This window comes from Microvirga lenta (assembly GCF_020532555.1).
GTDB classification, from domain to species: Bacteria; Pseudomonadota; Alphaproteobacteria; order Rhizobiales; family Beijerinckiaceae; genus Microvirga; species Microvirga lenta.
In genome coordinates this window covers 56,849-110,977 of record NZ_JAJBBR010000001.1, presented here as the reverse complement: position 1 = coordinate 110,977, position 54,129 = coordinate 56,849, and the positions used below count along the sequence as shown (strand labels likewise).

Annotated in this window: 60 protein-coding genes (1 of these 60 running past the window's edge); 44 read left to right on the top strand and 16 right to left on the bottom strand. The window is 62.1% G+C overall.

The genetic code is table 11. From position 1 onward, the window contains the following. Nucleotides 1-53: 53 nt before the first annotated feature. Complete coding sequence (locus LGR44_RS00575) at nucleotides 54-1,745, top strand: methyl-accepting chemotaxis protein (protein WP_226736111.1); 1,692 nt, start codon at nucleotides 54-56, stop codon at nucleotides 1,743-1,745. 253 nt (nucleotides 1,746-1,998) lie between these two features. Here the strand turns inward: LGR44_RS00575 and LGR44_RS00570 are convergent, their stop codons facing one another. Beyond that, the gene (locus LGR44_RS00570; RefSeq protein ID WP_226736109.1) at nucleotides 1,999-2,160 is read right to left on the bottom strand and encodes a hypothetical protein; all 162 of its coding nucleotides are present in this window, start codon (nucleotides 2,158-2,160) and stop codon (nucleotides 1,999-2,001) included. Between the two features lie 515 nt (nucleotides 2,161-2,675). On the opposite strand from LGR44_RS00570, the gene LGR44_RS00565 reads away from it, so the two are divergent. Further along, nucleotides 2,676-2,903, top strand: a complete 228-nt coding sequence (locus LGR44_RS00565) for a hypothetical protein (protein ID WP_226736107.1) — start codon at nucleotides 2,676-2,678, stop codon at nucleotides 2,901-2,903. 1,395 nt (nucleotides 2,904-4,298) lie between these two features. Here LGR44_RS00565 and LGR44_RS00560 read toward each other — a convergent pair. After that, nucleotides 4,299-4,472, bottom strand: coding sequence for a hypothetical protein (locus LGR44_RS00560; protein WP_226736105.1), 174 nt, complete (start codon nucleotides 4,470-4,472; stop codon nucleotides 4,299-4,301). Between the two features lie 68 nt (nucleotides 4,473-4,540). On the opposite strand from LGR44_RS00560, the gene LGR44_RS21690 reads away from it, so the two are divergent. The 10 genes from LGR44_RS21690 to LGR44_RS00515 all read left to right on the top strand — a co-directional run bounded on the left by LGR44_RS21690 (nucleotide 4,541) and on the right by LGR44_RS00515 (nucleotide 14,348). Further along, nucleotides 4,541-4,675, top strand: coding sequence for a hypothetical protein (locus LGR44_RS21690; protein WP_264196256.1), 135 nt, complete (start codon nucleotides 4,541-4,543; stop codon nucleotides 4,673-4,675). A 624-nt stretch (nucleotides 4,676-5,299) separates the two neighbouring features. After that, nucleotides 5,300-5,626 (top strand): SPOR domain-containing protein, encoded by a 327-nt coding sequence (locus tag LGR44_RS00555; protein WP_226736103.1) that lies wholly within the window; start codon nucleotides 5,300-5,302, stop codon nucleotides 5,624-5,626. 370 nt (nucleotides 5,627-5,996) lie between these two features. Then, the gene (locus tag LGR44_RS21880) at nucleotides 5,997-6,332 is read left to right on the top strand and encodes an HNH endonuclease (protein ID WP_226736101.1); all 336 of its coding nucleotides are present in this window, start codon (nucleotides 5,997-5,999) and stop codon (nucleotides 6,330-6,332) included. Nucleotides 6,333-6,621: 289 nt separating this feature from the next. Next, the gene (locus LGR44_RS00545) at nucleotides 6,622-7,092 is read left to right on the top strand and encodes a phage terminase small subunit P27 family (RefSeq protein ID WP_226736099.1); all 471 of its coding nucleotides are present in this window, start codon (nucleotides 6,622-6,624) and stop codon (nucleotides 7,090-7,092) included. A 23-nt stretch (nucleotides 7,093-7,115) separates the two neighbouring features. Next, nucleotides 7,116-8,627 (top strand): terminase large subunit, encoded by a 1,512-nt coding sequence (locus tag LGR44_RS00540; RefSeq protein WP_226736097.1) that lies wholly within the window; start codon nucleotides 7,116-7,118, stop codon nucleotides 8,625-8,627. A 14-nt stretch (nucleotides 8,628-8,641) separates the two neighbouring features. Beyond that, on the top strand, nucleotides 8,642-10,621 hold the full coding sequence (locus LGR44_RS00535; RefSeq protein ID WP_226736095.1) for a phage major capsid protein: 1,980 nt from the start codon (nucleotides 8,642-8,644) through the stop codon (nucleotides 10,619-10,621). Nucleotides 10,622-10,686: 65 nt separating this feature from the next. Further along, nucleotides 10,687-10,920, top strand: coding sequence for an IS110 family transposase (locus tag LGR44_RS00530; protein WP_226736093.1), 234 nt, complete (start codon nucleotides 10,687-10,689; stop codon nucleotides 10,918-10,920). A gap of 3 nt (nucleotides 10,921-10,923) precedes the next feature. Beyond that, nucleotides 10,924-12,306 carry a phage portal protein gene (locus tag LGR44_RS00525; RefSeq protein ID WP_226736091.1) on the top strand — a complete coding sequence of 461 codons (1,383 nt, stop codon included), beginning with the start codon at nucleotides 10,924-10,926 and terminating at the stop codon, nucleotides 12,304-12,306. Nucleotides 12,307-13,042: 736 nt separating this feature from the next. Then, a complete protein-coding gene (locus LGR44_RS00520; protein ID WP_226736089.1) occupies nucleotides 13,043-14,050 on the top strand; it encodes a hypothetical protein in 1,008 nt (335 codons plus the stop codon). Nucleotide 14,051: 1 nt separating this feature from the next. After that, entirely contained in the window at nucleotides 14,052-14,348 is a 297-nt protein-coding gene (locus LGR44_RS00515; protein ID WP_226736087.1) for a head-tail connector protein, read from the top strand. Between the two features lie 573 nt (nucleotides 14,349-14,921). Here the strand turns inward: LGR44_RS00515 and LGR44_RS00510 are convergent. Next, nucleotides 14,922-15,362 carry a hypothetical protein gene (locus LGR44_RS00510; RefSeq protein ID WP_226736084.1) on the bottom strand — a complete coding sequence of 147 codons (441 nt, stop codon included), beginning with the start codon at nucleotides 15,360-15,362 and terminating at the stop codon, nucleotides 14,922-14,924. A 98-nt stretch (nucleotides 15,363-15,460) separates the two neighbouring features. On the opposite strand from LGR44_RS00510, the gene LGR44_RS00505 reads away from it, so the two are divergent. The 17 genes from LGR44_RS00505 to LGR44_RS00425 all read left to right on the top strand — a co-directional run bounded on the left by LGR44_RS00505 (nucleotide 15,461) and on the right by LGR44_RS00425 (nucleotide 28,728). After that, nucleotides 15,461-15,808, top strand: coding sequence for a phage head closure protein (locus LGR44_RS00505; RefSeq protein ID WP_226736082.1), 348 nt, complete (start codon nucleotides 15,461-15,463; stop codon nucleotides 15,806-15,808). Then, a complete protein-coding gene (locus tag LGR44_RS00500; RefSeq protein WP_226736080.1) occupies nucleotides 15,805-16,050 on the top strand; it encodes a hypothetical protein in 246 nt (81 codons plus the stop codon). The genes LGR44_RS00505 and LGR44_RS00500 overlap by 4 nt, the downstream gene beginning before the upstream one ends. Beyond that, nucleotides 15,947-16,417 carry an HK97-gp10 family putative phage morphogenesis protein gene (locus LGR44_RS00495; RefSeq protein WP_226736078.1) on the top strand — a complete coding sequence of 157 codons (471 nt, stop codon included), beginning with the start codon at nucleotides 15,947-15,949 and terminating at the stop codon, nucleotides 16,415-16,417. Before LGR44_RS00500 ends, LGR44_RS00495 begins: the two co-directional genes overlap by 104 nt. After that, a complete protein-coding gene (locus tag LGR44_RS00490; RefSeq protein WP_226736076.1) occupies nucleotides 16,414-16,818 on the top strand; it encodes a DUF3168 domain-containing protein in 405 nt (134 codons plus the stop codon). Before LGR44_RS00495 ends, LGR44_RS00490 begins: the two co-directional genes overlap by 4 nt. Before the next feature lie 22 nt (nucleotides 16,819-16,840). Next, nucleotides 16,841-17,290: a phage major tail protein, TP901-1 family gene (locus LGR44_RS00485; protein ID WP_226736074.1), complete on the top strand. Its 450-nt coding sequence runs from the start codon at nucleotides 16,841-16,843 to the stop codon at nucleotides 17,288-17,290. A gap of 3 nt (nucleotides 17,291-17,293) precedes the next feature. Beyond that, on the top strand, nucleotides 17,294-17,686 hold the full coding sequence (locus LGR44_RS00480; protein ID WP_226736072.1) for a gene transfer agent family protein: 393 nt from the start codon (nucleotides 17,294-17,296) through the stop codon (nucleotides 17,684-17,686). A gap of 186 nt (nucleotides 17,687-17,872) precedes the next feature. Further along, nucleotides 17,873-19,813 (top strand): tape measure protein, encoded by a 1,941-nt coding sequence (locus LGR44_RS00475; RefSeq protein WP_226736070.1) that lies wholly within the window; start codon nucleotides 17,873-17,875, stop codon nucleotides 19,811-19,813. Continuing rightward, nucleotides 19,813-20,178 (top strand): hypothetical protein, encoded by a 366-nt coding sequence (locus LGR44_RS00470; protein ID WP_226736068.1) that lies wholly within the window; start codon nucleotides 19,813-19,815, stop codon nucleotides 20,176-20,178. The genes LGR44_RS00475 and LGR44_RS00470 overlap by 1 nt, the downstream gene beginning before the upstream one ends. Further along, the gene (locus tag LGR44_RS00465; protein ID WP_226736066.1) at nucleotides 20,178-20,714 is read left to right on the top strand and encodes a DUF1833 family protein; all 537 of its coding nucleotides are present in this window, start codon (nucleotides 20,178-20,180) and stop codon (nucleotides 20,712-20,714) included. The genes LGR44_RS00470 and LGR44_RS00465 overlap by 1 nt, the downstream gene beginning before the upstream one ends. Then, a complete protein-coding gene (locus LGR44_RS00460) occupies nucleotides 20,711-21,133 on the top strand; it encodes an NlpC/P60 family protein (RefSeq protein WP_226736064.1) in 423 nt (140 codons plus the stop codon). The genes LGR44_RS00465 and LGR44_RS00460 overlap by 4 nt, the downstream gene beginning before the upstream one ends. A gap of 2 nt (nucleotides 21,134-21,135) precedes the next feature. After that, nucleotides 21,136-24,633 carry a host specificity factor TipJ family phage tail protein gene (locus LGR44_RS00455; RefSeq protein WP_226736061.1) on the top strand — a complete coding sequence of 1,166 codons (3,498 nt, stop codon included), beginning with the start codon at nucleotides 21,136-21,138 and terminating at the stop codon, nucleotides 24,631-24,633. Beyond that, nucleotides 24,633-25,046, top strand: a complete 414-nt coding sequence (locus tag LGR44_RS00450; RefSeq protein ID WP_226736059.1) for a hypothetical protein — start codon at nucleotides 24,633-24,635, stop codon at nucleotides 25,044-25,046. Before LGR44_RS00455 ends, LGR44_RS00450 begins: the two co-directional genes overlap by 1 nt. Nucleotides 25,047-25,425: 379 nt before the next feature. Beyond that, on the top strand, nucleotides 25,426-25,920 hold the full coding sequence (locus LGR44_RS00445) for a hypothetical protein (protein ID WP_226736057.1): 495 nt from the start codon (nucleotides 25,426-25,428) through the stop codon (nucleotides 25,918-25,920). Further along, nucleotides 25,921-26,346, top strand: a complete 426-nt coding sequence (locus tag LGR44_RS00440) for a hypothetical protein (RefSeq protein WP_226736055.1) — start codon at nucleotides 25,921-25,923, stop codon at nucleotides 26,344-26,346. It begins immediately after the preceding gene. Further along, complete coding sequence (locus tag LGR44_RS00435; RefSeq protein WP_226736053.1) at nucleotides 26,333-26,677, top strand: hypothetical protein; 345 nt, start codon at nucleotides 26,333-26,335, stop codon at nucleotides 26,675-26,677. The genes LGR44_RS00440 and LGR44_RS00435 overlap by 14 nt, the downstream gene beginning before the upstream one ends. 62 nt (nucleotides 26,678-26,739) lie before the next feature. Next, on the top strand, nucleotides 26,740-28,311 hold the full coding sequence (locus tag LGR44_RS00430; protein ID WP_226736051.1) for a hypothetical protein: 1,572 nt from the start codon (nucleotides 26,740-26,742) through the stop codon (nucleotides 28,309-28,311). Between the two features lie 48 nt (nucleotides 28,312-28,359). Next, entirely contained in the window at nucleotides 28,360-28,728 is a 369-nt protein-coding gene (locus tag LGR44_RS00425; protein WP_226736049.1) for a hypothetical protein, read from the top strand. Between the two features lie 737 nt (nucleotides 28,729-29,465). Here the strand turns inward: LGR44_RS00425 and LGR44_RS00420 are convergent. After that, nucleotides 29,466-29,990 (bottom strand): NUMOD4 domain-containing protein, encoded by a 525-nt coding sequence (locus tag LGR44_RS00420; RefSeq protein ID WP_226736047.1) that lies wholly within the window; start codon nucleotides 29,988-29,990, stop codon nucleotides 29,466-29,468. A gap of 37 nt (nucleotides 29,991-30,027) precedes the next feature. On the opposite strand from LGR44_RS00420, the gene LGR44_RS00415 reads away from it, so the two are divergent. The 5 genes from LGR44_RS00415 to LGR44_RS00395 all read left to right on the top strand — a co-directional run bounded on the left by LGR44_RS00415 (nucleotide 30,028) and on the right by LGR44_RS00395 (nucleotide 32,569). After that, the gene (locus LGR44_RS00415) at nucleotides 30,028-30,852 is read left to right on the top strand and encodes a glycoside hydrolase family 108 protein (protein ID WP_319004789.1); all 825 of its coding nucleotides are present in this window, start codon (nucleotides 30,028-30,030) and stop codon (nucleotides 30,850-30,852) included. Nucleotides 30,853-30,874: 22 nt separating this feature from the next. Further along, on the top strand, nucleotides 30,875-31,234 hold the full coding sequence (locus LGR44_RS00410) for a hypothetical protein (protein WP_226736043.1): 360 nt from the start codon (nucleotides 30,875-30,877) through the stop codon (nucleotides 31,232-31,234). Between the two features lie 32 nt (nucleotides 31,235-31,266). Next, nucleotides 31,267-31,590, top strand: coding sequence for a hypothetical protein (locus LGR44_RS00405; protein WP_226736041.1), 324 nt, complete (start codon nucleotides 31,267-31,269; stop codon nucleotides 31,588-31,590). 78 nt (nucleotides 31,591-31,668) lie between these two features. After that, a complete protein-coding gene (locus tag LGR44_RS00400; protein WP_226736039.1) occupies nucleotides 31,669-32,004 on the top strand; it encodes a DUF6894 family protein in 336 nt (111 codons plus the stop codon). 337 nt (nucleotides 32,005-32,341) lie between these two features. Continuing rightward, nucleotides 32,342-32,569, top strand: coding sequence for a hypothetical protein (locus tag LGR44_RS00395; protein ID WP_226736036.1), 228 nt, complete (start codon nucleotides 32,342-32,344; stop codon nucleotides 32,567-32,569). A gap of 18 nt (nucleotides 32,570-32,587) precedes the next feature. On the opposite strand, the gene LGR44_RS00390 is transcribed toward LGR44_RS00395, so the two are convergent. From LGR44_RS00390 to LGR44_RS00350, 9 genes are all read right to left on the bottom strand, one after another. Next, complete coding sequence (locus LGR44_RS00390) at nucleotides 32,588-32,770, bottom strand: hypothetical protein (protein ID WP_226736034.1); 183 nt, start codon at nucleotides 32,768-32,770, stop codon at nucleotides 32,588-32,590. Nucleotides 32,771-33,421: 651 nt separating this feature from the next. Continuing rightward, a complete protein-coding gene (locus LGR44_RS00385; RefSeq protein ID WP_449870996.1) occupies nucleotides 33,422-33,622 on the bottom strand; it encodes a DUF7696 family protein in 201 nt (66 codons plus the stop codon). A gap of 47 nt (nucleotides 33,623-33,669) precedes the next feature. After that, nucleotides 33,670-34,545, bottom strand: a complete 876-nt coding sequence (locus LGR44_RS00380; RefSeq protein ID WP_226736030.1) for a hypothetical protein — start codon at nucleotides 34,543-34,545, stop codon at nucleotides 33,670-33,672. Between the two features lie 103 nt (nucleotides 34,546-34,648). After that, complete coding sequence (locus tag LGR44_RS00375) at nucleotides 34,649-34,858, bottom strand: hypothetical protein (RefSeq protein ID WP_226736028.1); 210 nt, start codon at nucleotides 34,856-34,858, stop codon at nucleotides 34,649-34,651. A gap of 206 nt (nucleotides 34,859-35,064) precedes the next feature. Continuing rightward, entirely contained in the window at nucleotides 35,065-35,280 is a 216-nt protein-coding gene (locus LGR44_RS00370; protein ID WP_226736027.1) for a hypothetical protein, read from the bottom strand. 569 nt (nucleotides 35,281-35,849) lie between these two features. Continuing rightward, nucleotides 35,850-36,527 carry a class I SAM-dependent methyltransferase gene (locus tag LGR44_RS00365; protein ID WP_226736025.1) on the bottom strand — a complete coding sequence of 226 codons (678 nt, stop codon included), beginning with the start codon at nucleotides 36,525-36,527 and terminating at the stop codon, nucleotides 35,850-35,852. Further along, nucleotides 36,517-36,984, bottom strand: a complete 468-nt coding sequence (locus tag LGR44_RS00360) for an Rrf2 family transcriptional regulator (protein ID WP_226736023.1) — start codon at nucleotides 36,982-36,984, stop codon at nucleotides 36,517-36,519. Before LGR44_RS00360 ends, LGR44_RS00365 begins: the two co-directional genes overlap by 11 nt. A gap of 188 nt (nucleotides 36,985-37,172) precedes the next feature. Further along, a complete protein-coding gene (locus LGR44_RS00355; protein ID WP_226736021.1) occupies nucleotides 37,173-37,820 on the bottom strand; it encodes a glutathione S-transferase family protein in 648 nt (215 codons plus the stop codon). Then, nucleotides 37,817-38,557, bottom strand: coding sequence for a helix-turn-helix transcriptional regulator (locus LGR44_RS00350; protein WP_226736019.1), 741 nt, complete (start codon nucleotides 38,555-38,557; stop codon nucleotides 37,817-37,819). Before LGR44_RS00350 ends, LGR44_RS00355 begins: the two co-directional genes overlap by 4 nt. A gap of 481 nt (nucleotides 38,558-39,038) precedes the next feature. Here LGR44_RS00350 and LGR44_RS00345 point away from each other — a divergent pair, with 481 nt between their 5' ends. Continuing rightward, nucleotides 39,039-40,070, top strand: coding sequence for an aldo/keto reductase (locus LGR44_RS00345; protein WP_226736018.1), 1,032 nt, complete (start codon nucleotides 39,039-39,041; stop codon nucleotides 40,068-40,070). 93 nt (nucleotides 40,071-40,163) lie between these two features. On the opposite strand, the gene LGR44_RS00340 is transcribed toward LGR44_RS00345, so the two are convergent. After that, complete coding sequence (locus tag LGR44_RS00340; protein WP_226736016.1) at nucleotides 40,164-41,606, bottom strand: aldehyde dehydrogenase family protein; 1,443 nt, start codon at nucleotides 41,604-41,606, stop codon at nucleotides 40,164-40,166. 92 nt (nucleotides 41,607-41,698) lie between these two features. Next, the gene (locus tag LGR44_RS00335; RefSeq protein ID WP_226736014.1) at nucleotides 41,699-42,274 is read right to left on the bottom strand and encodes a cupin domain-containing protein; all 576 of its coding nucleotides are present in this window, start codon (nucleotides 42,272-42,274) and stop codon (nucleotides 41,699-41,701) included. 102 nt (nucleotides 42,275-42,376) lie between these two features. Between LGR44_RS00335 and gabT the strand changes: the two genes are divergently transcribed. The 3 genes from gabT to LGR44_RS00320 all read left to right on the top strand — a co-directional run bounded on the left by gabT (nucleotide 42,377) and on the right by LGR44_RS00320 (nucleotide 45,354). Continuing rightward, nucleotides 42,377-43,681, top strand: coding sequence for a 4-aminobutyrate--2-oxoglutarate transaminase (gene gabT, locus LGR44_RS00330; RefSeq protein WP_226736012.1), 1,305 nt, complete (start codon nucleotides 42,377-42,379; stop codon nucleotides 43,679-43,681). Nucleotides 43,682-43,727: 46 nt separating this feature from the next. Beyond that, nucleotides 43,728-44,972 (top strand): Zn-dependent hydrolase, encoded by a 1,245-nt coding sequence (locus tag LGR44_RS00325; RefSeq protein ID WP_226736010.1) that lies wholly within the window; start codon nucleotides 43,728-43,730, stop codon nucleotides 44,970-44,972. 61 nt (nucleotides 44,973-45,033) lie between these two features. Beyond that, entirely contained in the window at nucleotides 45,034-45,354 is a 321-nt protein-coding gene (locus LGR44_RS00320; RefSeq protein WP_226736008.1) for a cupin domain-containing protein, read from the top strand. Nucleotides 45,355-45,360: 6 nt separating this feature from the next. On the opposite strand, the gene LGR44_RS00315 is transcribed toward LGR44_RS00320, so the two are convergent. Continuing rightward, nucleotides 45,361-46,749, bottom strand: a complete 1,389-nt coding sequence (locus tag LGR44_RS00315; RefSeq protein WP_226736006.1) for an FAD-binding oxidoreductase — start codon at nucleotides 46,747-46,749, stop codon at nucleotides 45,361-45,363. A 510-nt stretch (nucleotides 46,750-47,259) separates the two neighbouring features. Between LGR44_RS00315 and LGR44_RS00310 the strand changes: the two genes are divergently transcribed. The 6 genes in view from LGR44_RS00310 to LGR44_RS00285 are tightly spaced (at most 23 nt apart) and all read left to right on the top strand, a layout consistent with a single transcriptional unit that may run on beyond the window. Next, entirely contained in the window at nucleotides 47,260-48,906 is a 1,647-nt protein-coding gene (locus LGR44_RS00310; protein WP_226736004.1) for an amidohydrolase, read from the top strand. Between the two features lie 11 nt (nucleotides 48,907-48,917). Further along, nucleotides 48,918-49,859, top strand: coding sequence for an ABC transporter permease (locus tag LGR44_RS00305; RefSeq protein ID WP_226736001.1), 942 nt, complete (start codon nucleotides 48,918-48,920; stop codon nucleotides 49,857-49,859). Beyond that, nucleotides 49,856-50,755: an ABC transporter permease gene (locus tag LGR44_RS00300; protein ID WP_226735999.1), complete on the top strand. Its 900-nt coding sequence runs from the start codon at nucleotides 49,856-49,858 to the stop codon at nucleotides 50,753-50,755. Before LGR44_RS00305 ends, LGR44_RS00300 begins: the two co-directional genes overlap by 4 nt. 22 nt (nucleotides 50,756-50,777) lie before the next feature. Beyond that, nucleotides 50,778-52,370 (top strand): ABC transporter substrate-binding protein, encoded by a 1,593-nt coding sequence (locus LGR44_RS00295; RefSeq protein ID WP_226735997.1) that lies wholly within the window; start codon nucleotides 50,778-50,780, stop codon nucleotides 52,368-52,370. A 23-nt stretch (nucleotides 52,371-52,393) separates the two neighbouring features. Beyond that, nucleotides 52,394-53,827, top strand: a complete 1,434-nt coding sequence (locus tag LGR44_RS00290) for an amidohydrolase family protein (protein ID WP_226735995.1) — start codon at nucleotides 52,394-52,396, stop codon at nucleotides 53,825-53,827. Nucleotides 53,828-53,837: 10 nt separating this feature from the next. Continuing rightward, nucleotides 53,838-54,129, top strand: partial view of an ABC transporter ATP-binding protein gene (locus LGR44_RS00285; RefSeq protein ID WP_226735992.1) — the 5' end (the start) only. 689 nt of this gene lie beyond the right edge of the window; only the first 292 of its 981 coding nucleotides appear in the window; the start codon lies at nucleotides 53,838-53,840; the stop codon falls past the right edge of the window.

The window sequence follows — 54,129 nt, the reverse complement described above, 5'->3', positions numbered from 1 at the left end:
CGTCGTGGGGGCGCGCGCTTCCTGCGGTGATGCGGGCAGGCCACTAAGAGACAATGCGCTTTATCAATAACCTCAAGTTGCTAACCAAGCTAGCGATCCCTGTCACAATCTTCGTTGCTATCACTGTCGGCCTCGTTGGGCTTGCTACATCAGGCCTCAAAGACATGGCCCATGATACGCAGGAGCTAGTCGACTTCGAAGCTACCCGTCTGGCAATCACTCTTCAGATCAATGCCCACGTGAATGAGGTAACGTCACAGGAGAAGAACCTACTTGCGGTGAGCAAGCCTGAAAGGTTCGAAAAGATCGTGCCGACTTATAACCAGTACAAAGGGCTGGTGATGAAGAGCGTTGATGAGCTGATTGCCCTTGCTGATACGCCTGAGCGGAAATCGGCGTACGGCAAGCTCAAGTCCGATATCGTTGCCTATTTCGAACTCACGGACAAAAGTGTTGCTCTCGGTGTAAAGAATGATGATGACGCTGCCCTTGCTATCTCGGATGGCCCAGGACGAGATGCGCGGATCAAGCTCCGCAACGACCTGAACGAGCGTGTCGAGATGGGCAAGGCGGCTCTCGCGAAGGCCAAGGAGGATGCGAACACTCTTGCCTCGACTACCACGCAGACCCTAGTCGCCGCAGCAGTCGCTGGAATATTGACCGCGCTGGGTGTCATTGGCGCAATTTCCATCTATGGCGTCACACGTCCTCTCGGCTCCATGACCGGAGCCATGTCGCGGTTGGCCCAAGGCGACCTGACGGTCTCCGTCACAGGCATCGAGCGAAAGGATGAGGTTGGGCAGCTTGCGCGTGCCCTCCAGGTGTTCAAGGACAACGCCATCGAAGCACGCCGTCTTGCGGCAGAGCAGGAGGCTGAGAACCAGGCTAAGATGCGTCGGGCCGAGGTGCTGGACCAACTCACGAAGCGCTTTGAGGTCAACGTGTCCGCTCTGACTCAGGGACTGTCCTCTGCCGCAACGGAAATGGAAGCAACGGCGCAATCTATGACGGCGGTTGCCAATCAGACCAACAACCAGTCGGTCACCGTTGCCTCCGCGGCTCAGCAGACCTCCGCAAACGTGCAGACGGTCGCAGCGGCTACCGAAGAGTTGTCAATCTCGATCCGGGAAATTGCCGGCCAGGTAACACAGTCTTCCCGCATTGCGGATCAGGCCGTGGCAGGCGCTCAGCGCACCAACACTACCGTGCAGGAGCTTGCAGGAACGGCCGAGAAGATTGGCAATGTTGTTCAGTTGATCCACAACATCGCCTCCCAGACCAACCTGCTGGCTCTGAATGCGACCATTGAGGCTGCGCGTGCCGGCGAGGCAGGCAAGGGCTTTGCGGTTGTGGCAACAGAAGTCAAAGAGCTGGCTAGTCAGACGGCCAAGGCCACGGAAGAGATCGGAACGCAGATTGCATCCGTGCAGCAGGCGACCCAGCATACGGTGACGGCCATCCAGGAGATTGCTCGGACCATCACCGAGATGTCTCAAATCTCGGTCGGCATCGCCGCTGCCATGGAGGAACAAGGCGCTGCCACCGCTGAGATTGCGCGCAATGTGCAGGAGGCAGCCCGGGGAACCGAGCAGGTGACGGGCAATATCGCGGACGTGAGGCAAGGTGCTGGCGAAACGGGTGCTGCCGCATCGCAGGTTCTCGGAGCGGCCCAGGAACTGGCGCGCCATTCCGAAAGCCTCGGCCGTGAGGTCACGGACTTCCTCTCCGGTGTGAAGGCAGCCTGACGATTAGTCCTGCCGAGCCTCATGGCAACAGTCTATTAACCTTCAGCGGTTAGACAAGGCAATGTCACGCAGCCTCAAAGCTGCGAAACACAGGCCCTGTTCGGTTCCCCCCGGGACTGAGCAGGGCCATTCTTTTTGAACTTCAAGACAGCGAGCCTGATGCCCTTGAGGGCCACTCCGCATCCTATCCACCAAGCAGACTGCGCACTTCCGATCAGGCCGCTTATGGCAATGCTCCAGCCCCTGCAGATGCTCAAGCCGAGGCCCGCATGATCGGGTGGGGCTCACGCCGCCCGTTGCCACCAGATGCCGAACTGATGGTGACGATGAGCGCTCTACTCTGACGGTCGAGACGAGCTTCGTTGGAGTTGATCTTGAGGGGGCGATTGGGGTCGCGGTGCATCTTCGGGCGCATAGTGGCCCTTCTATGCCTCACCCACGTGAACTAATCGTCTGCAAACTTCCGATAAAGCCTCTGTGAACACGTTGGGCTGTTGTTCAGGTTCCCACCGCAACTCTTTCGCAGCCACAACGTTCGCCTATTCAGCGAAAGGAGCTTCCTCATGAGAACCCTTAAACTGGCAGCTGTATTGACCTGTGTCTTGGCCGGATGGGCGGGGAGTGCTTTCGCAGATCCCGACAAGGATGAGAGCGGCAAGGGGCGCTGGCGAGGCGGCTACGACCGCTCCTATGAGGCTGGGCCCTACGACGGCAGTGGCGTTCCCGGTCTTGGCTATGACCGCCGGGAGTACGGGTACAGGGATGAACGACCGCGCCGTAGTCGCAGCGACCGTGTACGGATTCCGCCGGGGCATCTCCCACCGCCAGGGGAGTGCCGCACCTGGTATCCGGATCGACCCGCCGGGCATCAGCCGCCGCCGCATCGGTGCTAACGTTCCCTTGGATCAAACGGGTAGGACATGAATTCGGATGAAACGAAGCTCTAATAAACGCTGGAGCAGAGCGAACGCAGCCTATCTTGGTGCATTTCTGGGCATGGCGCTTGGCGTGATCCACCAGATCCACCACGCGTTTACCAGCGTCGAGCCCGACGAGAATCCTCTTGCTCACATCGTACCCGAGTTCGTCGGGCTCACGGTAGGTGGCGCTCTCCTGCTGGCCGCTATCGCCGAGGTTCGCAACCACCTCGTATCGTAATCTCTATCATGCGCTTGCAGTGTCTACGGGGCGCGCAGCTAAGGGGAACGGGGAGATTTCCTGCCGCCTCCCAGAGAATAGTGGCGCTAGGCCTCAAAGGTGACCGCTGAACCTGAGTAATGGGCCTCGACCTCCATCGATATACTCGACGGTGAGGACGAGGCCGACCAAGGCGCGACTATGGGAGTGTACGTCATCCCGTGCTCGGGATGACCCAGGCTACCCGATCACGCTGTCATTGAAGCTCGATCTGCCCTCGTACAGCCCATACCTGAGATAGGCTGCAGAGGATCGCTACCAGACGCGGCTACATCGCCATAGGCGGCGATATAGCTCGAGGTGTCAAATGCGGCTGAGGGATCCCGACCCTCCAGCCAGCCTGATTGCAGGTAATGCTCTAAAGAATTGATCCTAGCCGCCGCGACATCCCTATAGGTGGCGAGGTAGCCATCCGTATCGAAGTAGGCATTTGGATCACGCCCTTCGCGCCATCCGGTTTGTCGGAAATGTGAGAAAGCGTCGACACCGGCTAAGCCCACATCCGGATTGGAAAGGAGGTAGAACTCTGCATCAATGTCTCTACTGGGCTTACTGAACGCGAGAAGATCGCCTTGTTCAAAAGCCGAGGGCTTGTTGGCAGTCCCTATTGCCGTGAATGCAGCCTTGCGCTAGAAATAAGTTCTCAAGGCACTCTCGGTGATTTTCACCCGGAATGCGTTAGCTTTATGAACGCCCGCCGCCCGGTCATTCCGAGGCGGCTTTTTTGCGTCCTCATGCAATGCCCCGCAAATCCCGCACGACATTTCGCCGAGACGACGGCTGTCTCATGGTCGAAGTCTCTCCTCACCTGTATGTAGAGGAGAGCATCGCGGAGAGACTAGGCCTTATTCGAAGCTAAGACCCCACATTATGAGGAGACCGAGTATACCGATGCCTGTAATGCCTATGGTCGCAAGCCAGGGGTGCTTACTCTTTGATTTTGGGTCTCCAAACATAGCTCTTCTCCCAGAGGTCGCTGACCTTGCCAGCGGGTCACTCGTGGGTGTTGTAGGCCCCCGAGCTACTCGGACTATTCGAGTAGCTTGTCGCCATCACACCATAGTTGAGCGCCCAGAAGCATAAGCCGAGGCCTACGAAAACGGCCATCCAGTTCAAGGCTTTCGGAAGCCATTCAGGCGGTGGTACTGCAACTGATTGGGCGGGCTCACGTCCTGGAGGCATTTCGGTTGGCATGGCGGGTCTCCCAAAGCCAGGTAAGCTTCGAGACACACAATGCGCCCAAAAGGGCAGCAGCCGACTGAGGAACTGCTGATTGAGTCAGTTTACACGATTGCTCGCTCTTTGACAGGTTTATCTTGCCCAATGGTGGGCGCGGTAGCTGAGACAAGTCACCATTTAGTCATTGCCGTCCGGGATGCTCTCCAGATCATCGGCAGAGAATGCCCCTTCCTGAACGGCCGCCTTATCGAACCACCGGCAGATAACCCAGTCCTCCGCAACCTCGACAACTCTCATGCTCTGTGCTGGATGGGCCTTGAGGCGCACAGCATCGCCAATCCCAAATCGCATCGGTTGGTTCCTCCAAGAACAACACTTGGGACGAGTAGCAGGGCATATGCAAGTCCGCGGGACGCCGCATGAACGAACACAGCATGGACATCCTCCTCCGCTTCCTCACCCTGACACTCAGGGAAAACCAAACCGAGTTGCAGAGGTCCGACATGCTGCGGGATCAGATGCTCACCATCGCGGCGGAGAGGCATCTGGCATAAATGCCGAGTGAACGGGCTGACCTGGGAGTTCACCTACGAGCGAAATCACAACAGCGGTCGCGGCAACGGCGCCGATGACAGCGCACACGTCCAGAACCCGTCGCCATGGCTTTGTCTTGTCTTGCCCCATGCCGCCTCCCGAAGTCCCTCGGGTGGGGTCGTTAACATATGTTAGTTCCGATCGCCAAGTGCGAGGTCTCAGGGAAAGCGAATGCCTAAGCACTTAGACCGTTGAGCAAGGTAGCATGGGCAAGCTCGCCAACATCTAGCCTCGGCTTTCGTCTGATTCTTAGAGAGGTGGTAATAAAGATTGGGTTCCGGAGAGCCAACTAGATCCTGTTTGGCGAGGTCAATGTCTGCGATATGTAAGCCTCTGACGCTTTCCGGAGGCGACAGCTACAGGAAAGAGCCTCCAGATAGCGTCAACGACACAGAATATTCTGCATAGGACCTTAGGTTATGCGGCTTCACCGGTCTCTACTTGTTCTCTTGCTATTAATGGGAACCACGAACATTCAGGCTGCGGGTGACGTCGACACAGACCAGCTTACGTCGCATATCGCCTGGTTGGGCAGTGCGACTGACCCAGCTCTCGATTGGGCCGATGAGCCAAGACTGATAGCAATGGAGGCAATCGGAAATCCTGAAGAGTCACAAGAGGATGATGAGGCGCCACTCGACGAAGGATGGTGGGTGATCGTGGCTTCAATCCCGGAGACAGACACGGGCCGAATGGGCGACGACTCTGTTAGATTTACCGCAGCTGGGAAGCGCTGTGGTTACACCGTCTTTAATGATTTCTCATGGAAGTTCAAAGGCTTCGCTCCTGGCTACAATGTCTTCGTAATAGGTGCCTACCAATCCTCGGCGGAAGCAAAGCAAGTTGCGGTCGCCGTGGAGAAATGCCTCCCTGGCGCATACGTGAAGTATGGACGGTATGTAGGAGAGTGACGGATAGTGAAGAAAGGCTCTTCTAATCTACTATCTGATTACCGCTGTATCACGTGGAGTGCTGGAAACGCTCCCGAGCGGCTCTGTCATGAGCACGCTTGATCTCCCTCTCCCGCTTCCAAAGACGGTTTGTTTATGCTCGCTAGGGCCCTAGCCTCCTGCCATGGGGTAGGACCACGCGAGCAGGTGGCAAAGGAGCAAGCTGACGCCAGCTAAGACGGCCATGGCGACACAGAACCAAATTGGGCAGTGGTCAGAGCAGTCCTCAGCATCAAGGGCGTGGTCGAAGGCTTCGTTGTTCCGGGTTTCCATAGCCAGGGGCATTTAAAGCCGCTCTGTCTCAGTTCTGTGACATGCGTGATGGGCCAACATGCCAAAGCCCCTAGAACACGAGGCCGGAAACAGAGACTCTGATCGGCGCAGAGGCTCAGCCCGCGAGCGAGGCTACAACACGAGGTGGGATAAGGCCCGCAAGATCTATCTCCAGCACAATCCCCTTTGCGTCATGTGTCAGAAGGAAGGGCGAGTAACCCCTGCCACAGTCGTAGACCACATCAAGCCCCACAAAGGCGACACTGCACTGTTCTGGGATATCGAGGACAACTGGCAGAGCCTCTGTGCTCCACACCATAATCGTGACAAGCAGCGTGAGGAGCGAGGGCGTATCCAGGCTCTGGGCGAGGATGGATGGCCGATCTATTCTTAAAGGGTAAACGGTTATCGTTCTGGGCCAGTATATCTGACATCATTAAGTGGGCCATTGGCAGCAGGCCAGCTGAGAAAGTCTTGTCAGTACAAGCGGATAAGAACGTTCCCATCGTGGTAGCCCCCAAGCCACCTAACAACAGTACGGCTCCACCTGAAGAAGAATAGCTTCCATAGTGGGTAGAGGTGGTAACCGAGGGGGGTAGGTCCAAGGTCTGGCGCTTCAGAGAGCCGGACCGGCGCCCCAAGTCGAACGCGAAATCCCGCAGGTTTTAGTATAGGGGGTTCATATGGGTAAGCGTGGCCCGAAGCCGACGCACCCGGATCTCGTCAAATTGGCAGGCAATCCGGGTCATAGGCCCGAAAAGCCAGTAGTTCGCACGGTCGGCGAAGCAGAGAAGCCGGATCATCTCGATCATGTCGCCTCGGCCGCTTGGGATACCATCGTCGGATCGATGCCCTCCGGTTTCTACTCGCAGGCTGATGCTCCGATCCTCTCGGCATTCTGCCAGGCATACGCGCTGCACAAGCTGGCAGTCGAGGCGCTGGAGAAGGAAGGCCATATCAGCGTCGGGCAGTCCGGCGCGGCGTATCAAAATCCATGGGTGTCCATCCTGAACAAGCAGGCTATGACGATGGCTTCGCTCGGCGACCGGCTCGGTCTAAGTCCGGCAGCTCGCGTCGGCCTCAAGGTCGAGCACGAAAAGCCAAAGTCCAAGTTCGAGGGCCTTATCGCGATCCAGGGCGGGCGCAAAAAGTAATCGACTTCATCGAATGCCTGACGGTGCCTTCTGGTGAAGGGCAGGGCGGGTCGTTCAAGCTCCGCGAATGGCAGAAGCAGTTCATTCGCGACATTTACGAGCCGCATGATCGGTCGTCTGGCCGTAGGATCGTCCGCAGAGCCATTCTGTCGATCGCGCGCAAGAACGGCAAGACGGCGTTGATCGCGGCCTTGGTGCTCGCCCATCTGGTTGGTCCCGAGGCCATCCCGAACGGAGAAATCTACTCGGCGGCCAATGACAGGGAGCAGGCAGCGCAGGTGTTCAAGGTCGCTGCCCAGATAGTGCGGGCGGATCCGGAACTACAGGCGCTTCTGAAGGTGGTCGACTCCACTAAGCACATTGCCTGCTTCAGCAACGGCTCGTTCTACAAGGCCATTTCGGCAGAGGCAGGGACGAAGCACGGTTTGAACCCGAGCTTCGTGATCTTCGATGAGTTGGCTCAAGCGAAAGACCGCGAACTTTATGACGTTCTTGATACATCGATGGGTGCTCGCGCGGAGCCGCTCTTCGTAACAATCTCGACGCAGAGCAACGACCCGGAGCACATCCTGTCGAAGCTCATTGACGACGGACTGGGTGCCAAAGACCAGACTATCGTCTGCCACCTCTACGCTGTTCCCGAGGAGCAGGAGGACATCTTCGATCCGAAGTGCTGGGAAAAGGCTAACCCGGCGCTCTACGACTTCCGGTCCTTCGAGGACTTGGCGGCTATCGCGGCGAAGGCAAAGCGCATGCCGGCCGAGGAGCCGAAGTTCCGTAACCTCTATCTGAACCAGCGCGTGGCGCCGGTGGCCTCGCTGATCTCCCGGGCCGAATGGATGGCCTGCAAGGGGGATGCCGAGATTGAGGAGGGCGAGGCGGTCTATCTCGGCCTGGACCTGTCCTCGATCAACGACCTAACCGCTCTCGTGATGGTCAGTGCCGACGATCCGAGCCGCATCAAGCCGTTCCTCTGGAAGCCCGAGGCCTTTCTGAAGGAGCACTCGAACCGGGATTTCGGGTCGGGGAACTATCGTTACGTCGAGTGGCACAAGCAGGGGCACCTTCTGGCGACCCCGGGCCGCTCGATCGACAAGGAGGTCATCGCCCGACACATCGCAGACCTCTACGGGCGCTATCGCGTCCTTGGCATGGCATACGACCGCTGGCGGATAGACGACCTCATCAAGGAGTTCGATCGCATCGACTTCGCCTCGCAAAAGGACGGAGAGAAGGGCGACGGGCTGCGGATCATCCCTTGGGGGCAGGGTTTCAGGGACATGACGCCGGCCATCGACGCAATGGAACTCGCCGTCATCGACCGAAAGCTGATCCACGGCAACAACCCGGTACTGAACTGGAATATGGCAAACGCAGTCGCGGTCACTGACCCGGCCGGTGGGCGCAAGACCGACAAGACCAAAGCCCGGTTCCGCATTGACGGCGCCGTGGCGCTGACGATGGCGCTGGGCCTCAAGTCCCGTGACCGCAAGGACGAGCGCAAGCCCGAATACCAGATGCTCATACTGGGCTGAGAAGGAACCCAAGAATGAACCGCATGTATTCAATCCTGACTGTCAAAGCGGTCGAGGAGGAGCAGCGTATTATCCGCGGTGTGGCGACGACACCCAACCCTGACCGGGTAGGGGACATCGTTGAGCCTCTTGGCGTCCAGTTCAGGAACCCGATGCCACTGCTGCATCAGCACGACCACGACAAGCCTGTTGGCACCGTCACCTTCGACAGACCCACCAAGGACGGGATCACTTTTGAGGCTCGCCTACCGAAGATCGGGGAACCGGGTCCGCTGCGCGACCGCGTAGAAACCGCCTGGGGTGAGGTGAAGGCTGGGCTCGTCCGTGCCGTCTCCATTGGCTTCCGTGCCCTGGAATACTCGTTCCTCAATGAAGGCGGCATCCGCTTCAACAAAAGCGAGGTTCTTGAGCTGTCCCTCGTCTCCGTGCCGGCCAATGCCGACGCGGTGATCTCCACCATCAAGTCGATTGACCGCCCTCTGCTCGCCGCGACGGGCAAGGAGCCGAAGGCAGATGATCGGCCTGTCCCTCCGGGCGCCTCCGGAAAATCCGTCAAAACCGTCAAATTGCGCCCGAAGGAGGGCACGGGAATGAAAACTATCGCAGAACAGATCGCGACTCTGGAGGCCTCTCGGCAGGCCAAGTCCGCGCGCATGGCTGAAGTCATGCAGAAGTCCATTGACGAGGGCCGTTCGACAGATCAGGCCGAGCAGGAGGAGTTCGACACGCTCGAGGGCGAGGTCGCTGCGATCGACGGCGATCTGAAGCGCCTCCGCGCTTTGGAGAAGGCCCAGGCTGCCTCCGCCAAGCCGGTGGCCGGCCAGAAGTCCGAAGAGGGCACGGCCGCCCGCTCCCGCATTCAGGTCCAGCCCGTCGAGAAGCTCGAAAAGGGTATCGGTTTCGCGCGTCTGGCGAAGGTAAAAGCTATCGCGAAACTGGACGGCGAGAGCGTCCGCACCGTAGCGAAGGAGCTGTATGGCGAAAACTCGTCCATCTACGGTCTCGTCTTCAAGGCAGCGGTTCCTGCCGGCACCACTCAGGACGGCAACTGGGCGGCTCCGCTCGTCGGCGAAGGCACTGACGTTATCGCTGACTTCGTTGAGTTCCTGCGTCCGCGCACCATCCTCGGTCGGTTCGGTCAGAACGGCGTCCCGGGTCTCCGGAACGTGCCCTTCAATGTGCCGCTCGTCGGTCAGACTGAAGGTGGCGAGGGCTACTGGGTGGGCGAAGGCAAGGCGAAGCCTCTGACTCGGTTCGGCTATGAGCGCAACATCCTTGAGATCTTCAAGGTTGCGAACATCGCCGTTGTCACGGAAGAGCTTCTGCGCCGGTCGAACCCGGCCGCCGAAGCCCTGCTTCGCGACAACCTGGCCACGGCTATCGCTGCTCGCCTGGACATCGACTTCATCAACCCAGCCAAGGCCGCCGTCGCTGGCGTCTCGCCCCCCTCGATCACCAACGGGCTGACCCCGGTCACCTCGTCTGGTGGTGATGCCGATGCGATCCGCGCCGACGTCCGCGCCCTGATGGCAACCTTTATCGCGGCGAATAACGCCCCGACGACAGGCGTCTGGATCATGGGCTCCACGACCGCCCTTGCGCTTTCGATGATGGTCAACCCGCTTGGGCAGCCGGAATTCCCGGGCATCTCCATGATGGGCGGCACCTTCAACCAGATGCCGGTGATCGTCTCGGACTACATCCCCGCAGGCACCGTCGTCCTGGCCAATGCCGGCGATATCTACCTGGCTGACGAAGGCGGCGTTCAGGTGGATATGTCCCGCGAGGCCTCGCTCGAGATGGCCGACAACCCGGCGCATGACTCGAGCGCGCCGACTGGCGCCACGTCGCTCGTGTCGATGTTCCAGACTAACTCAGTGGCGTTCCGCGTCGAGCGGTTCATCAACTGGGCTCGTCGTCGTCCCTCTGCGGTCGCGATCCTGACCGGCGCAACTTGGGGCGCTCCGGCCCCCGAGGCTCCTGCCACGCCCTAGCCAATAGCCTGAACCTCATGGCCGGCCGCGACCACTTGCGGCCGGTCTTCTCATAGGAGCCCTTAATGAAATCCCAGAGCTATATGGACCGCGCTCTTCGCGCTCAGGATCCTCGTTATGCCCGCATTCTTGGGAAACTAGGGTATAGGCGTCGCGACATGCAGGCTCGCCGGCCCATTGACCCGGAAGAAGAACTGAAGGTTCTGCGCGAGCAGTATCAGGATGTCGTCGGCAAGCGGCCCTACCACGGCTGGGATACCGAGACACTAAAAGCCAAAATCGCTGAAGCGAAGGGCTGATCCATGCGCCTTTTTGGGCTGAACATCTCCCGCGCCAAGGGTACGGACGAAAAAGCATTTTCGCCTGTGGGCCAAGGTCGCGGCGGGTGGTATCGCATTTTCGAGCCCTTCGCCGGTGCCTGGCAGCAGAACGTCGAAGTCCGCTACGACTCCGTTCTTTCGAACCACGCCGATTTTGCCTGTCGGACGCTAATCGCGTCGGACATCTCCAAGCTGCGCATCAAGCTCGTCCAGAAGGACGAGAACGGGATCTGGTCGGAGGTAACGAACCCCGCATATTCGCCGGTTCTGCGCAAGCCGAACCACTTCCAGAACCGCATCCAGTTCATGGAAGGCTGGATCCTGTCGAAGCTGCAGCGGGGCAATGCCCTGATCCTCAAGCAGCGAGACGGGCGCGGCGTGGTCAAGGCGCTCTATGTGCTGGACTGGACTCTCGTCACGCCGTTGGTGTCTGACGACGGCAGCGTCTTCTATGAACTCAAGACGGATAACCTTGCGGGGCTGCCCGCCAGCGTCACTGTGCCGGCCCGCGAGGTCATCCATGATCGTTTCAACTGCTTTTTTCACCCGCTCGTTGGCCTCTCACCCATCTTCGCGAGTGGGCTGGCCGCTACGCACGGCCTCGCCATTCAGAGCGACAGCACGCTCTTCTTTCAGAATGGAGCGCAGCCGAGCGGTATCTTGACCGCTCCTGGCGCGATCAGCGACGAGACGGCCAAGCGGCTTAAAGAGCACTGGGAAAGCAACTACTCCGGCAAGAACTCGGGCAAGGTGGCGGTCCTGGGCGATGGTCTGAAGTACGAGGCCCTGAAAGCCAAGGCCGTCGATTCGCAGCTCATCGAGCAGCTGAAATGGTCGGCTGAAGTGGTCTGCTCGACCTACCATGTCCCGCCGTACAAGATCGGTGTTGGCCAAATGCCGACGTACAACAACGTTCAGGCCCTCAACATCGAGTATTACTCGCAGTGCCTGCAAGTCCTGATCGAGGCCGCTGAGCTCTGCCTCGATGAAGGCCTTGGCATGGGAGAGAACATCGGCACGGAGTTCGACGTCGACAACCTGCTCCGAATGGACACGACGGCCCTAATCAATGCCGAGAAGGAGGCCGTGGGTGCCGGCATCAAGGCCCCGAACGAGGCCCGCAGGCGGCTTGATCTGAAGCCCGTTCCTGGGGGCAATAGCCCGTATTTGCAAGAGCAAAATTTTAGCCTGGAAGCTCTCGCGAAGCGCGATGCTCTTGATGATCCTTGGGCGAGCCGCTCGGGCGGTCCACCGGAGAAAGATGTGAGTGAAGAGCTTGATTCTGTTGATGAAAAGCACATTCCGAACTACGCTTTTGCATCGTTAACAAAGATGCTCACTATCGATGCTGAAACGGTGCACTGATTGCGGGCTCGAGAAGCCAACCTCAGACTTTCACAAGGCGAGAAAGCCACGTGGTGGACGCACTCCTCGGGGAGGGCAGGGGGTAGTGGCTCAGTGTATGGACTGTAGGGCGGAAGCCAGGAAGCCTGGAATTCTTGCCTCTCGCCGGGAAGCTGAAGAGCTTCGGAGCCATGGCCTGAAAAAGTGTAGTGCCTGTAGCCAGATCAAGGCGACATCCGCGTTCCACGTACGTCGCGCCTCTCCAGATGGGCTCGCGTATAAGTGCATCGAATGTGTTAACGAACACACCGGGGCTTGGCGCCGCAAAAACCCGGGCGCCTTCAAGCAATGGTACTCTGAAAACCGAGAAGAGCGAGCTGAGTATTGGCAGGAGTGGTATGAGCAAAATCGTGAGCACCGTGCAGCAAGTTATGCCGAGTGGGCGCGAGCGAATAAGCACGTTGTGAATGCATTAATTGCAAAGCGGAATGCCGCGAAGTTGCAAGCGACTCCTCCATGGGCAAACCAGCAGGCTATTCGGGCGATTTATGCTGAGGCAGCACGCCTCACGGCAGAAACAGGAATTCCGCATGAGGTAGATCATATCTATCCTCTGCAAGGCGCGACGGTTTGTGGCCTCCACTGTGAGGCTAACCTCCAGATACTGACCAAGACAGAGAACATTCGGAAAAAGAACCGGATGCCCGAGGATCTCGGGTACGTCTAGACCCGCAACCCCTCTTCTAGAGATTAACGAATGAAGCACGCCGACATCGACGCGCTGATGGAAGGCATCGCGCCCGCTATTCGCGCATATATGGAGAAGGCGATGGCTTCGATCACCGTCCGCATGGACGTGCTGGAAAAGCGCTTCAACGCGCTGCCTGCACCGCGGGACGGGAAGGATGCCGACTTGGGCGAAGTTCGTAAGATCATCTGCGAGGAGATTTCCGAGCTGAAGCTGGCAATTGAGGCCATTGAGCCGACGTCGCTGCCTGACATCCCGGCTATCGTGACGGAAGAGGTTCAGAAGGCAGTTGCCGCCATCTCGGCGCCGAAGGATGGCAAGAGCGTCACCATCGAGGACGTGGCCCCCCTAATCACATCGGAGGTTGAAAAGCGCGTCAGTGAGCTTCCCAGACCGAAGGACGGCGAGCCCGGGAAAGATGGCGAGAGCGTCGATCCTGCAGAAGTGCAACGGATGGTGTCCGAGGCAGTCGAAAGAGTCGTGTCCACCATCCCCGTGCCTAAGGACGGCGTTGACGGCAAGGACGGTCGCGATGGCAAGGATGGCGTCGGACTGGCTGGTACGATTATCGACCGCTCCGGCGAACTCGTCGTGACCCTGACCACTGGGGAGACGAAGAACCTCGGGCCCGTGGTCGGCAGGGATGGGGCTCCAGGCGAGAAGGGCGCAGACGGAAAGGACGGGCGCGACGGGTTCGGTTTTGAGGATCTTGATCTAGTCGAGACTGACGGGGGTTTGGTGCTGCGCTTCATGCGCGATGGCCGGGTTAAGGATTTCCGTCTCCCGGTCGTGATTGACCGCGGGGTCTACAAGGAAGGCCAGACCTATCGCCCGGGCGATGGCGTGACCTGGGGCGGCTCCTTCTGGATCTGCCAGCAGGAAACCAGCGAGAGACCCGCCGCCGGCAAGGGTTTCCGGCTTGCCGTGAAGAAGGGCAGGGACGGTCGCGACGGAGTCGTGAAGGAAGCCAAGCCTGTCGAGCCAGTGCGCGTCGGCATCCCAGTAAAGGCGGTCTGACATGGCTCTCATCACCATCGAACAGGCCAAGCAGCAGCTTCGCATCGACTATGACGATCAGGACGTCGACCTGCGGATGAAAATGGAGCAGGCCAGCGAGATCGTGGTCAATTATCTGAAGAAGCCTCAGCACGGGTGGACTGAGACGACGGTTCCGAAGCCTGTCCAAGCCGCGATCCTGTTGGTGCTGACGGCACTTTGGGACGACCGCACCGGTGCTGGGGGTGGCGACTATCTCGCGTCTAACGGACCGGTCGCACGGCTTCTTGCTCGGTTCCGAGATCCAGCCATTGCCTGACGCAAGTTCGTTGAAACGATAACGCCCCAGCTGATCAGCCGTGCAGGACATCTCAGCCGGGGCGTGTGCGATGCCGGTTGCAACACCGCACACGCTCACTAGCAAGTGAGAGCCAACTGTCAACCCACACGGGTGAGATCCAGAGCAGCCGGACCATCAGTCCATCCGGCTCCTGTCGATGCCGATATCTCGCAGCACATGTGCATTGAACTGCCGCCGCATCGACTCGATGAACTCGAATGTTAGTACGGGTGGCTTTTGATCGTTCGCCGGTTTCCGCGGTATGCGGACGAACTCAAAGCGAAATGCGAACCCTACAAAGGGCAGGGGGAACACAGTCGGTTTCATAGCAGCCTACAGCAGCAAGAGTTTCAATGAGGATTGAGCGCGATCGCATGCAAAGTCGTTCGGACATGAAGCGCCTCCTCTGGCTGTGGCTGTGAAGTCGCGGAATTTTCCGCGGGGCAGTGTTAATACATGATTCTCCGCCGGCAGGCTAGACAGTTACTTGTAAGTAAATTCGGAGCCTGCCGACTTAAAGCATATCCGCGTCGTATGCCGATTTAGCGGAAGTTAGCTGGCTGTACGCTTCAGCGTCCAGCATGCCGCCACACGACTGGTGGGGAAGCTGTGCTGATAGCAGACATCAATCGTGTTCGCATCGCGGATTGAGAGAGTGTACTGTCCATCGTCGTCTGACATGACGCCGCTGCGGTTGTCAGGACTGATCGCTCCGATGAGCGTCTCTGAGAATTTCCCAGCAGATAATGTCCCGGCGAACAGATTCGCCTTCTGCTCCGTGATCGAATACGTGAACTCGATCTGGTTGGTCGAGAAATTGGGGCCGGTCTTCTCAGCTACTCGGTACGGATTTGAGCCAACATAGACAGCCTGGGTCGATCCCTTCCAGGTGCCGACTAAGTTCGGGGGATCCTCCGCCCGTGCGCCAGTACCAACTACTGTGGCAAGACCACAAATGCCTACGGCAAGTACGAAACGTGAGATTTCAATCATTAGGAGCCCCTTCAGTGTCGTGAGAAGGCATTGTGGGCTGTAATTCGGTAAATTTTCCGTTCTGCTTTGCTCCAGCCCCGTTTGCTTTCGGATAACACATGCCTCGATCCGGTGAACTTCGCGACCGTGTGACCTTCCAAGCCCGTTCCGTTGTGGACGATGGGTATGGCAACGAGGTTTCCGGCCCCTGGACGGATCAGTTCACCGTCGCCGCGAACATCGCCCCGGCTCGTGGTCGCGAGGAGGTGCTGGCCCAGCGGCTTCAGGGCGTGCGTCCGGTCGAGATCACTGTCCGGTGGTCGTCTCAGACCGTGCAGATTGCCCCGGATTGGCGGGCCGTGAACGCCCGAAAGCCCTCCGAGATCTACAACATCCACGACATCCGCGACCCTGACGGAAAGCGGGCGTGGAACGTCCTCACCTGCACCTTGGGAGCCCCGACATGAAGCGCGTTCGTTTCACTCGCGATTTCGACCACTGGCCGACCGCCAGCATTCTGACCGTCTTCAAGAAGGGCGAAGAGCGCAAGATCACCGAAGCACAGTATGAGGCGGCCAACGCCGCGGGAGCCGTGGAGTTGATCGATGGCGAGGGTGAGGAACAGGGACAAGCTGCTTCGGAAGTTGGCGGCTCTGCCTCAGAAAGCACGTCAGACAATCGGACCGGCAATCGATCAAGGCGCCGCTGAGATCGTCGGCATGCAGAAGCGGCTCGTGCCAAAGGAAAGCGGGGCGCTTGAACGGTCGATCCGGGCTGTGAAGGGGAACTACAAGGCAGAGAACGCCAACGTGCGCGGCGTCTCAGCCGGGGGCGTCCAGGGAGATCCTGACCTGTCCGTGACCATCGTCGCAGGAGATGCCGCGGCCTGGTACGCGCGCCTGGTAGAGTTCGGCACAGCCCCGCACGAGAACAAGGGTCTGTTCGCCGGGACACAGCATCCGGGCACTCGTCCACAACCATATTTCTATCCCCCGGTCCGGGCGCTCCGTAAGCGCGTCAAGTCCCGCATCACCCGAGCCACTAAGAAAGCCGCCCGCGAGGTCGCCAGTTCATGAGCGTCGAAGCCGCACTGCAAAAGGCCATCGTCGGCAAGCTGAAGGCGGATGCGGCCCTCTCTGCGATCATCGCAGGGCGCATCTATGATCGGGTGCCTGCCGGCGCTGCCCTGCCTTACGTCGCCATTCGCAACATTCAGGCAGTGGAGGATGGGGCTGACTGCATCGACGGACTAGAGGTCTTCATTGATCTGGACGTGTGGTCGAATGCGGTCGGCAAGGTGGAGGCGTCAAGGGCGGCAAGCGCTGTTCGGGCTGCTCTCAGCCTTATGCCCTTGGTCCTCGATGAGCCCTATGCCCTGACCGAGATAGGACACCGCGACACCAATATCGGCGATGGCGGGGAGGAGATCCTCACCCGCGCCCGAATGACCTTCCGCGCTCTGGTGGAGAGCGCCTAACCCTGCCAATCGGAGGACTACCATGGCGCAGGCTACCACTGTCCCGTTTTCGGGCGTCAAAGTCATGCTTGAGAGCACCATGACCCCCGGGACGTTTGTCGCTCCCTGCGGTCTGACCGAGCGTTCGTTCACCCTGTCGAAAGAGACGAACGACACGACCTCGATCGACTGCGAGGACGAGGATAAAGCCGCCTACGTTGATAGGGATGTTGTTTCAAAATCGGCCACGATCAGCGGCGAGGGCGTTCTGGCCCGCGAGTCTATTTCGCGCTGGCGTGCAGCTTTCGAGAGCGATGAGCCGGTCCTCGCCCGCGTCGTGCTTGCTGGCGCTGCGGCCGAGGGCGGCGGTTCATGGGAAGGCCTCTTCCACCTGACCTCGTTTGAGATCGGCGCCACCCGCGGCGAGCGGGCCACGGTCTCGGTCGAAATGCAGAGCTCCGGTGCCGTGACCTTCACAGCGGCAGCGGCATAATCCATGAGCCGGACCGGATCCGTTGAACTCGATTTCGCGGACGGAACCTACACGTTCCGTCTCGGCATCGGCCAGCTGCGCGAGCTGCAGGAGACCGTGAACAAGCCGCGGGTGAGGCTCGGCGCCCCTCTCATCGGCCCGATGTCGCTCCTCCAGTTGCTGCAGAACTACGACGCCTGGCCGCATGAGGTCCGCGAGGTCATCCGCCTCGGCCTCATCGGCGGTGGCACCAAGCCCGAGGACGCCCTCGATCTGGTGCGGCGCTACGTGGAGATCCGTCCCCTGATGGAGACGGCCATCCACGCCCAGGCCATCCTCTCGGCGGCCCTGGCCGGCACCCCGGAGGAACCCATCGAGGGAAAGCCGGAAGCCGCGAGTCAGGAAGTGATCTCCTGAAGTTCGCGGCTTTCTATGGCTGGGGCGCGGTTCTCGGCTGGACGCCCCGGCAGGTCGACGATCTCTCGCTCTGGGAGTTCAATGCCGCCGTCACCGAATATGTGAAGGCGCACGACCCGAAGGGCGACAAGGCCCTGACCGCCTCCGAAGAAGACGCCCTCTGGAACTGGCTGAAAGAGTAGTAGCATGGCCACAGACGTGGAAAGGCTCGTCGTCTCGCTCGAGGCTTCTGTCAAGAAGTTCGAGAACGAGATGAAGCGCGCCCGTCAGACGACGGACCGCGCCATGCGTGGCGTCGAGAGGCGGACCGAGCAGGCGACGAACCGCATCACGCAGTCCTTCAGCCGTGCCGGTACGGCTGTGAAAACCGGCCTTGCGGGCATCTTCGCAGGACTGTCGGTGCAACAGGTCTCGGCCTATGCCGACAGCTTCGTGAAGGTCCAGAACTCGCTCAAGACGGCGGGGCTCGAAGGTGAGAACCTCCGCAAGACCTATCAGGCCATCTATGAGATCGCACAGCGCCAGGGCGCCCCGCTTGAGGCGATGGCGGCCCTGTATGGTCGCGTCAGCTCGGCGCAGGGTGAGCTCAACGCGACCAATGGGGAGTTGCTGCGCCTGACCGAACTCGTCGGCATGGCTCTCCGGGCGCAGGGCGGCGATGCCTCGCAAGCCTCTAGCGCGATCCTGCAGCTTTCTCAGGCCCTCGGCGCCGGCAAGGTGCAGTGGGAAGAGCTTGAGCCGCTGATGGACGCCGCGAGGCCCCTCCTTCAGGCTGCAGCCGCAGGCATGGTCGAGGCGGGCGGATCCGTCGCCAAGCTCACGGCGCTCGTGAAGGACGGCAAGGTTTCGTCGGAAGCCTTCTTCCGGGCTCTCTTGGCCGGAACGCCGGTCATCGAGAAGATGGCGAACGCGGCCGGCACCACCATGGCGCAGTCATCGAACCGGGCGGCGAGCGCCCTGACGAACCTCGCCGGGAAGATTGATGAGGCGCTTCAGGCCTCGAACAGTGCTTCAGGCGGGGTCAACAGCTTCGCAACCAGTATCGACGCGATCGCCAATGCTGTGCCGGGCGCCATGAGTGCCCTGAACGATCTCTATAGCCGGATGGCCGAGATCGGGAACTCGGACATCTTCAAGCGCATCAACGAATGGGCGGCGCGCAACGGCCTGCAGAACATGAGCGGCGTGACGCCGGTCAGTCGGTTCGACCAAGTCTTCGGGGCCAAGACGAACCCTGGTAGCATGGCGGGCTACAAGCCGGGAGCGGTAGCTCCAGTGGCAGCTGCGCCGGCCGTCAATCCCATCCGCAACTCGGATTATGCCGTTCCTGGTGATGAGAAGGGCGGCAAGTCGAGCCGGGAGCGCCTGCACGAACTCCAGCGCGAGACCCAGGCCATTCAGGCCCGCACCCGCGCCTTGGACGCCGAGCGGCTCACGGTTGGCCTGTCGGCAGGCGAGACCGCCAAGGCCGAGGCCGCCTTCCGCCTTCTGGAGGCCGCCAAAGAGGCCAATGTCGCGGTCACGCCGCAACTCAAGGCGCAGATCGACAGTCTCGCTTCTGCCTATGGCGATGCGACACAGAAGATTGAGGACGCCCGCGAGGCGCAGGAGGCAGTCGCCGATGCCGCTCAAGAAGTCGGCAGCATCCTCTCCAATGCCTTCCAGGATGCCATTCTGGAAGGGGAAAAGCTCGACCAGGTGCTCCAGAAGCTGCTCAAGTCCCTCGCGTCTCGTGCCTTCGACAACCTGTTCAGCAATCTCTTCGGCGGCACGGGGAGCGGTGGTGGTCTGCTCGATGGGCTCCTGAAGGCCTTCATCCCCGGCAAGGCGGGCGGCGGCATGGTCAACGCGATGCAGCCCTATGAGGTCGGCGAGAATGGCCGCGAGCTGTTCGTGCCGACGACGCCCGGTCGGATCGTCCCCCATGGGAAATACGGCGGCGGTGCCATGCAGGTCGTGATCAACAACAACGCCGGGGCGCAGGTCTCGACGCGCCAGGTGCCGGGACCGCAGGGGCCACGTCTTGAAGTGCAGATCGAGCAGATGCTCGGCGGCATGGTCGCCAGCGGCGGGCTCGACAAGGCGCTCAAGCAGCGGTTCGGCGTATCGCCCATAGGAGGCCGCTGATGGCTCGTCCCGTCTGGCCTGCAACCGTCCCGCATGAGCCTTCGTCCCGCTCCATCGTCGAGCCCTTCCGCAAGGGCCTCGAGAGCGAGATGCAGGCGGGCAACATCCGTTCGCGCCGCACGGCCACCGTCGTTCTTGGCGTGGTGGACCTCACCATCCGCATGACCACGGCCGAGTTCCAGACCTTCAAGGCGTTCGTTCGGGACACGCTTTCGCACGGCACGGCAGAGTTCGAATTGCCGGTCTCCGACCTGACCGGCTGCACGGTTCGGCGGGTCAGGCTGCGCAATGGCGGCCAGTATCAGCCCTCCCGCGCCGGGAGCCGCATCTTCGTCTCGTTCTCCCTCGATGTCTGGGATCTCTGATGCCGATCAGCGCAACTCAGGCATGGGCCGAGGCGGCGGCCACCGCGCCAAAGGACGAGGTGATGCTCATCACCCTGGAAGCCATTCATCCCGTCTTCATTGAGAATGGTCAGCCCTCACCCGTCCGGATCGTTCGCAATACGGTTGACTTCAACGCACGGCTTGAGGCTGAGGCCCCGGTCGGCGGCGGTCTCATCGTTCCGTTCCTGGCTGTGCCGTTTGAAATCGACTATCCCCGGATCGGCCAGCTTGGGGCGGAATGCACCCTGCGCATGGACAACGTGAACCGCGAGATGGGCCGCCATCTTGAGGCTGCGGTGAAGATGAACACCCCGATCACGGTCATCTTCCGCGGCTATCTGGCCTCGGACCCCGACACCGTAGGGCAGGGGCCGTATAAACTGATCCTCCGCTCGGTGAAGCGGCGCGGCTCGCTCCTCGAGGGCTCGCTCGCCATCGCCAAGCCCCAGAACCTCCGGGTGCTGCGGGAAGTCTTCGACATGCAGCGGTTCCCCGCGCTCTTGGCAGCATCATGACCGACCGTCTCGCCTTCCTGGAAGGGCTGATCGGCAAGCCGTATCAGATCGGTGCGCGTGGCCCGGCGGCCTATGATTGCTATGGCCTCGCACGTCACATTCAGAACGAACTGGCCGGCGTCTCCATGCCTGACATCGGCCCGGTCGAGCCGACCACCCGTGCCCAGGCCGAGGCCATGCTTTCGCATCCCGAGCGGCAGGCCTGGGAGGAAGTGCCGGAATCCGAGGCGCAGGATCTCGATCTCGTGCTGATGGGCAACGTCGCCAAGCGCGATTTCCACCTCGGTACCTTCGTCCGCATGACCACAACCGGCGCCGTGATCCACATCGACAAGGCTGCAGGCGTGGTCGTGGATGACATCCCGGCTCTCCGGGCCATCGGCTACAACCATCTTCGCGTGTTCCGCCGCAAAGCATAACCATGAAGCTTGCCGTCAAACATTCCCTTCTGGTCTTCGATCCGGAGCGCGACGACCCGCGCGTGCAGGAGAGCGGACTCGTGCTGCCGATTGCCGAGCATCGCACGAAGAAGCGCCGCCCAACCATCGAGCAGGTGCTAACCGAGGCGGGCTGGCGGTTTGACCTGCCGACCGTCTGCAAGGTCAACGGACAGTATTACGCGCGCTCGGAATGGGGCACGCACCGGCTCGCGGCCAACGATAACGTCGAGTTCCTGTCCCGCCCCCTCGGCGGCGCGGGCGGCGGCGGTTCCTCGGCCAAGAGCATCGGCGCGATTGTCGCCATGGTCGCCCTCACGGCGATTGCACCCTGGGCCATGGGGGCTATCGGCCTCACCGGCGTTGCCGCCTCGATCGGCTCCTCGCTGCTCATCGCAGGCGGCGCGATGGCGATCAGCCATTTCCTCAAGCCAAAGGCAGGCGGCAAGACCGACGCCAAGGAGGAGCTTTATTCCTTCGGGTTCGGCGGCAACCAGGCCCGCCCGCTGCAGCCCATCCCGGTCCTGTATGGCCGCACCCTGTCGTTCCCCGACTTCGCCGCGCCCCGCTACAGCGAGTACGACGGCGACAAGATGACGGAATACGCCCTGCTCGCGCTCACCTGCGGCAAGGCGGACATCGAAGAGATCCGGATCGCCGACACCCGCATCTGGACGAAGAGCGGGGGCTATAACCCGTCCTTCCCCGGCATCAAGATCCAGATCCGTGATCCCGGCCAGAAGGTGACGCTGTTCCCCGTCAACGTGGTTACGGCGTCCGAGGTCTCCGGGCTGGAGCTCACGACCACGAACACGGCGGGCTTCTCGGCCAATGCCGCCACGACGCTCGCTCGCGAGATCCTTGTCGATTTCGTGTTCCCGTCCGGCTCCTACCAGCTTTACAAGGAGAAGGTCTTCCCGACGCCGGTTCGCGTGATCGTGGAGGCCCGCACCATTGACGACGCCGGGGCACCGACGAGCGGATGGGGCGAGATCTTCGACAAGACGTACAATTTCGCCAAGCAGAGCCAAATCCGGGTCACGGAACGGATCGAGGTCAACCCCGCCCGCTACGAGATCCGGGCGCGGCGCACCTCGCCCCCGATCACCGGCCGCACGGACCTGTTCGGCGGCAAGGTGACGGGCGTCGACGACATCGTGTGGAGCGCCCTGCGCGCCCATATCGACGGGCCGAACAGCTTCCCCGGCGTGACCACCATTGCCGTGAAGGCCGAGGCGAACAGCGCTCTGCAGGGCGTGACCAACGGCCAGATCGGCGTCATTGCGACCCGCATCATCCCGACCTGGGACGGCACGCAATGGGTTGACGCCCCGTCCCGGTCAATTGCCTGGGCCGCGCTCGACATCTGGCGCAATGCCGATTATGGCGCGGGCCTGCCGCTGTCTCAGGTCGATTTCCAGTCGTTCTATGCCTACGACCAGCTATGGGCGAGTCTCGGGCATACCTTCGACCATGTGTTCAAGGAGCCGCAGACGCTCGATGACGCCATCGAGACGATCCTCAAGGCGGGCAGGGCGGTCCCGGCCCCCGTGGGCGACCGGCTGACCATCGTCCGGGACGAACCCCGCGGCCTGCCGCGCATGATGTTCACGGACTACGACATCGTGCGGGATAGCCTGGAGATCAGCTACGAGCTCGCCAACGACGATCTCGCGGACGGCATCATCGGGGAGTACATCGACAGCACGACCATGAGGCTGGCCGAGGTCTCGTCCGCGCCGGACGGGGTGACGCTTGCCAAGCCCTCGCGGGTGCAGCTCCCCGGCGTGACCAAGCGCAGCCAGGCGGCGGGCCTCGTCCGGTTCATGGCCGGGGAGAACGCCCTTCGCCGCGTCATGGTCTCGTGGACAGCACGGGCGGAAGGACGCCTGCTCAAGCGGGGCGATCTGGTCCTGCTCTCATGTGAGGAGCCGGAAACCTGGGGGCAGTCGGCCGAGGTCGTGGCCTATGACGACGCCACCCGGCAGCTTACCTTTGATCGTCCTCTTGAGTGGGACCCGAACGCTCTCAACCACTATGTCGAGATCCGGCGCCGGGACGGGCAGCCGTGGGGGCCGGTGCGCGTCACGCGCGGCACGTCCGACCGCATCGCTATTGTCGACGCCGCCGATATGGCGAGCGAGGCGACCCGGCAGGGGTATGTTGATCCTGGCACAGGAACGCTCGTTCCGTACACGCTGGCCGATGCCGTCGCCCGTTCCGATCTGGCCGACCTGCCGACTGCCGCTTTCTCGCCGGGGCAGCCGCGCACCTTCCGCGTGCTCATCACCGAGGGCATGCCCGACACGGACGGCGAGCACATCACCCTCTCGGGCGTTCTGGACGATCCGGCCGTCTATGACGTGACCGAGACCGGCGTCACGCCGCTGCCCGACATTCCGGATGTGTTCGCGCCGGCCATCCCGGTCATCACGAGTCTCGCCGCGCAGGTCTACCAGCGCGGTGTGCAGCTCGTCATGCAGGCGGGCTGGCAGCCAGCCAAGGGGGCTGTGACCTACCGGGCCGATGTGTCCTATGACGGTCAACAGACCTGGCTGCGCACCTATGAGGGGGAGGCCACCACTTTTGAGGCCATCGTGGGCAGCGCTCAGACGGTGTTCCTGCGGGTCGCGGGAGTGACGCCGAGCAACGTGATGGGCGTGTTCTCCATCGTGCAGATCAACCCGCCGCCGCTCGTGCTGTCGAACGACTTCTTCATCATGAAGATCCGGCCCGATGATCTGGTCTCTCAGATCAGCCGCAAGCTCGACACCCTCGATCTTCTACAGGTCAGCGCGGATCTTGCCACGGAGAGCCGGGTCATCGCCGAGGAAGCCGACGAGCGCGGGCGTGCCGCCATCACCCGGATCGAGACGGTCGAGGTTAATGTCGACAAGGCTTATGCGATCTTCGGGACGGAAGTACTTGCCGAGTTCGACAATGCAGGAGCGACCGTCTCGGATAACCTGGAAGCCTTGGCAACGGCCGATCAAGCCATTGCCCAGTCCACCAATCAGGTGAAGGCCCGCCTCGACAACGTCAACAACAGTGGGCAGAGCCTTGAGGCGACCGTCACGACGCAATCGACGGCCATCGCCAACGTGAAGACCGGCTTGCAGGCGTCCTATACGGTCAAACTGACGGCCGGCAATGAGTGGTCGGGCTTCCAGCTCGTGCAGACGGATGGCACGGCCGGCCCCGTTGCTTCCGAGTTCAAGATCGCGACCGACAAGTTCCTCGTCTACTCGCCCGGGTACTCTGCAGAGGCCGTTTTTGGCATCGGCACCCGCAACGGCGTGGCTCGCGTTGTCATGCGTGGCGACCTGATCGCGGACGGCTCCGTGAATGCCAACCAGATCAATGTTCTCAGCCTGTCTGCGATCACGGCCAATATCGGCACGATCACCTCGGGCGACCTCACCTTCGGCGGCGTGCAGATCCTCGGTTCCGCACAGCGCATCGAGATCTACGACGCAACCTGATGGCTAGACGTGTGGTGATGGGCAATATCGGCGGCGTGTACGATCTGCGTATCTCGCGCCCCGGCTATGACGCCATGACGGCGGATGTGAACAACGTTCGGCAAATCTCGTTCTCGGCGCAAAGGTCGGCAACCTCCCGTGTGGCCTCGGCCGGAGAGATTTCCTCCCTCGATACCTGGAAGAGCTTCGGTCACACCTTTGATGACCCGCCTCCGGTGCTTGCTCTCCTGAAGCGCGGGAGCTACGTCATCACGGACCTGTATCAGGAATACCCACGGCCTAATGGCTACCAGCGCGGTTCCGGTTTTACGGTCGTCGTTCAGTCGAACCGGCTTCTGGCGACACGCCCATCGGCCTACGGACTGACCTTGGGCAACGACAAGTTCATCTTCTATACCCTGGCGAGCGAGTGATGGCGCGGCGTGTCGTTCTCGGGAACCGGGGCGGGCAATATGGGCTCTGGGTGTCGAAGCCCGGGTTCGATGCCTTGACAGCAACCGAGGCTCAACTGCTGTTCGGGATGTCGAAGCGGTTCGGGATGGTTCTGGCATCAGGAACGATCGTGTGCCCCTCGGGTGGGGCGAGCACGACGGTCAGCTTCGGAGCCACGCAGCCGGCCGTGCCTCTGGTCTTCTGTGGGGATCTGGCCCGTCAGCCGTCCGCGTACCCTGTCGCTACGACCGCCTCGACGACGGGGTTCACCCTGCGCGCCCTTCAAATCTGGGATGGCTCTTATCCCGCAGGCGGCCGAACATTGCCGTGGTTTGCCGTGGCTAAAAATCAGGATCTCTAATGGCCCGCCGCATTATCCTGGGCCGGAACGGCGGACCCTATCAGTTCAAGGTGTCGGCTGCCGGTTACGATGCCGCTACGGCGCCACTCGATGGGCTCCTGTTCGATGCCGATAACGTGCCCGCGCGAGTGGCCGCGCAAGGTACATTCCGGGCCGAGCGCGGGAACTATCTCGGTGTTGAGACGGCGCGATCCCATGGCGTCTCAAGCCCCTCCATGTGTATCGCGATAGCCCGCCCATGGAACCCCGTCACCTCTTCCGTAGGTGATTGGTACGTGTGGTTTCGCTTGGCATCCGGAACAGCATCGGCGGGCAAGCTCGACCGTCCTTTGATGGATAAAAACTACTGCACCCCTTTCTATTGGTGGGCGGACCAAGGCAACGGAACGACCGAGTTCTGCGGATGGAAGTTCAGATGGACCAGCTCTCAGGTCATCTGTGAAAGCTTTACTTACGAGCAGCTTGACGTGCGCTGGGCTGCGCTGGAGTTCTGAATGATCGTTTCGACGGATGAGAATGGCCGATACCTCGGCCACATCGATAGCGGCTATCCTGCCAATCCTGACGTGCTGAAGCGGGTCGAAGAGGCGGAAACGGGCCGCGTGTTCGACATCCCGCCCTTCATGCCGGATTTCTGGTACTTTCCCGAGGGAGTGCCGACCGTGCGGCCCCGGCTGGATTACAGAGCCGAGGAGGTGATGGTGGATGGGGAGAAGGCTACCCGTCTGACGGGCATCCCTTCCGGGACCATGGTGGAGATTCGCGGCCCTGAAGAGGGATCGATTGAAGCCGACGACGAGCCTCTCGATCTCGTCCTGCGGACTGCGGGCGAGTATCGGGTCTCGTTCGAAGCGTTCCCCTTCCAGGCGGCGACGATCCTGATCACAGTCTCGGCAGGAGGCGCAAATGGCGCGGCTTGAGCTCGGCCCGACCCTCGATCAGTTACGCACCATGGCCGAGGAGGCAATTGATCGTCACTTCCAGCCGGTGCGGCTTCAGGCGGCGCTCTACACCCGCAAGGTGTTTGAGGCCCGCCGCCATCTGGGCGGCGAGCCGTCCGCCATGCTCAATCGCGAGGCGCAGCGCAAGCACATCAAGGCCGACGACATCGCCCGCCAGGTCGTGGCCCTCGCCGAAGCCGATGAGCAGGCCGAGGATGATCGCATTGCCCTAAAACTCAAGGTCCGCAAGGCTCTGACCCCTCAGAAGATCCGCAAGCTGCTGAGCCAGCACGGCATCAGCCTGACCTAGCCCATTCGACAATCCGAGACTGCCACAGCGGCCGAGCCTATCGGCCGGGAGCGAGCGCGCGCATGGAACCTATCGATTTCTTCTACAGCGACGGCACGATCACCGTCACGAACGGCTCGGACATCGCCACCGGCACCTTTACGTCTTGGGATCCGGGCGTGCTGCCTTATGATATCGTGTTCGTGAACGACGGTCAGAACGGGGCGAACGTCGTTGCGGCGGTCGTCTCTGCAACCCAGATCCGCCTCGCCAAGCCGTGGACCGGCCCCACGCTGGCGAATGTGCCGTACTTCATCCTTCGCTGGATCAAGCACACCGATCCGCGGATCTATGGGGTTCGGGTTTCAGATTATTTGACCCGTCTCCGGGCGCTCCCGGAGGATTTTGAAGCGGTCGGCCAGCAGGTTGCCGCTGACGCTGCCGCCGCGGCCGCCTCGCAGACTGCGGCAGCCACCTCGGCGCAGAATGCAGCGAATTGGGCCGAGGGTACGGGCGAGATCCAGCCGGGGAAGTTCAGCGCCAAAACCCATGCTGATACCGCTGGCCAACGTGCGCAGACGGCAACCAGCGCAGCCAACACCGCCACCACGAACCTCACGGCCTTCAAGAACCTCTGGTATGGATCGAGCGCGACCTTCCCGGCGACCCGTCCGGACGGATCGGCCCGCGTGGCTGGAGATACGTTCTTCAAGACGGGGACCGATGCTGGCCTGAAGGTCTGGAACGGCAGCGCCTGGGATGCGGCAGTCCTCAACATCAACACCAACGGCGCCGCAATGCTGACGGGCGCTACCTTTACGGGGAACGTCGAGGCGCCTGTTCTGATAGCGCCGGTGCTCACGTCGAAAGCGCCGGCTTCCGGCCAGACAGTCACCCGTAGAGTCTGGCGTGGCTCGGCCGCAGCCGACGAGCGCTGGGTCGAGATCCTTCAGGCCAACAACGATCTGACTATTGCCTCGCGCAATGATGACGGTTCCGTGCGCGCAAGCGGCTTGAATATCGGCCGGGATGGCGGCCTGACCACCGCCGGACGCAAGGTGTTCGATAGCGGAGACCCTATCGTCCGCGGCGATGCTGTACAGGCGCTCACGGAGGCACAGAAGGCGCAGGTGAGGGCGAACATCTCTGTCGCGTCTCGACAGGTTGCGAGGGTGGTTGTGACGAGCGGCTCGTCATCGGGCATCATTGTGCCGATCCCAGCCGATGTCGGGCACCTGCGGCTTCACGGGGTGTTCGTGGCCTCTGCCAATGACGGGCGGCTCCTGGCGCGGATCAGCCGCGACGGCGGCACCACCTACGATGCGGCAGGAGCGTACACGCGCGGTTGGCTCTACCGGGACGGCACGACGATTACTGGCAATAATGCCACGCCCGCCGACTGGCTCCCGCTGACGATGGTCTCCTCTTTCTCAAGCATGTCGATGGTGTTCGATGCCGTGCTCTCACCTGGATCCGTCGGCGCGGCGGCCCGTCTGAACGTCGTCACGAACGGGCATAGTTCAGCGTTTGGCGCCAACAACATGATCGAGACGGTCTATGCCGCCAGCGCCGGGCGCGTCACGCATCTCCACATCTTCCCCGCATCTCCGTCGCAGCTCGCGGTCGGAACATCCATTGTCGTCGAGGGCTACTGAATGGCTATGGAAACACGCCTTTTATGGGTCGCTCAGGAAGACGGCAGCGTGGTCGAGCAGGAGGTGACAGCCGACTTCGGGCCGCTGCCTCTGGCGTCCGAAATCGCCTCCCCTGTTCCGGCCATATCCGACCGGCAGTTCTTTCACGGTCTCGCCAAGTGGGAGATCATCCCCATGGACGAGGCGAGGGCGGCGGTTCGGACCGGCAACATCCCGGCAGCCCTTCTTGCCATCATCGACGATCCGGCGTTCCGGTCGATGCTGCCCAAGGGGACAGACATCGAAGACGTGTACCTAATTGTTGAGGGAGCGGTGGAGTACCGCCGCGACAACTTCATCTCCGAGCTCGTGGCAGGCTTCCTTGGCTGGACCGCCGAGGAGACGGATGAGTTTTGGCGCTTCTGCGCTGGGCTGTAGCAGGATGCCGACAGCTAGGCTCCAAAACTGAGCCTGAAAGCGCCCTGGCCGAGGTGTCGGAAGATGGGAAACGGCCAGGGCGTCTGCGGCCTATGGGAGAACGACCACATCTGGCGAACTAGTTGGTCCATGCTCCTGATCAAGACCGCGTGAACGAAAACGCCCTGATCGATGGAGGTCAACCATTCCTCGATCAGGGCGCGTGCCGGTTTTTGAGGAAACCCAGCGGCCGCAGCCTAGGCGCTTAGGCTGACCAGTCAACACCGTCTCCCGGCAGCATTTCCATATCCACATCACGAGGACGTTATGACCATCAACCGCGCCGCTTTCTATGCGGCTGTGCGGTCGTCGGTAGTTGGCTGAGGGTGCTACTCCGTCTGCGCAATAGGGTGAGGATCATTGCCCCGGTATAGGTCAGGTAACGTTCAAGGTTAGCCCCTGGGAACGTCCAAACTCAGCGCTCTCCCGCGCGCCCCGTCCCCCGGCGGGGTTTTTCTTTGAACTGAACGCAAAACCCCAACCGAAGAGGACAGTCTTCGGCTGGGGCTTCGGCGATGTATGAGCACACCGCTTCGGACAGATACGCAACGCGTCCGGTTCAGATCATCCAATACTGCCAAGGTTAATATTCCGTCGCCGCTCCATCCTGGGGGCGGATTTTTCACGTCACGAGGACATCATGGCCGCTGGCAACTTCGAGCGGGCGCTTCCGCTCGTTCTGAAACATGAGGGGGCTACTACTTGGCCCTCGTTCTGCCTTTCACGATATCGGCGGCCTGCATCTCGGAGATATCAAAGAGTAACGCCAACTCTCGGTAGGTGCAGTCATACCGGGCATGAACCCGCCTGATGGCAGCAACGAGTTGATCACTGTAGCGGGAGAGGTTGCAGTTCTCGCCGTGCTGCTTGATCAGCCCTGTCTCTCGGGCGTGGCGATTGTTGTGTGTGTAGTCGCCCCATTCAAGGTTCTCTGCCCGGTTGTCGCGCTTGTCGCCGTTCTTGTGGTTCACGACGGTGGCTCCATCGGGTCGAGAGAGAAAAGTCTCTGCCACGAGGCGATGCACAAGGGCGCGCTTCCCTCTGTCCAAGGTAACGGTCAAATACCCGCTCGCCCCTCGTGCTTCAGACAAAACACGTCCTTTGAATAAGGCTATTCTGCCGTCGCTGTAAGTAACGGTCCTGTCGAGGCTTCGCACTCTTCCATTATTCGACACCTCGTATCGACCTTCGTGCCTAGCAACGGGCTTCCAAATCTCCGACATATCCAAGTCTCCGCTTCGTGCTACAACATAGGGCAGCATGATGGCCGCGCCAAACTTCGATAATCTTCTAAGTTTAGTTCTCGTTCATGAGGGCGGTTTTTCCAGCCACCCCGCAGATCCTGGCGGGGCCACCATGAATGGTGTCACGCAGCGGGTCTACACTGCCTGGCGCAAGGCGCAGGGCAAGCCGGATCAGTCGGTGCGCTTCATCTCCAATGCCGATCTGAGGGCGATCTACCAGCAGAACTATTGGGATGTCGTGCGGGGTGACGAACTCCCCTCCGGTCTCGACTACCTGACCTTTGACGGCGGGGTGAACTCGGGCCCGCCTCGCGGGGCACGGTGGCTCCAGGGGGCGCTTGGCGTCAAGCCGGACGGCATCGTCGGCATCGCTACCCTCCAAGCTGCCAAGACGGCGCGGGACAAGGTCGCCGTGGCACGTAAAGCCTGCGAGCTACGGCGCTCCTTCCTGCGCGGGCTCAAGACCTTCTCAACCTTCGGCAAGGGCTGGATGAGGCGCGTGGCCGAGGTAGAAGCCCATTCGGTCGCTCTGGCCCTTGCCGCCGCGGGCCTGTCCGGCGCTCAGGCCGCCGAGAAGCTAAAGGATTACAGCGCCCAGAACGACGCTAAGGCCAAGACAGAGGCCGCGAAGGCAGGCGGGGCAGGGGCGGGCGCTGCCGGCACCGGCACGGCCACCGCTCAGCCTGACCTCTCCGGGCTCGATCCCACTGGCCTGATCGTACTCGGCCTCGTGGCCGTGATCCTCGCCGTCACTGCCTTCGTCCTCTGGCGCAACTCTCGAGCAGAGCGGGAGGTCGCCCGCGCCTATGTCGCCAAGGCGCACGAGCTCGCCGCTTCCTGACCCTTCCTCATAGGAGACACGCATGAACCCGCTCTTCATTCCAATCATCGGTTCGATCGCCGACAAGGTTCTGGATCGGCTGATCGCCTCGCCGCAGACCACGGTCACGGCAGCCGAGGCGCCAGCTGTGCGGCAGGAGGTGGCGAAGGCGGTCGTTCCAGTGATCGAGCACCTGACCAACAACGAGCCCTGGTATCGTTCGAACGTCACCTGGGGCGCGATCTTCGCCATCATGGGCGGCATTGCCACGATCGGCACCCACATCGTCGTGGGGACGCCGTTCTCGTGGGAGCAGTACGGCACACCGGCGCTTGCGATCTGGGGCGGCGTGCAGGCGCTGTATGGCCGATGGAAGGCCCGCAAGCCTCTCGGAGCGTCGTGATGGGAGGAGCCGCTACCCTCCAAGACACTGCCTTGACCCTTGGAGGCCTCCTCTTCATCGGAGGCTTCGTCATTTCGGTGTTCAAGATCCGCGACTGGCTTGATCAGAGGATGAAGGCTGAAGCTGAGGCCGCATGCCGAGAGGCAAGGGAAGCGCTGGCCTCGGCCCACGCGGCACATGAAAAGGTGGCTCTCCTGCAGGCGGCTTTGACGGCCTATCGGGAGACGCAGGCCGAACGGCTTGTCTCAAGAGAGGTGCTGCGCGAGGTGGAGGACCGACTCACAGGAGCAATTGACCGGCTCGGGGATCGATTCGATGGTCTTCTACGTGAGGTCATTAAGCAGCGGAAGGAATAAGCGCTGCGCTCGTGATTTAGATTACGCTGGAACCACGATGCTTCGCCACATTGGAAAAGCTCAAAACTGGCTGCAAAAATGAAAACTCGTCTTGCGCCTTTGCACTATAATAGCCCAGATTGGGGCGCGATCGATCCTCTCGTTGAGGTTTCGTCGCTGAACGCATTGGCACGAGGTTACCTAGGAATGCGCTGCTACTTTCATCTGGTGAGCAGCGATGAACAGATCTTGGATGATACTGGTATTGAAGTCTCGGATGTTGAGGTGGCGCAACAACAAGCGCTCAAGGCAATATATGAGCTACGGGGAGAAAGCGATCACTCCCCTGAAGATTGGCAGGGGTGGCAGCTGATGGTGGTGGACTCCCAGGGCAACCTCATCTTATCGCTGCCCCTGGACGTACCTCTACAGTAAGGGAGCTACAGACGGACCAACTGTGATTGATCATCGCTGCGGCGCTGTCCTATGGAACGAGATTTCAGCCGCGCCAGCATCACACGCACGTGGTCCAGAATGAGTCTTGCTTCGGCTTCCTCTAGCCCGGGCGGAGAGCCGTCACGCTTATCGTCTGACTTGCGGTTGCTCATATCGCAGTCCTCTTCGACTCGAACTCAACCATAGCTGTCGCAATGTTAGAGCGCAACGACCTGAAGTCTTGAGACGATGGCCCTGAGTGGTAGCCCTTTAGGAGCAGTGGTTGACTCTCCCCGCATCATGTTCTCAATATGTTCTCATTCTAGGAGAGCATTGCATGAGTCGTCGCGCCAACAAGCCCCTTCCGGTTGAGCTTTTTCGCAAAGTCGAAGGCCCGGAGATCCTGAAGAAGCTCGGCGAGGCGAGGCAGACGCTATGCCAGTCCCGGATCCCGTATGGAACGCCCGACAAGCTCGTTGCAAACGACATCATCAGCCGGATCGATGACATGGCCGAGATGATCACCGGGGATCGGACGCATTTCCATATCAAGATGCACAGCTAGCACGAAGGAGCGATTTTCTCACGCGCCAGCGAGAATAAGCATCGCCCCCAGTGCGAGAAAGAGCAGTATAGCGGCAGGATAAACGGCGAACACAAACGCATTATCTACGAAAGGACGAACATCTTCGCCTTTGCGGGGGCGTGCTAGAAGAAACATCACAACGCCAATGCAGATCGCTACAGCGCCAACTGTTTCGTTCATTATTTAACCCTCCCTGATATGACCTTTGGAAGGGTGCATGCCAATACGAGGGTTCGATATAGGGGGCGCAGGGATTCGGTTCGCAAGCGTACCGAATTTCATGCATTATACGCCTCAAGGCGAAGGAGATGTTCTTCAAGTCCTTCAGAAAGAGTACGGGCCAGCTGATCCCGATAGATGCCTGTCAAAAAGCAGCGTCTGGCAGGCTTGCCTTGACAGTTGACATCGCTCCTCTGACGAGTTGCTCGCATTACCCAAGGGGTCGGGTGCCGACTTGTTCTCGAAAATGGACTGCTGAGCGCCACTGCGGCGGCTCGTCAATTGTTCGCGCTTAGGCCGAACGCGGCAGCAATGGGAAGGCCGCGCCTGGTCCTTGAGATAGACCTAGACGCGGCCCCGGCCCGTTTCTGCCCCACGGACGGAACCGAGTTAGAAACCAACCTTGACAGCAATGCGGCAGGGGCCGGCAAAAGATTTCTTGGTGAAGTAGGAACAAGTCAGAAGAAGGTGCGTTATTGCACTCTCCAGTCCATTTCTGCCCCTTATTATGGCTGGGACCTAGAGCGCTCCCACGCGGGGGCGCTTTTTCTTTATGAGCCGATGGTTGCCGCTGGCCTTTAAAGGGTTGTTGCCGGATTAGGCCTTGCGGGCTCAAGCCTCTAGGATCTTCTCCATGTAGCCCCGGAGCTTTTCGGCCGCCGCCTGCCCGCCGATGGCGATGATGCCGTGCCCCTTCCGCTTACCTTCTTGATCGATAGACCCGTTGAAGAAAGCGTCCCGTTCGGCCTTCGACATGGCGAGAACGGTGCCGGCTTCACATTCGTGCTGCCATTCGTCAGACCAGGTGCTGATGTGCTGGCCGGTGATCTCAGAGATGACGTTGGTGTCTTGGCAGCGGCCTACTCCAGCGGCTTCATCGACAAGAAGTTGATACCGCGCAGCTTGTCACATGTAGTGAGTACACCCTCTGAGAACTTCAGGCCGATTTGGACTTGTGTCGTCGTCATCAGAGGTGCAGGCGTTTGAGCCTCAGGCCAATGACCCTGACGAAGCAAACTCTTCGTTTCTTCGATCATCAAATGGAACATGTCCCGAAAACGGGACAGCCGAAGGGCATGCTTTGATGCCACGACACCTTGGCCAGGTGCAGCAAAGAAGCGGCCGCCAATCTCGATGAATGTGTTTACACCGTTTTTTCTCATGTTGAAGATGTCTTCATCCGAGAGGACGTGTGCAAGTCCATTAATCCCCTTGATTTCCACGCTCTCCATGTCTTGCGGATTGGTTCTAAGGAGGATCCGCAGGTACTCTTGCAAAGCGAAGGAATTCTTGTGAGGTTTCACGGTCAGAAACACGACGTGATCAGCACTCAAATATGCGAAAAGAAGAGGCCCAGTCCTCTTTACAGCGTCTTGCGTCCCGAACTCGTCGCTGAGGTGGAAATGTATGATCTGCCAATCATTGAAGAGCATGTCTGCGCGAGGATCCGCCTGACGGGTCCGTGCGCTATTGCTCAGCCAAGGACGAACATCTTCACCAACTCGCAACTTTCTTTCTAGTGTTGTGATGGTGGGGTGAGTTGCCCGGAAGCTTTCCGCCTCGGTCGAAACGATCACGCGTCGCGGGCGCATCGGAACGGTGCGGGCCTGGAAGTGCAGCCAATCGAGTTCAGCGTCAGCAAGTTTCGTGGTCGTGGGTAGGGGGCCGAAGTCAGCCTCAATAAGCGCCCGTAGATCGTACTGGGTAAAATCTAAGATCTGATTCGTCATGAACATGAGGTTTCTCGGAGGCAGATCGCGCCTGGAGAGCAAGACCAATTTTTGTAGGATGGGAAAGGATGTGAAAGAAAGGGCGATCCGAAGACCGCCCTCCTATTTCTTAGGCAGCGCGCCCGTAGCGCTTCATGGCGACCTCGCGGCTGCCGATGTGCTTGCGCTCCTTGACCACTTCGTTGACGCGACCCGGGTTAACCCCGTAGTCGGCAGCGATCAGGTGCTGATATTCCCCGTTCCAGTAGCGGGGCCACACCTCGACGGCTTCTTCGAAGGTGAGGTAGGCCTTGTGGGGGCGGGTATTGTCGTTCGCCATTAGGAGAGTCTCCAAAAAGTGACCCTCAGGCGAGTTGACAGAGTACGCAAAATGCGTACGTTCACGGGTACAAGCTATACCACTCCTCCATCAATTGGTCCCTGTCCGAGGGTCTGTGGGTGGATACGGAAGCCGGGTGGTCAGACCCGGCTTTTCCGTAAGCGCCGATCGATTCGGCGCCACCGAACATAATCATGAATCATTTCTTAAGAGTCAACAGCTTGGCTGTAAGCTGTGCGGCTTCGCTCATCCTCCAGCTCCTTAGCCCCTTGGGAGAGGGAAAGGGGCGGGGCTTCCGGCACCTTGATCCCGGCCGCCTTGGCCTGCCGCACTATGTCGGCAGTGCCACGCCCGCCAGGGAAGGCGATCACCACGTGAGGCTTGCCCACGTTCAGCATCGGTTGACTGCGGATCGAAGCCATTCTCGCTCGTCCAATCGAAGACGACGCTACCGGATCCAGATGCCCCGCCCGGGATGATAGTTGCTGCAGTGTTCCGATACATGCCCAGGATCGCATTGACCGCTGACCTATCGCGAAAGCCCCGACCGCCACAGACAAGCCCCCTCATGCCACCCTCCGAGCCATGAGAGGGGCGGTCGCTACGGCAATGAAACGGCAACGATACGCCGTGAACAAAACGAGACTTTTGCCGATTGTCGTTTTCACAAACACTTGCGCTCCAAGGCTTTCACGTTGAAGCAAGGCGCTCATAACGGTCTGGTTGCAGGTTCGAGTCCTGCCGGGCCCACCAATCTTTTCAATGGCTTATGAGTTGCGCTGAGCGGACTTTATCACAGCTGCGCTCAAGGGCTGTCCCTGACCCGCAGGCGACCTTCAGCCGGATTGCCCCGTCCGGAGGGCATAGGGTGCCTGCGACAAGATTATGCTGGACCGATCAGTCCGTAACCCAAATACCACTCCGGTGCCGTGGAGCCGAAGTTCCTTTGGCCGTCGGAACATGAAGGTCCGACCCCAAGCGGAAGCAGCGATCAGGCGTAAGCGACCCAGCCGCGGAACGCGAAGCCCATGTAGAAAAGGCTGATCCCATCGAACCCGGCATCCCGCAGGAGTTGCTCGTCGTCCTCGGGCGCAAGGATCGGCAAGCAGGCGCTGATCCCAGCTTGCGCATTCTTCGCCATGGAAGGCTCGATGCCGGAAGCGATCGCGAAGGCGGCATATCGCGTGAGCCAGAGGTCGCGTTCGTGAGCCCCCTGCGGGAAGCTGAAGTGGGCGACCACGAAGGGCGCGCCGGGTCTCAAGCGCCGCCGCACCTCCTTGAGCGTTCGCAGGCGCTCCTCGCGCTCTATGAAGTGCAGGGTCAGAATGCAGGTCCCGGCATCGAACGGGCCTTCCGGCGCGCCGCCGATGAGCCCTTGGTGCAATTGCGCACGCCCCGCGAGGTTGCCGAGGGTCACCCGCGCCAGGTCCAGCATCGCAGCGGACGGATCTATCCCAACGAATGACCAGCAAGGCTGAACTTCGGCGAACGCCTTGATTTCGAGGCCGCCTCCAGCGCCGAGGACGAGCACCTGCGCATCATCCGGGGCACGTTCTGCGAGGAGAATCATGGCCATTCGTTGCATATCGGCAAAGCCGGGCACCATCCGTGGCGGCCCTTCGGCATAGCGTGCAACTGCCTGGGGATCAGAGAACGCATCATGATACATGAGTCCGATCCTCGAATTCGCATTGATTGGCCCGCTGGGTCTTGCGGGCATGAAAGTCCGCGCTGAGCGCGGCCAGCGTGACCTTTCCGAACCGTTCGAGTAGCAAGGTTTCCGCCTTGTCGAAGGCATCGTCCATCGCCGCATTCACCGACTGCTCCACAAGACAGCCCGGCGCTTCCGTTCTGTTCCCGATGGCGAAGATGTCGGGCGAGCCAATCGCTTCGTAGATGTCGCGGAGCGTCACCGTCGAAAGATCACGGGCGATCCTCCAGCCGCCGCCATGCCCTTTCTCGGAGCGCACGAAACCCTTCTGGCGCAGTCCGGCCATGATGCGCCGAATGACGACAGGGTTGGTCCGCATCGCCTTGGCGAGGTGCTCCGATGTGACGGGATCCTTCTCCTCGGCCATGTGGAGGAGGACGTGCAGGATGCCGGAGAGGCGGCTATCGCGTTTCATGTAACTATTGATGTTGCATGATATGCGGAGTGTCAACCCAGCAGGGCCGTGTGCCGCTCGCTCTGGAGAGGAGCTCCGGACGTTCACGAAGGGCAGGCGATCATCGCTGCCTGCCCCGGGAGACGTTCAGGTGCTCCACTTCCGGCTCGTGTGGGTTCCGACCCTGAAGCTTCAGTGAGGGGTGGCTCTCACGCCGCCTTCCAGGCCTGCTGTGCCGTCAACTTCTCGGCTTGCTCGTCTGCCCGCTTTGCGGCAGGGCGATTGGCATGTCGCTCGCTATACGCCTGGAACACAGGACGCTTCTCGATCAGGCCCGTCATCATGCCCCATTGCAGGTGGCTCGCGAGGAAGACATCGGCGGCCGTGAAGCGGTCGCCCGCCACATAGGTGCGTCGCTCGAGCCAGGCGGAGAGCGTGTCGAGTACGCGGGCATAGGAGCCGTAGCCGAAGCTCATTTCCTGATCGGGCGACGGATTCCAGCCGGACGCGTGGTTGGAGGCGGCAGGCTCCAGGCAAGCGGCGGTGAAGAAGAGCCAACGGTAGTAATCCCCACGATGTTTTGGCTCCGGCGCGAGGCCCGCCTCGGGGAAGGCGTCGGCCAGATAGGCGCAGATGGCGGCGGCCTCCGTCACGACGGTCCCGCCGTGCCGGATCGCCGGCACCTTGCCCATGGGATTGACGGCGAGGTACTCCGGCGCCTTCATCGTGGTGGTGAAATCCAGCACCTCGAGGGTGTAGGGACGGCCGATCTCCTCCAGCATCCAGTGCACGATGTTCCCGCGCGATTGCGGATTGGTATAGAAGACGAGGTCTGCGGCCTTGGTGTCCTGGCTCATGGGGGTGTCTCCCTGGTGTGGTGTGAACGGGAGACGTGATAGCGCACGCCACTGTCAGATTCTGACAGCAGCGTTTGCCGCCATTCCTTCATGAGCTGCCGGCGCGGCCGGGGCATGCGCGCGGGCAGGATCTCCGCCGCCTCGATCCGGTCGGCGCGGAAATGCCGGAAGCCCTCACGCAACTCGCACCAGGCCACCAGCACGCGGGTCGATTCGAAGAAGCCGAGCGACACGGGCCAGACGATCCGCTCGGAGCGCGCGCCTTTCTCGTCGGTGTAGGTGAGGGCGAGCGTTCGTCCCTCGTTCAGAGCGCGCCGCAGAAGCGCGAGATCGACCACCTGCGGCCGATCCCAGCCGTCACCCACGACCATGGCGTCGTCCTCCATGCGCTCGCGCAGATCGGCGGGAAGAACCGCCGCGATTTTGGCCATAGCGTTGCGGGCCGCCTGTCCCATCTCCTCGTCGGTGCGCCGCCCGACCCATTGGAGGCCGAGCGCCAGCGCCTCGATCTCCTGGGGGGAGAACATCAGGGGAGGGAGCAGGAAACCGGGTTTCAGCACATAGCCGAGCCCCGGCTCACCCTCGATCTGCGCGCCCATGGCCTGGAGCGTGGCGATGTCCCGGTAGAGCGTGCGCAGCGAAATCCCCGCCTCCCGCGCCAGCACCGCTCCGCTCACCGGGCGGCGGTGACGGCGGAGAATCTGCAAGAGATCGAAGAGGCGTTCGGCGCGTGACATGCACCGACCTTAGCACGGGATGCTGACGGATTATGACAGCAGGATCGAGATACGCCGTAGGTGAATGGAGCGTGGGAGATTGTTGCGGAAATGGCATGAAGGCGTCTGCGCACTGCCGAATGCCATCCATCAGCCTGTTGCGCCCCTTCTGCCTCATGCTGCCGGGCACCCGATATGATCTGAGATCGATCGATCCTCGAAATGCTGGACAGCAACATCCGCTTCGTGTTGGCGACCGGCTGGGAGCAATGGGCGCTGCAGGAGACCTGCACGCTGCACGTGCCCGCGGACCTACATCGCCTCGCCCTGCCCATTTGAGCGAAGCCACCTCACCGGACTGGCCCTTGGGCGGAACGACCGCTCACGGTACGGGCGGACATTTCTGAAATTTGCGCTTTTGTGCCGAATTCGGTCGTTCACGCGAACAGGTGCGCTAATTTGGTTCGTACCGTCGCCCCTGTCTTGGATCGGAAGGAAGATGATGTCCCAGTCTCACTTTGCGCCTCCTGGCCCCCTCGGCTTCGGTGGGGCCCCGCTCGGCAACATGTTCGATGAGGTGTCTGAGGAAGCGGCGGAAGCCGCACTCGTCGCCGCCTGGGACACGGGAGTGCGCCACTTCGACACCGCGCCGCATTACGGCAGCGGCCTGTCCGAGCACCGCTTCGGCAATGTGCTGCGCCGCTATCCTCGCGAGGAGTTCGTCCTGTCGACGAAGGTCGGCCGGATCATGCATCCCGATCCCCGTGCGCCGGAGAACCCGCCCTTCGTCAAGGGACTGCCGTTCCGGGGCGAATACGATTACACCTATGACGGGACGATGCGCTCGGTCGAGGACAGCTATCAGCGTCTCGGCCTTGCGCAGATCGACATAGTCTACATTCACGATCTTGCCGCCGACCACCATGGCAGCGCGTGGGAGGAGTTGTTCGAGGTGGCGATGAACGGCGCTGCCAAGGCCCTCATTCGCCTCCGCGACGAGGGCGTCATCAAGGGATGGGGCATGGGGGTCAATCTGACCGAACCGTGCGAACGGGCCCTCGAGATGTCGGACCCTGACGTGTTCCTTCTAGCTGGACGCTACAGTCTCCTCAACCAGCCGGCCCTGGACCGTCTTTTTCCGATGTGTGCGGAGCGCAGCGTGCACGTGGTTGTCGGCGGGCCCTATAACTCCGGTCTGCTCGCGGGAGGGCGGAACTTCGAATACCGGGAGGCGCCGGCCGAGATGGTCCGGAAGCGCGATCGGCTGGCGGAGGTCTGTGCCCGCCATGGCGTCGATCTGCGGTCGGCCGCGCTTCGGTTCTGCGCTGCGCATCCTGTGGTCGCCGCCATCATCCCCGGCGCCAAGCATGCGGATAAGGTGCGCGAGAATGCCCGGCTGATGGCCGCGCAGATACCACATGCTCTCTGGGAGGAGTTGAAGCGGGAAGAACTGATCCCCGCCGACGTTCCGACCCCGTCGGATGAACCGCTCTCCGACCGGCCCGCAGGCGTTGCCCAGCCCAACCGGCACTGAAAGTTCAAAGACTTTAGTCCTCCGGGCCAAGAGAAAGGCCGGCCGGAAGATTGCTCCCGGCCGGCCTGACCTTTATCGATCCGGCGTCTGGGCTCAGGCCGCCTGTCCGGCGCTCTGATAGCCGAACATGGACTTGACCTCGAGGTAGTCCTCGAAGCCGTAGCGGCCCCATTCGCGGCCGTTGCCCGACTGCTTGTAGCCGCCGAAGGGCGCAGCGAGGTCGCCGCCGGCGCCGTTGATGTGCACCATGCCGGCGCGGATGCGGCGGGCAAGCTTGCGGGCGCGCTCCGGGTCCGCCGAGGTGACGTAGCTCGACAGGCCGTAGACCGTGTCGTTGGCAATCGCGACGGCCTCTTCCTCGCTGTCATAGGGGATGATGGCGAGAACCGGCCCGAAGATCTCCTCGCGGGCGATCGTCATGTCGTTCGTGACATCGGCGAAGACCGTGGGGCGGATGTAGTAGCCTCTGTCGAGGCCGTCGGGCCGCCCGGGGCCGCCGGCCACGAGGGTGGCGCCTTCCTGCGTGCCTTTTTCAAGAAGCGACTGGATCTTCTCGAACTGGGTTTGGCTGACGACCGGCCCGATGGTGGTGCCGGGCGCCCGCGGATCTCCTGCGACGGTCGCCTCCGCGATCCGCTTGGCGATGGCGATGGCTTCTGCCTGGCGGCTCCGCGGCACGAGCAGGCGCGTCGGAGCGTTGCAGGACTGGCCGCTGTTGCCGAAGCAGGCGCGGGCGCCGTGGGTGATCGCCGCTTCGAAATCGGCATCGTCGAGAATGATGTTGGGCGACTTGCCGCCGAGCTCCTGATGGACGCGCTTCACCGTGTCGGCCGCCGCCTTGGCGACGAGGATGCCCGCGCGGGTGGAGCCGGTGAAGGACACCATGTCGATGTCGGGATGGCTCGAGATCGCCGCGCCGACCGTCGGTCCGTCGCCGTTGACGAGGTTGAACACGCCCGCCGGCACTCCGGCCTCGTGCAGGATCTCCGCGAACAGCATCGACGAGACCGGTGCGATCTCGCTGGGTTTCAGCACCATGGTGCAGCCCGTGGCGAGCGCCGGCACCACCTTGCAGGTGACCTGATTCATCGGCCAGTTCCAGGGAGTGATCAGCCCGACCACGCCGATGGGCTCGCGCACCACGAGGGTGTTGTCGATCACCTCCTCGAATTCCAGCGTCTTGAGCACCGCGATCCCCTGCGCGATGTGCCCTTGTCCGGCGCCGACCTGGGCCTCCCGCGCAAACCCGAGGGGAGCGCCCATCTCCTTCGAGATGGCGTCGGCCATCTCGTCGGCGCGCCTGATATAGACGGCGAGGACGGCTTCGAGCAGTTCGACACGCTCCTGGCGGCTGGTCCGGGAATAGGATGCGAAGGCGCGCTGCGCGGCAGCGACGGCGCTGTCGACGTCCTGCGCCGTGCCGAGGGCGATCCGGGCGAAGGCCTCCTCGGTGGCGGGATTGATGACGTCGAGGGTGGGGCGGCCCTCCGGCCTCACCCATTGTCCATCGATATAGAAAGACAAGTATTCGTCCATGGAACTGCTGCCTCCGCGCTGGCCTTCACGATGGGATGGTTCCTCCCATCATGCTCAAAATTCTATCCAGGGCCAGCCCGAATTGGCGGCACTCAGAGGTAGGGAGGCGTGCAGGCGCTGACGACCTCGCAGATCTCGGACCCGAGATTGCGGAAACGGTGCGGGATGCGGCTGTCGAAAAGATAGGCATCGCCGGCGCGAAGGACCTGGACCTGATCCCCGACCGTGACCTCGAGTTCGCCCGAGATGACGATGCCGCCCTCGTGGGAGGCATGCTCCAGCATGGTCGGCCCCGTATCGGCGCCGGGCTCGTAGCGCTCGTGGAGGATCTGAAGCCCATGCTCCCGCGCGTTTCCGACCTGGCGGAGGGTCATGCGCTTGTTCTTCTTGCCGTTGAAGCTCCCGAGCTTCGACGTGAGATCGATCAGCTCGTCGGGCCCGTAGAACACCTTGTGCTTCTCCCGCGCCGTCTCCTGGAAGAAGTCGGCCATCGTCATGGAGACGCCGCCGAGGATCTTTCTCAAGGAGGCCACGGAGGGGCTGTTCCGGTTCTGCTCGATCATGGAGATCAGGCCGTGAGTCACGCCGGCGCGGACCGCGAGATCGCGCTGCGACAGACCGGCGGCGATCCGGATCTCCTTCAGCCTCGCTCCAACATCAAAATCCATTGGCCCTCCGAGTTGCTCTGGCCATCTTGCCATGCTCAAAATTTTAAGCAAAGCTGCGATCATTCCACGACGATTTGCTCAGTGAATACCGGGAGTCTCCTGATGAGCGCAACATCCACCCTCGGGGCCCGCCACAAAGCCGCCGTGCCCCGCGGCATCGCGACGAAGGACCTCTACGTCGCGCGGGCCGAGAACGCCGAGCTGTGGGACGTGAACGGCAAGCGCTACATCGACTTCGCGGCGGGCATTGCGGTTCTGAACACCGGCCACCGGCATCCCGACGTGATGGCCGCGGTGCGGGCCCAGACGGAGGCCTTCACCCACACCTGCTTCCACGTGGCCCCTTACGAGAGCTATATCGGCCTCGCCGAGCGGCTGAACGCGATGACGCCCGGTAGCTTCGAGAAGAAGACGATGCTCGCCACCACCGGCGCGGAGGCCGTGGAGAATGCGGTCAAGATCGCCCGCAGCGCCACCGGCCGGTCCGCCATCGTGGCCTTCAGCGGGGGCTTTCACGGCCGCACGATGATGGGCATGGCCCTCACCGGCAAGGTCGTTCCCTACAAGAAGGGCTTCGGGCCGTTCCCGGCCGAGGTCTATCACGCGCCCTATCCGAAGACCTACCATGGCGTCGATGTCGAGCGGGCCTTGGCCGGCGTAAGGGATCTGTTCCTGTCCGACGTGGATCCCACCCGCGTCGCGGCCTTCATCGTCGAGCCGGTTCAGGGGGAAGGCGGCTTCTACATCGCGCCTCCGGAATTCCTGCGCGGCCTGCGTGCGATCTGCGATCAGCATGGCATTCTCCTGATCGCCGATGAAATCCAGACCGGCATCGCCCGCACCGGCAAGATGTTCGCGATCGAGCATTCCGATGTCGTGCCGGACCTCGTCACCATGGCGAAGGGCCTGGGCGGCGGCTTCCCGCTCGCCGCCGTGACGGGGCGTGCGGAGCTGATGGACGCTGCCGGGCCCGGCGGCCTCGGCGGAACCTATGGCGGCTCCCCGATCGGCATCGCCGCCGCCCATGCGGTGCTCGACGTGATCGAGCGCGAGAAGCTGTGCGACCGCGCCCTCGAACTCGGCGATCTCTTCCGCGAGCGGTTCGATGCCCTTTCTCGGCGCAACGAGTTCTCCTGCATCGGCGACGTCCGCAACCTGGGCGCCATGATTGCCATCGAGCTGGTGAAGGACCGTCACACGCGCGAGCCGGATGCCGCACTGACCTCGGCGCTCGTGGCGAGGGCGCAGGAGAAGGGGCTGATCCTTCTCTCCTGTGGCGTGGATGCCAACATCATCCGCATCCTCACGCCTCTCACGATTCCGCTCGAGCAGGCCCGCGAGGGATTGGACATCCTGGAGGAGGCGCTCGGCGAGGTCGTCGGCTCCGCCCTCACCACCGCAGCCTGATCGACACCGCAGGTCATTGGCGGGCTTCCCGCCAGGGAGGTCGCCAATGACGTTCTCTCCGGATGCGCGGATCGACCTGAACCGCCTCCTCGCCGATATCGACCGCTCTGCCGGAATCGGGATCGGGCGGGAAGGCGGTTTGTCCAGGCTCGCCTTGAGCGATGCGGATCGCGAGATGCGCGATCTCTTCGTCGGGTGGTGCCGGGAGGCGGGTCTTGCCGTTTCCATCGATGAGGTCGGTAACATCTTCGGCCGCCGCGCCGGCCGGGAAGACGATCTTCCGCCGGTGCTGGTGGGAAGCCACCTCGACACGCAGGCCAACGGAGGACGCTTCGACGGGATCCTCGGCGTCCTCGGGGCTCTCGAGGTGGTCCGCACGCTCAACGATCTTGGGCATGTGACCCGACGCCCGATCGAGATCGTGAACTGGACGAACGAGGAGGGAGGGCGGTTTTCGCCGCCCATGCTGGCCTCGGGCTGCTTTGCCGGCGCCTACCCGGTGGACTGGGCGTACGATCGGCAGGCGGATGACGGGACGACATTCGGCGGCGAGCTTCAGCGCATCGGCTATCGCGGGTCAGTGCCCGCGGGTGGGCGCATCCCGGATGCCTATTTCGAACTCCACATCGAGCAGGGACCCGTGCTCGACGCGGAGAAGGTACAGGTCGGCATCGTCACCCACGCCTACCGCTCGCACGGATTCCTCGTCGAGTTTCATGGGGAAACGGCCCATACGGGGCCCTGGCCGATGGAGAAGCGGCGCAACGCCCTGGTGGCCGCCGCGCGGCTCCTCGTGGGCGTGGACGACATCGGCTGGGAATACGCGTCCAGCGGCGGAAAAGCCACGGCGGCCCGGCTCGTCGCCTGGCCCAACAAGGCAGGCATTCTCTCCGACTGGTCCCAGGCGGTCTGCGACGTGCGCCATGACGACCCGGCCAAGGCCGACAGCATGGCCGACAAGGTCGTCGGCACGATCGAGGCCGCCGGTCGCCGCGCGGGCTGCGATGCTAAAATTGTGGATCGCTGGACCTGGGGCGGCTCGATCTTCGACCGCGATCTCGTCGGCTCGATCCGTTCTCATGCGGGAGCCTTGGGCTACTCCCACAGGGACCTGCCCAGCCAGGCCGGACACGATGCATACTTCCTCGCAGGGATCTGCCCGACCGCGATGATCTTCACCCCGTGCCGCGATGGCATCACCCACAACAATGCGGAATTCGCCGCGCCGGAGGATATTGCGCCCGGCGCCAACGTCCTGCTGCACGCTCTCGTCGCGCGCGCCGACCGTTGAACCCGACCGGCAGCCTCGTGAGGCAGATCGCCATGAGCAGTAAGCAAGAAGGAGAGGGAGCATGAGCTTCAAGTGCACCGTTCCGGCCGTTCCGACGGTCCAGCAGGACGATTCCGACGTTCGGATCACGCGGTGGGATTTCGCCCCTGGCGCGGTGACGGGATGGCATCGCCACGAATGGCCTTATTTCGTGGTGATGCTGGTCGACGGCACTCTGCGCATTCACAACTGGGACAATGTCGCCGATGTGCCCCTCGTGGCCGGGCAGGCCTATTCGCGCAAATCGGGGATCGAGCACGACGTCATGAACGGCTCGGATCATCCGATCGCGTTCATCGAAATCGAGATCAAGCGTCCCGAAGCCTTCTCGAATCCGGGGTGATGCAGCTCACGCCGGGGCGAGGACGCGGCCCGGATTGAGAATTCCCTTGGGGTCGAGCGCGTCCTTGAGCGTTCTCATCAGGTCGAGTTCGGGTGCGGTGCGGCTCATGGAGAGATATGGGCGTTTGAGAACGCCGATCCCATGCTCGGCCGAGATCGTGCCGCCGACTTCGGACACGACGCCGTAGACGACCGCGTTCATCTCCTGGCCCACGATCTCATCATAGCTCTCGTCGCAGAGGGAGAGATGAATGTTGCTGTCCGCCACATGGCCGAACACGATGAGCACGGAGTGGGGCCAGCGTGCGCGACTGCGCAGGCGCAGAAGATCCACAGCCTCCGCCATCCTGGAGAGGGGGATGCTGACGTCGAAATGGGAGCCTTTCGGGAGAACGCGGTCGAACTCGTAGTTGGCCTCGCGATAGGCCCAGAACCGCCTGCGGTCGTTCCCCGACTGCGCGATAGCGGCATCGGTGACGATGCCTTCTTCGATGAACTCCGAGAGAGCCTCGGCGAACGCGTCCTCGGCTCCCGGATCCGCGCCCATGGCGGCCTCGATCAGCAGCGTGATCTCGTGCCGGTCGGCGAAGGGCTGCGTGAGGCCGGAGCGGTCGATGGCGATATCCATGTACTCGCGCCACATGGCCTCGAACACCAGGAGGCGGCCCGGGAAGCGGCTGTCGAGCCGGCGCAGCACCGCGAGCGCATCCGCGAAGCTGCCGACCGCGCAGAGGGCCGATGCGAGCCCTTGCGGGCGCGGGTGCAGCGCAAGCACGACGCGGGTGACGACGCCGAACGTGCCTTCGCTGCCGATGAACAGCTGCGTCCAATCGTAGCCGGCATTGTTCTTCATCATCTTGTTGAGCGAGCGAAGCACGCGTCCGTCAGGCAGCACGGTTTCGAGGCCCAGCACGTTCCGGCGTGTCATTCCATAGCGCAGAACCTGGTTGCCGCCGGCATTGGTCGCCACGTTGCCGCCGATGGTGCACGTGCCGCGTGCGCCGAGATCGATTCCGCACAGAAACCCCGCTTCCTCGGCGGCGGACTGGATGACGGCGAGGGGTGTGCCGGCGAGTGCGGTCAGCGTGGCGCTGTCGCGGTCGATCTCCTCCACTCCGACCAACCGCTCGAGCGAGAGCGCGATCTCGTTCTCCTGTGGATTGGCGCCGCCGGCCAATCCGGTCATGCCGCCTTGGGTCACGACTCTTTGGCCATGGGCATGGCAGATCTCCAGGCAGCGCGACACGTCCTCCGTCGAGCGCGGGAGAACCAGGGCGAGAGGTGCGCGCATTGTCGCGCCGCTCGCGTCGCCGAAATTCTTCCGGGGAATGTCGGCTCCGGTTCTGACGCATTCCGCCCCCAGCGCTTCGCGCAGCGCGTCGAGAACCGCGGTCATGGATGTCTGCTCCTGGGATGCGTTGTGAGGGTGCGCCTGAGAGTCAGGCTAGGCGTGCTTAAAATTCTATACATCGGCAATACGACGCACTGCCAGCGTCCGGATGCCTCCTCCGCAAGCATTTGGCGAAATTTCTATATCGCCGTTGAGCAAAAAATCGCCACCTATACCCGGTCTTGCCACCTTGGGTTGATTGCCTTGCTCAGAATCTTGAGCAAGTCTTACGTTAGGGAACACAATAATCCGAATAAGGCGGGAAGATTTCAATGGGCTTCATGATCGGGCGAGTCCCTGACCTTGAAACAAGCGTGCCATTCCCGGCCGCTCACGCAACGCACCATGGCTCTGCCCCGCTGAGACTTCGCACACAGACGGCTTGAATTTCGGGTTCGGCGCGCCGCTCGCGGCACTCACACGCGGCAGGCGCCCACCCATCGCTTCATCGGCAACGGAACACGATTACCGCAGAGATGCTCCACCACTGGGGATCTGCGACACGGGAGAGGGAAAATGCAGAAGGCTGATGCGATCATCTCTGGGGGCAAAATCTTCTCTGGCCTCAGGGAGGGATTCGTCGAAGCGCTCGCCATCGGGGGCGATCGGGTCCTTGCCGCGGGCAGCGCGGCAGATGTGGAAGCCCTGCGCGGCCCCTCGACCCGGATGATCGACCTTGACGGACGTGTGGCCATTCCCGGTCTCAACGATGCGCACATGCATCTCATCCCGCTCGGGCTCGGCATGCTGGAGGTGAACCTCCGTCCGGAGGAAGGCGTGACGAGCATGGACGAGCTTCTGCGCCGGGTCGGCGAGGCGGCGAAGTCGAAGCCTCCGGGCGCATGGATCACCGGCCGCGGATACGACCACAACGAACTGGCCGAGGGCCGCCATCCGACCGCCGAAGAGCTTGACCGTGTCGCGCCGAACAACCCGGTCTACATCAAGCGCACCTGCGGGCATGTGGGCGTCGTCAACACGCTGGCGATGCGCGAGGCCGGGATCGGCCACAACACGCCGAGCCCCGATGGCGGACTGATCGAGCGCCGCGACAACAAGCTCACCGGGCTCCTGGCCGAGCTTGCCCTGCGTCTCGTCGTGAACGCGATGCCGAAGCCTTCCAGGGAAGAACTGATCGCTGCCGCGGAGCGGGCAGGGGACTACATGCTCTCGCAGGGCTTCACGAGCGTCATGGATGCCGCCGTGGGCATGCTGGCCGGAATGGACGAGCTTGCGGCTTACGAGGAGGCGGCCCGCGACGGGCGGCTGCCCGTGCGCACATGGGTCTGCATCTACGGCAATGCGGACGGAATCGGCGACGAGGCTCACGCCGCCGGCTATCGCTTCGGCCGTGAGATCGGCCTTCTGCGCTACGGCGCTATGAAGGTTTTCGGCGACGGCAGCGCCGGCGGTCTGACCGCCGCCATGAGCGAGCCGTACGTCGTCGGGGATCCGGAGAACCGGGGCATCTTCTGCTACACCGATGCCGAGATGCACGGCTATCTCGCCCATTACCACAAGCTCGGATACCAGCTCGCGATCCATGCCATCGGCGACGCGGCGATCGAGCAGGTCCTCACCGGCATCGAGAAGGCGGGAACGCCGGAGCAGCCCGTCGCCGGGCGCCGTCACCGGATCGAGCATTGCGGCTTCCTCACGGACGGACAGCTGGCCCGCATGGCGGCGGCGGGAATCGATCCCGTGCCTCAGCCTCTCTTCATGTACGAGTTCGGCGATCTCTACGTGCACAATCTGGGCGAGGAGCGCGCGAGCGCCGCCTATCCCATGAAGAAGTGGCTCGACGCCGGCCTTCATCCGGCCGCGAGCTCGGATGCGCCGGTCTGCGCCACCAATCCGTTCCAGAACCTCTTCACCATGGTGACGCGCCAGACGAAGCGCCACACGGAAATCGGCGGCGCCGAAAAGCTGACGATGGAGGAGGCCGTCCACGCCTATACCTATTGCGGCGCCTACACGCAATTCGCGGAGGAGGATGTGGGACGGCTGATCCCGGGGCAGCTCGCCGACATCGCCATCCTGTCGCATGACATCTTCGCGGTCGATCCGGCGACGGTCGAGAAGGATGTCCGGTGCGACATGACCATCCTTGCCGGCAAGGTGGTCTACGACCGTGAGGGTCAACTCGCCACCGCCGCAGAATAGGACGATCTTACATGCTGCGCCATACGCTCGAGCGATTGCTCCTCGCGGTGCCCGTTCTCTTCGGGGTTCTTCTGCTCGGCTTCTTCCTCATGCAGGTGGTGCCGACGGACCCGGCCATCGTCCGGGCGGGTCCGACCGCAAGCATGGAGGTGATCGAAGCGATCCGTCAGGAACTCGGCCTCAACGAGCCGCTCTGGAAACAGTTCTTCATCTATATGGGACGTCTGCTCCAGGGTGATCTCGGCGTGTCGATCATCAACAACGTTCCCGTCACGCAGGAGCTCGGCGCGACCATCGGCCCGACGCTCGAGCTGATGCTCGCCTCCCTGATCTGGGCCATTCCGCTCGGCATCGTCATGGGAACGGTCGGGGCCTACTACCGGGGCACGTTCCTCGACCGGATCATCATGGCGGCCTCCGTGGCGGGCGTGTCGATCCCGGTCTTCTTCCTGGGCCTGATCCTGATCTGGTTCCTCGGATTCCAGTATCAGATCCTGCCCTTCACCGGGCGGCCCGGACCGATCTGGACCTGGGAAGGGTTCAAGGCGGTGATCATGCCGGCGATCACCCTCGGCGGCGTCTTCGTGGGGCCGGTGGCCCGCATGACGCGCTCCTCCGTTCTCGATGTGCTGGGGGCGGATCACGTCCGCACCGCCCGGGCCAAGGGCCTTCCGGAGCGCACCGTGGTGACCCGTCATGCCCTGCGCAACGCCCTCGTGCCGGTGGTGACCCTCATCGGCCTCCAGATCGGGTTCCTGCTCGGCGGCGCGGTGGTGACGGAAACCGTGTTCAGCTGGCCGGGAATCGGCCGGCTCGCGGTGGGAGCGATCCTGTCCAGCGACCTGCCGATGGCGCAGGGGACCATCATCGTCCTTTCGCTCGGCTTCATTCTCGTGAACCTGGCCGTGGACGTCCTTTACGCAGTGCTTGATCCGAGAGTGAGGGGCGCATGAGCGACAGCGTCGTGATCCCACAAAGTCCCGTTGGCGTGCAGCAGCCCGAGGCCGACCGGATCGTCCGTCGTCCGTCGGTCCTCCTTCTCCTGCTGCGCGAGCCGAGTGCATGCGTGGCTCTGATGACGGTGGTGACCATCCTGCTCGCGGCGCTTTTCGCGCCGTGGCTGGCGCCGGGCGATCCCTATGGCGGCGACCTCGCGCTCACTCTGCAGCCGCCGGGCGAGCTTGCCCTGCTCGGAACCGACGGCCAGGGCCGCGACATGATCACCCGGCTTCTCTATGGCCTGCGGACGACGCTCATGATCGGGTTCGCGGCGGTGTTCATCGGCTGCGGCATCGGGGCCGTCATCGGCTTCGCCGCAGCCTATTATTCGCGCCTGTCGGGCCTCCTGATGCGCCTGATGGACGTGCTGCTGTCCTTTCCGGCCATTCTCTTCGGGCTCGCCATCGCGGCGATCTTCGGGCCCGGCCTCACGGCCGTCATCATCGCATTGTCCATCGCGACGGTGCCGCTGATGGCCCGCGTGGTTCGCGGCGCCGCAATCGTCGTCATGCAGCAGGACTACATCGAGGGTGCTCGCGCTCTCGGCATGAGCGACAGGCGTCTCATCCTGAAGCACCTCCTGCCGAACTGTCTCTCGGCGATCTTCGTGTTCGTCACGCTGCGCTTCGGCCAGGTGATCCTTCTCGGAGCCGCGCTGTCGTTCATCGGCCTGGGTGCGCAGCCGCCGACCGCAGAACTCGGCGCCATGGCGGCGGATGGGCGGAACTTCCTGTTCTTCGCGCCGCATGTCTCGGTTCTGCCGAGCCTGCTCATCTTCATCATCGTGCTTGCGTTCAATGTTCTTGGTGACGCGCTTCGGGACGCACTCGACCCGAAGCTCAACAAATAAACTGCCAGAGGAGAACCAGAGAATGTCTAAAGCCTTGAAATCCATGCTCATCGCCGGTGCGGCCGCTCTCACGATCGGCTCCCTGCCGGCCGTGGCCCAGCAGGCCAACACGCTCACGGTCCTGCGCGTCATCGACGCCGACAAATACGATCCGATCCGCTCCACCGCGACGGCCGCGGCGGAAATCGTCTACATGCTCGCCGATACGCTGGTCAGCATCGATTTCGACATGCAGACGATCAAGCCGCTCCTGGCGAAGTCCTGGGAGGTCTCCGAGGACGGAAAGACCTATACCTTCAAGCTCCGCGAGGATGTGAAGTTCTGCGACGGCCGCCCGATGAAGGCGGAGGACGTCGTCTACTCCCTCAAGCGCTGGACCGATCCCGCTTCCAAGTCGCCGGTCTCCTTCCGCGGCGGTCCCGTCAAGGACATCAAGGCCACCGACGACTACACCGTCGTCTATGAGCTGAAGGAACCCTACGCCGACCTGCTGTTCCAGCTCGGCCTTTCCTTCGCATCCGTCGTCGACAAGGCGAGCGTGGAGCAGCTCGGCGAGAATTTCGGCGTGCAGGGCTTCAACGCCACCGGTCCCTATTGCTGGGTCAGCTGGACGCCGCGCCAGGACTTCGTGATGAAGAAGAATCCCCACTACACATGGGGACCGGAGATCTACAAGGATCCGAAGCCGCAGGTCGAGCAGATCGTGTGGCGCGTCATCCCCGAGCAGAACACGCTGATGGCCGCCATGCAGGCCAAGCAGGCGGATGCCACCTACTACATGCCCTACATCGCCATCGACACGATCTCCCGCATCCCCGGCATGAAGGTGCAGCAGCAGAAGAACTACATCTACGACGCCTTCATGGGCTTCAAGGTGGACAAGCCCGTGGTGAAGGACGAGGCGATCCGCCGGGCCGTCAACATGGCGACCAACAAGGATGCCATCGCCAAGGCCGTGTATTTCGGCAAGGGCGCGCCGATGCAGTCGCTCCTGAACCCGACCGTTCTGGACTTCGACCCGAAGTCCGCCTCCATGATGCCGAAATTCGATCCTGCCGCAGCCGCGAAGCTCCTCGACGAGGCAGGCTGGAAGGTCGGATCCGATGGCGTTCGCGAGAAGGACGGCCAGAAGGCGACGTTCACGGTCTACGGACTGCGCAACGCCGTGAATCCCCGCATCTCCGAGGCCATGCAGGCGGATCTGCGGAAGATCGGCATCGACATGAAGATCCAGCTCTGGGATGCCACGGTCGGCTGGGGCAAGCTCGCGACGCAGGAATTCGACGCCTTCTACATGTCGTATCCCTACGTGACGGCGAACGAGGCTCTCAACCTCTATTTCCGCAGCACGCAGACGCCGACGCCGAACCGGATGAACTGGAAGAACGAGAAGACCGATCAGCTTCTCGCCACCGCCACGACCGCGACGGACGATGCGACGCGCAAGGGCGCCAATGCCGCCGTTCAGCAGCAGCTCACCGAAGCGAGCGTCTGGGTGCCGCTGGTGTCCGAGCCGATGTGGCTGGTCACCGGTGAGCGCGTCGAAGGGGCTCGGCCGCACGGCGTGTATGGAGCAGGGCTCTACAAGGGCCTCGACATCAAGCTGAAGCGCTGAACGCGAGAGTCGGAGCGACATCCATGACCGTCACCGTAATCAAGAATGCGTCCTTCGTGGTTGGATGGGACGCCGAGCATAACAGGCATACCTACATCCAAGGGGGCGACGTCGCATTCGAGAACGGTGAGATCGTCTTCGTCGGGCGGGGTTATCAAGGCCCCGCCGACGAAACCATCGACGGGGCCGGGCGCATGGTCATGCCCGGCCTCGTCAACATCCACTCCCATCCCGCAAGCGAGCCTCTGAACAAGGGGTTCCTGGACGAGCTCGGCTCGCCCGCGCTCTACAACTCGTCGCTCTACGAGTACATGACGATCCTGCGCCCGGAGCCGGAAGCGGTCGCGAACTGTGTGCGGGTCGCCTATTCGGAGCTTCTCCTGTCCGGCGTGACGACCCTGACCGACATGTCCGGCGCCCATCCGGACTGGTTCGACCTTGCAGCCCAGAGCGGCTTGCGCGTCTGCATGTCGCCCATGTTCCGCTCCGCCAGCTGGGGCACCCGCAACGGCCACGTCGTGGAGTACGAGTGGGACGAGAAAGCCGGCGAGAAGGCGATGGAACAGGCCCTCGACCTGATCGAGAAGGCGCAGGCCCATCCGAGCGGCCGTCTTTCCGGAATGGTCAGCCCGTCCCAGATCGATACCTGCACGCCCGACCTGATCCGCGACAGTCACGCCGAAGCAAAGCGGCGGGGGCTGCCGTGGCAGATCCATGCGGCGCAGTCCACGGTCGAGTTCCATGAGATCACCCGTCGCCATGGACTGAGCCCGATCCAGTGGCTCGAAAGCCTCGGCGTGCTGGGCGATACCAGCATCGTCGGCCATGGCATCTTTCTCGACGACTATTCGCGCACCGGCTGGCACAGCCGGAAGGACCTCACCATTCTGGCCGAGTCCGGAACCTCGGTGGCCCATTGCCCGACGGTCTTCATGAGGCGCGGGATCGCCTTGAAGGATTTCGGGCGCTATCGCCGGGCGGGGGTCAATATCGGGCTCGGGACCGACACGTATCCGCACAACATGCTCGAAGAGATGCGCCACGTGGCCTATGTGGCGAGATTAATGGCGGAAAGCCCCCGGACCCTCACGACCACCGATCTGTTCGAAGCTGCGACCGTGGGCGGCGCACGAGCCCTGCTGCGCGACGACATCGGCCGCCTTGCGCCGGGCTGCAAGGCCGATCTGGTGCTGGTCGACGTCACGCATCCCATGATGCAGCCGGTCCGCGATCCTGTCCGGAGCCTCATCTACGCGGCGGCCGAACGCGCGGTCGATACGGTGTTCGTCGATGGCCGGAAGGTCGTCGAGGGAGGCCGGGTCCTGACCTTCGATTACGAAGAGGCCGCCCTGCGCCTGAGCGAGGCCCAAAGGCGGACGGAGGAGCTTGCTCCGTCCCGCGATTATGCCAACCGCCCGGTCAGCGCCTATTCGCCTCTGACCTTCCCGCTCGCGTAACGGAGACGGCATGTCCGAAACCATCCTCGACATCCGCGGTCTTGTCACAGCCTTCAATACCCGAAACGGGGCGATCCGCGCCGTGGACGGCATCTCGCTGTCCGTCAAAAGGGGCACGACGCTCGGCATCGTCGGCGAGAGCGGCAGCGGCAAGAGCATGCTGTCTCTCTCCGTCATGGGCCTCGTCCCGCCGCCCGGGCGCATTGCCGAAGGGCAGGTGATGTTCCGCGGAACGGATCTGACGAAGCTGCCGCCGTCGAAGATGCGAGACCTGCGCGGAAACCGCATCTCGATGATCTTCC

Excerpts from the sequence above, each read along its gene's own strand:
- LGR44_RS00575 (WP_226736111.1), top strand. The coding sequence starts at position 54 with ATGCGCTTTATCAATAACCTCAAGTTGCTAACCAAGCTAGCGATCCCT.
- LGR44_RS00570 (WP_226736109.1), bottom strand. The coding sequence starts at position 2,160 with ATGCGCCCGAAGATGCACCGCGACCCCAATCGCCCCCTCAAGATCAAC.
- LGR44_RS00565 (WP_226736107.1), top strand. The coding sequence starts at position 2,676 with ATGAAACGAAGCTCTAATAAACGCTGGAGCAGAGCGAACGCAGCCTAT.
- LGR44_RS00560 (WP_226736105.1), bottom strand. The coding sequence starts at position 4,472 with ATGCGATTTGGGATTGGCGATGCTGTGCGCCTCAAGGCCCATCCAGCA.
- LGR44_RS21690 (WP_264196256.1), top strand. The coding sequence starts at position 4,541 with ATGAACGAACACAGCATGGACATCCTCCTCCGCTTCCTCACCCTGACA.
- LGR44_RS00555 (WP_226736103.1), top strand. The coding sequence starts at position 5,300 with ATGGAGGCAATCGGAAATCCTGAAGAGTCACAAGAGGATGATGAGGCG.
- LGR44_RS21880 (WP_226736101.1), top strand. The coding sequence starts at position 5,997 with ATGCCAAAGCCCCTAGAACACGAGGCCGGAAACAGAGACTCTGATCGG.
- LGR44_RS00545 (WP_226736099.1), top strand. The coding sequence starts at position 6,622 with ATGGGTAAGCGTGGCCCGAAGCCGACGCACCCGGATCTCGTCAAATTG.
- LGR44_RS00535 (WP_226736095.1), top strand. The coding sequence starts at position 8,642 with ATGAACCGCATGTATTCAATCCTGACTGTCAAAGCGGTCGAGGAGGAG.
- LGR44_RS00530 (WP_226736093.1), top strand. The coding sequence starts at position 10,687 with ATGAAATCCCAGAGCTATATGGACCGCGCTCTTCGCGCTCAGGATCCT.
- LGR44_RS00525 (WP_226736091.1), top strand. The coding sequence starts at position 10,924 with ATGCGCCTTTTTGGGCTGAACATCTCCCGCGCCAAGGGTACGGACGAA.
- LGR44_RS00520 (WP_226736089.1), top strand. The coding sequence starts at position 13,043 with ATGAAGCACGCCGACATCGACGCGCTGATGGAAGGCATCGCGCCCGCT.
- LGR44_RS00515 (WP_226736087.1), top strand. The coding sequence starts at position 14,052 with ATGGCTCTCATCACCATCGAACAGGCCAAGCAGCAGCTTCGCATCGAC.
- LGR44_RS00510 (WP_226736084.1), bottom strand. The coding sequence starts at position 15,362 with ATGATTGAAATCTCACGTTTCGTACTTGCCGTAGGCATTTGTGGTCTT.
- LGR44_RS00505 (WP_226736082.1), top strand. The coding sequence starts at position 15,461 with ATGCCTCGATCCGGTGAACTTCGCGACCGTGTGACCTTCCAAGCCCGT.
- LGR44_RS00500 (WP_226736080.1), top strand. The coding sequence starts at position 15,805 with ATGAAGCGCGTTCGTTTCACTCGCGATTTCGACCACTGGCCGACCGCC.
- LGR44_RS00495 (WP_226736078.1), top strand. The coding sequence starts at position 15,947 with ATGGCGAGGGTGAGGAACAGGGACAAGCTGCTTCGGAAGTTGGCGGCT.
- LGR44_RS00490 (WP_226736076.1), top strand. The coding sequence starts at position 16,414 with ATGAGCGTCGAAGCCGCACTGCAAAAGGCCATCGTCGGCAAGCTGAAG.
- LGR44_RS00485 (WP_226736074.1), top strand. The coding sequence starts at position 16,841 with ATGGCGCAGGCTACCACTGTCCCGTTTTCGGGCGTCAAAGTCATGCTT.
- LGR44_RS00480 (WP_226736072.1), top strand. The coding sequence starts at position 17,294 with ATGAGCCGGACCGGATCCGTTGAACTCGATTTCGCGGACGGAACCTAC.
- LGR44_RS00475 (WP_226736070.1), top strand. The coding sequence starts at position 17,873 with ATGGCCACAGACGTGGAAAGGCTCGTCGTCTCGCTCGAGGCTTCTGTC.
- LGR44_RS00470 (WP_226736068.1), top strand. The coding sequence starts at position 19,813 with ATGGCTCGTCCCGTCTGGCCTGCAACCGTCCCGCATGAGCCTTCGTCC.
- LGR44_RS00465 (WP_226736066.1), top strand. The coding sequence starts at position 20,178 with ATGCCGATCAGCGCAACTCAGGCATGGGCCGAGGCGGCGGCCACCGCG.
- LGR44_RS00460 (WP_226736064.1), top strand. The coding sequence starts at position 20,711 with ATGACCGACCGTCTCGCCTTCCTGGAAGGGCTGATCGGCAAGCCGTAT.
- LGR44_RS00455 (WP_226736061.1), top strand. The coding sequence starts at position 21,136 with ATGAAGCTTGCCGTCAAACATTCCCTTCTGGTCTTCGATCCGGAGCGC.
- LGR44_RS00450 (WP_226736059.1), top strand. The coding sequence starts at position 24,633 with ATGGCTAGACGTGTGGTGATGGGCAATATCGGCGGCGTGTACGATCTG.
- LGR44_RS00445 (WP_226736057.1), top strand. The coding sequence starts at position 25,426 with ATGGCCCGCCGCATTATCCTGGGCCGGAACGGCGGACCCTATCAGTTC.
- LGR44_RS00440 (WP_226736055.1), top strand. The coding sequence starts at position 25,921 with ATGATCGTTTCGACGGATGAGAATGGCCGATACCTCGGCCACATCGAT.
- LGR44_RS00435 (WP_226736053.1), top strand. The coding sequence starts at position 26,333 with ATGGCGCGGCTTGAGCTCGGCCCGACCCTCGATCAGTTACGCACCATG.
- LGR44_RS00430 (WP_226736051.1), top strand. The coding sequence starts at position 26,740 with ATGGAACCTATCGATTTCTTCTACAGCGACGGCACGATCACCGTCACG.
- LGR44_RS00420 (WP_226736047.1), bottom strand. The coding sequence starts at position 29,990 with ATGTCGGAGATTTGGAAGCCCGTTGCTAGGCACGAAGGTCGATACGAG.
- LGR44_RS00415 (WP_319004789.1), top strand. The coding sequence starts at position 30,028 with ATGATGGCCGCGCCAAACTTCGATAATCTTCTAAGTTTAGTTCTCGTT.
- LGR44_RS00410 (WP_226736043.1), top strand. The coding sequence starts at position 30,875 with ATGAACCCGCTCTTCATTCCAATCATCGGTTCGATCGCCGACAAGGTT.
- LGR44_RS00400 (WP_226736039.1), top strand. The coding sequence starts at position 31,669 with ATGAAAACTCGTCTTGCGCCTTTGCACTATAATAGCCCAGATTGGGGC.
- LGR44_RS00395 (WP_226736036.1), top strand. The coding sequence starts at position 32,342 with ATGAGTCGTCGCGCCAACAAGCCCCTTCCGGTTGAGCTTTTTCGCAAA.
- LGR44_RS00390 (WP_226736034.1), bottom strand. The coding sequence starts at position 32,770 with ATGAACGAAACAGTTGGCGCTGTAGCGATCTGCATTGGCGTTGTGATG.
- LGR44_RS00380 (WP_226736030.1), bottom strand. The coding sequence starts at position 34,545 with ATGTTCATGACGAATCAGATCTTAGATTTTACCCAGTACGATCTACGG.
- LGR44_RS00375 (WP_226736028.1), bottom strand. The coding sequence starts at position 34,858 with ATGGCGAACGACAATACCCGCCCCCACAAGGCCTACCTCACCTTCGAA.
- LGR44_RS00370 (WP_226736027.1), bottom strand. The coding sequence starts at position 35,280 with ATGGCTTCGATCCGCAGTCAACCGATGCTGAACGTGGGCAAGCCTCAC.
- LGR44_RS00365 (WP_226736025.1), bottom strand. The coding sequence starts at position 36,527 with ATGTATCATGATGCGTTCTCTGATCCCCAGGCAGTTGCACGCTATGCC.
- LGR44_RS00360 (WP_226736023.1), bottom strand. The coding sequence starts at position 36,984 with ATGAAACGCGATAGCCGCCTCTCCGGCATCCTGCACGTCCTCCTCCAC.
- LGR44_RS00355 (WP_226736021.1), bottom strand. The coding sequence starts at position 37,820 with ATGAGCCAGGACACCAAGGCCGCAGACCTCGTCTTCTATACCAATCCG.
- LGR44_RS00350 (WP_226736019.1), bottom strand. The coding sequence starts at position 38,557 with ATGTCACGCGCCGAACGCCTCTTCGATCTCTTGCAGATTCTCCGCCGT.
- LGR44_RS00345 (WP_226736018.1), top strand. The coding sequence starts at position 39,039 with ATGTCCCAGTCTCACTTTGCGCCTCCTGGCCCCCTCGGCTTCGGTGGG.
- LGR44_RS00340 (WP_226736016.1), bottom strand. The coding sequence starts at position 41,606 with ATGGACGAATACTTGTCTTTCTATATCGATGGACAATGGGTGAGGCCG.
- LGR44_RS00335 (WP_226736014.1), bottom strand. The coding sequence starts at position 42,274 with ATGGATTTTGATGTTGGAGCGAGGCTGAAGGAGATCCGGATCGCCGCC.
- gabT (WP_226736012.1), top strand. The coding sequence starts at position 42,377 with ATGAGCGCAACATCCACCCTCGGGGCCCGCCACAAAGCCGCCGTGCCC.
- LGR44_RS00325 (WP_226736010.1), top strand. The coding sequence starts at position 43,728 with ATGACGTTCTCTCCGGATGCGCGGATCGACCTGAACCGCCTCCTCGCC.
- LGR44_RS00320 (WP_226736008.1), top strand. The coding sequence starts at position 45,034 with ATGAGCTTCAAGTGCACCGTTCCGGCCGTTCCGACGGTCCAGCAGGAC.
- LGR44_RS00315 (WP_226736006.1), bottom strand. The coding sequence starts at position 46,749 with ATGACCGCGGTTCTCGACGCGCTGCGCGAAGCGCTGGGGGCGGAATGC.
- LGR44_RS00310 (WP_226736004.1), top strand. The coding sequence starts at position 47,260 with ATGCAGAAGGCTGATGCGATCATCTCTGGGGGCAAAATCTTCTCTGGC.
- LGR44_RS00305 (WP_226736001.1), top strand. The coding sequence starts at position 48,918 with ATGCTGCGCCATACGCTCGAGCGATTGCTCCTCGCGGTGCCCGTTCTC.
- LGR44_RS00300 (WP_226735999.1), top strand. The coding sequence starts at position 49,856 with ATGAGCGACAGCGTCGTGATCCCACAAAGTCCCGTTGGCGTGCAGCAG.
- LGR44_RS00295 (WP_226735997.1), top strand. The coding sequence starts at position 50,778 with ATGTCTAAAGCCTTGAAATCCATGCTCATCGCCGGTGCGGCCGCTCTC.
- LGR44_RS00290 (WP_226735995.1), top strand. The coding sequence starts at position 52,394 with ATGACCGTCACCGTAATCAAGAATGCGTCCTTCGTGGTTGGATGGGAC.